The organism is Stenotrophomonas sp. STEN083 (assembly GCF_056759195.1).
The window spans coordinates 1-55395 of record NZ_JBRRCU010000021.1; the positions used below are offsets into that span (position 1 = coordinate 1).

General features: G+C 61.6%; 57 protein-coding genes and 5 tRNA genes (1 of these 62 only partly in view). 5 read left to right on the forward strand and 57 right to left on the reverse strand.

Annotated elements, in window-relative coordinates:
• Window positions 1–166 precede the first annotated feature (166 nt).
• The 48 genes from ACVOK8_RS08475 to ACVOK8_RS08710 form a co-directional block, all read right to left on the reverse strand.
• The gene (locus ACVOK8_RS08475; RefSeq protein WP_481566447.1) at window positions 167–1534 is read right to left on the reverse strand and encodes a class II 3-deoxy-7-phosphoheptulonate synthase; all 1368 of its coding nucleotides are present in this window, start codon (window positions 1532–1534) and stop codon (window positions 167–169) included.
• Window positions 1535–1562: 28 nt separating this feature from the next.
• The gene (locus tag ACVOK8_RS08480) at window positions 1563–2078 is read right to left on the reverse strand and encodes a disulfide bond formation protein B (RefSeq protein ID WP_481509904.1); all 516 of its coding nucleotides are present in this window, start codon (window positions 2076–2078) and stop codon (window positions 1563–1565) included.
• A gap of 145 nt (window positions 2079–2223) precedes the next feature.
• Window positions 2224–2610 (reverse strand): 50S ribosomal protein L17, encoded by a 387-nt coding sequence (rplQ, locus tag ACVOK8_RS08485; protein ID WP_303749039.1) that lies wholly within the window; start codon window positions 2608–2610, stop codon window positions 2224–2226.
• Between the two features lie 194 nt (window positions 2611–2804).
• The gene (locus tag ACVOK8_RS08490; protein WP_062169013.1) at window positions 2805–3803 is read right to left on the reverse strand and encodes a DNA-directed RNA polymerase subunit alpha; all 999 of its coding nucleotides are present in this window, start codon (window positions 3801–3803) and stop codon (window positions 2805–2807) included.
• A 54-nt stretch (window positions 3804–3857) separates the two neighbouring features.
• Window positions 3858–4487: a 30S ribosomal protein S4 gene (gene rpsD, locus ACVOK8_RS08495; RefSeq protein WP_057629607.1), complete on the reverse strand. Its 630-nt coding sequence runs from the start codon at window positions 4485–4487 to the stop codon at window positions 3858–3860.
• A 14-nt stretch (window positions 4488–4501) separates the two neighbouring features.
• The gene (gene rpsK, locus ACVOK8_RS08500) at window positions 4502–4894 is read right to left on the reverse strand and encodes a 30S ribosomal protein S11 (RefSeq protein ID WP_057629606.1); all 393 of its coding nucleotides are present in this window, start codon (window positions 4892–4894) and stop codon (window positions 4502–4504) included.
• 12 nt (window positions 4895–4906) lie between these two features.
• Entirely contained in the window at window positions 4907–5263 is a 357-nt protein-coding gene (gene rpsM / locus ACVOK8_RS08505; protein ID WP_057633111.1) for a 30S ribosomal protein S13, read from the reverse strand.
• Window positions 5264–5610: 347 nt separating this feature from the next.
• Entirely contained in the window at window positions 5611–6966 is a 1356-nt protein-coding gene (gene secY / locus ACVOK8_RS08510; protein ID WP_481566448.1) for a preprotein translocase subunit SecY, read from the reverse strand.
• 7 nt (window positions 6967–6973) lie between these two features.
• Complete coding sequence (gene rplO, locus ACVOK8_RS08515; RefSeq protein ID WP_481516750.1) at window positions 6974–7417, reverse strand: 50S ribosomal protein L15; 444 nt, start codon at window positions 7415–7417, stop codon at window positions 6974–6976.
• Between the two features lie 6 nt (window positions 7418–7423).
• Window positions 7424–7615, reverse strand: coding sequence for a 50S ribosomal protein L30 (rpmD, locus tag ACVOK8_RS08520; RefSeq protein ID WP_481513035.1), 192 nt, complete (start codon window positions 7613–7615; stop codon window positions 7424–7426).
• Entirely contained in the window at window positions 7608–8150 is a 543-nt protein-coding gene (gene rpsE, locus ACVOK8_RS08525; RefSeq protein ID WP_057629601.1) for a 30S ribosomal protein S5, read from the reverse strand. Before rpsE ends, rpmD begins: the two co-directional genes overlap by 8 nt.
• A gap of 162 nt (window positions 8151–8312) precedes the next feature.
• A complete protein-coding gene (rplR, locus tag ACVOK8_RS08530) occupies window positions 8313–8666 on the reverse strand; it encodes a 50S ribosomal protein L18 (protein WP_303749035.1) in 354 nt (117 codons plus the stop codon).
• Window positions 8667–8699: 33 nt separating this feature from the next.
• Window positions 8700–9227, reverse strand: coding sequence for a 50S ribosomal protein L6 (gene rplF / locus ACVOK8_RS08535; RefSeq protein ID WP_481566449.1), 528 nt, complete (start codon window positions 9225–9227; stop codon window positions 8700–8702).
• Window positions 9228–9242: 15 nt separating this feature from the next.
• Complete coding sequence (gene rpsH / locus ACVOK8_RS08540) at window positions 9243–9641, reverse strand: 30S ribosomal protein S8 (RefSeq protein WP_481513036.1); 399 nt, start codon at window positions 9639–9641, stop codon at window positions 9243–9245.
• 219 nt (window positions 9642–9860) lie between these two features.
• Entirely contained in the window at window positions 9861–10166 is a 306-nt protein-coding gene (rpsN, locus tag ACVOK8_RS08545) for a 30S ribosomal protein S14 (RefSeq protein ID WP_062169030.1), read from the reverse strand.
• Between the two features lie 18 nt (window positions 10167–10184).
• Window positions 10185–10727 carry a 50S ribosomal protein L5 gene (gene rplE, locus ACVOK8_RS08550; protein WP_057629596.1) on the reverse strand — a complete coding sequence of 181 codons (543 nt, stop codon included), beginning with the start codon at window positions 10725–10727 and terminating at the stop codon, window positions 10185–10187.
• Between the two features lie 10 nt (window positions 10728–10737).
• Window positions 10738–11055: a 50S ribosomal protein L24 gene (gene rplX, locus ACVOK8_RS08555; RefSeq protein WP_017355416.1), complete on the reverse strand. Its 318-nt coding sequence runs from the start codon at window positions 11053–11055 to the stop codon at window positions 10738–10740.
• A gap of 16 nt (window positions 11056–11071) precedes the next feature.
• Entirely contained in the window at window positions 11072–11440 is a 369-nt protein-coding gene (gene rplN, locus ACVOK8_RS08560) for a 50S ribosomal protein L14 (RefSeq protein WP_019186153.1), read from the reverse strand.
• A gap of 13 nt (window positions 11441–11453) precedes the next feature.
• The gene (gene rpsQ, locus ACVOK8_RS08565) at window positions 11454–11723 is read right to left on the reverse strand and encodes a 30S ribosomal protein S17 (RefSeq protein ID WP_481516752.1); all 270 of its coding nucleotides are present in this window, start codon (window positions 11721–11723) and stop codon (window positions 11454–11456) included.
• Window positions 11724–11734: 11 nt separating this feature from the next.
• Window positions 11735–11920, reverse strand: coding sequence for a 50S ribosomal protein L29 (gene rpmC / locus ACVOK8_RS08570; RefSeq protein WP_054657204.1), 186 nt, complete (start codon window positions 11918–11920; stop codon window positions 11735–11737).
• Window positions 11920–12333 carry a 50S ribosomal protein L16 gene (gene rplP / locus ACVOK8_RS08575; RefSeq protein WP_057629593.1) on the reverse strand — a complete coding sequence of 138 codons (414 nt, stop codon included), beginning with the start codon at window positions 12331–12333 and terminating at the stop codon, window positions 11920–11922. Before rplP ends, rpmC begins: the two co-directional genes overlap by 1 nt.
• A 5-nt stretch (window positions 12334–12338) precedes the next feature.
• Window positions 12339–13073 carry a 30S ribosomal protein S3 gene (gene rpsC / locus ACVOK8_RS08580; RefSeq protein ID WP_057629592.1) on the reverse strand — a complete coding sequence of 245 codons (735 nt, stop codon included), beginning with the start codon at window positions 13071–13073 and terminating at the stop codon, window positions 12339–12341.
• 18 nt (window positions 13074–13091) lie between these two features.
• Window positions 13092–13427 (reverse strand): 50S ribosomal protein L22, encoded by a 336-nt coding sequence (gene rplV, locus ACVOK8_RS08585; RefSeq protein ID WP_054657198.1) that lies wholly within the window; start codon window positions 13425–13427, stop codon window positions 13092–13094.
• A 12-nt stretch (window positions 13428–13439) separates the two neighbouring features.
• On the reverse strand, window positions 13440–13709 hold the full coding sequence (gene rpsS, locus ACVOK8_RS08590; protein ID WP_057629591.1) for a 30S ribosomal protein S19: 270 nt from the start codon (window positions 13707–13709) through the stop codon (window positions 13440–13442).
• A 6-nt stretch (window positions 13710–13715) separates the two neighbouring features.
• Window positions 13716–14543, reverse strand: a complete 828-nt coding sequence (gene rplB / locus ACVOK8_RS08595; protein WP_057629590.1) for a 50S ribosomal protein L2 — start codon at window positions 14541–14543, stop codon at window positions 13716–13718.
• A 10-nt stretch (window positions 14544–14553) separates the two neighbouring features.
• The gene (gene rplW / locus ACVOK8_RS08600; protein ID WP_057629589.1) at window positions 14554–14853 is read right to left on the reverse strand and encodes a 50S ribosomal protein L23; all 300 of its coding nucleotides are present in this window, start codon (window positions 14851–14853) and stop codon (window positions 14554–14556) included.
• Window positions 14850–15455: a 50S ribosomal protein L4 gene (rplD, locus tag ACVOK8_RS08605; RefSeq protein WP_481566450.1), complete on the reverse strand. Its 606-nt coding sequence runs from the start codon at window positions 15453–15455 to the stop codon at window positions 14850–14852. The genes rplW and rplD overlap by 4 nt, the downstream gene beginning before the upstream one ends.
• A 12-nt stretch (window positions 15456–15467) precedes the next feature.
• Complete coding sequence (rplC, locus tag ACVOK8_RS08610; protein WP_057629588.1) at window positions 15468–16118, reverse strand: 50S ribosomal protein L3; 651 nt, start codon at window positions 16116–16118, stop codon at window positions 15468–15470.
• A gap of 11 nt (window positions 16119–16129) precedes the next feature.
• On the reverse strand, window positions 16130–16441 hold the full coding sequence (rpsJ, locus tag ACVOK8_RS08615) for a 30S ribosomal protein S10 (protein WP_010341589.1): 312 nt from the start codon (window positions 16439–16441) through the stop codon (window positions 16130–16132).
• A gap of 1097 nt (window positions 16442–17538) precedes the next feature.
• Window positions 17539–18729, reverse strand: a complete 1191-nt coding sequence (gene tuf, locus ACVOK8_RS08620; protein WP_481566451.1) for an elongation factor Tu — start codon at window positions 18727–18729, stop codon at window positions 17539–17541.
• Window positions 18730–18779: 50 nt separating this feature from the next.
• Window positions 18780–20921 (reverse strand): elongation factor G, encoded by a 2142-nt coding sequence (fusA, locus tag ACVOK8_RS08625; protein WP_481566452.1) that lies wholly within the window; start codon window positions 20919–20921, stop codon window positions 18780–18782.
• A 136-nt stretch (window positions 20922–21057) separates the two neighbouring features.
• On the reverse strand, window positions 21058–21525 hold the full coding sequence (gene rpsG, locus ACVOK8_RS08630) for a 30S ribosomal protein S7 (protein ID WP_057630019.1): 468 nt from the start codon (window positions 21523–21525) through the stop codon (window positions 21058–21060).
• A 10-nt stretch (window positions 21526–21535) separates the two neighbouring features.
• Complete coding sequence (rpsL, locus tag ACVOK8_RS08635; RefSeq protein WP_004145320.1) at window positions 21536–21910, reverse strand: 30S ribosomal protein S12; 375 nt, start codon at window positions 21908–21910, stop codon at window positions 21536–21538.
• 228 nt (window positions 21911–22138) lie between these two features.
• Window positions 22139–26362 carry a DNA-directed RNA polymerase subunit beta' gene (gene rpoC, locus ACVOK8_RS08640; RefSeq protein ID WP_481566453.1) on the reverse strand — a complete coding sequence of 1408 codons (4224 nt, stop codon included), beginning with the start codon at window positions 26360–26362 and terminating at the stop codon, window positions 22139–22141.
• Between the two features lie 89 nt (window positions 26363–26451).
• Window positions 26452–30642: a DNA-directed RNA polymerase subunit beta gene (gene rpoB / locus ACVOK8_RS08645; RefSeq protein WP_481566454.1), complete on the reverse strand. Its 4191-nt coding sequence runs from the start codon at window positions 30640–30642 to the stop codon at window positions 26452–26454.
• A gap of 313 nt (window positions 30643–30955) precedes the next feature.
• Window positions 30956–31321, reverse strand: coding sequence for a 50S ribosomal protein L7/L12 (rplL, locus tag ACVOK8_RS08650; RefSeq protein WP_303749025.1), 366 nt, complete (start codon window positions 31319–31321; stop codon window positions 30956–30958).
• Between the two features lie 63 nt (window positions 31322–31384).
• Complete coding sequence (gene rplJ, locus ACVOK8_RS08655) at window positions 31385–31921, reverse strand: 50S ribosomal protein L10 (protein WP_481516756.1); 537 nt, start codon at window positions 31919–31921, stop codon at window positions 31385–31387.
• A 465-nt stretch (window positions 31922–32386) separates the two neighbouring features.
• A complete protein-coding gene (gene rplA / locus ACVOK8_RS08660; RefSeq protein WP_481516757.1) occupies window positions 32387–33085 on the reverse strand; it encodes a 50S ribosomal protein L1 in 699 nt (232 codons plus the stop codon).
• Between the two features lie 4 nt (window positions 33086–33089).
• Window positions 33090–33518 carry a 50S ribosomal protein L11 gene (gene rplK, locus ACVOK8_RS08665; protein ID WP_057630030.1) on the reverse strand — a complete coding sequence of 143 codons (429 nt, stop codon included), beginning with the start codon at window positions 33516–33518 and terminating at the stop codon, window positions 33090–33092.
• Between the two features lie 194 nt (window positions 33519–33712).
• Window positions 33713–34273: a transcription termination/antitermination protein NusG gene (nusG, locus tag ACVOK8_RS08670; RefSeq protein ID WP_481566455.1), complete on the reverse strand. Its 561-nt coding sequence runs from the start codon at window positions 34271–34273 to the stop codon at window positions 33713–33715.
• A gap of 10 nt (window positions 34274–34283) precedes the next feature.
• Window positions 34284–34694: a preprotein translocase subunit SecE gene (secE, locus tag ACVOK8_RS08675; RefSeq protein WP_481530571.1), complete on the reverse strand. Its 411-nt coding sequence runs from the start codon at window positions 34692–34694 to the stop codon at window positions 34284–34286.
• A gap of 50 nt (window positions 34695–34744) precedes the next feature.
• Window positions 34745–34820 (reverse strand) — tRNA-Trp (locus ACVOK8_RS08680).
• A 104-nt stretch (window positions 34821–34924) separates the two neighbouring features.
• Window positions 34925–36115 carry an elongation factor Tu gene (gene tuf, locus ACVOK8_RS08685; RefSeq protein WP_481566451.1) on the reverse strand — a complete coding sequence of 397 codons (1191 nt, stop codon included), beginning with the start codon at window positions 36113–36115 and terminating at the stop codon, window positions 34925–34927.
• A gap of 49 nt (window positions 36116–36164) precedes the next feature.
• Window positions 36165–36240: transfer RNA gene (locus ACVOK8_RS08690), tRNA-Thr, on the reverse strand.
• A 38-nt stretch (window positions 36241–36278) separates the two neighbouring features.
• Window positions 36279–36352: transfer RNA gene (locus ACVOK8_RS08695), tRNA-Gly, on the reverse strand.
• A gap of 28 nt (window positions 36353–36380) precedes the next feature.
• Window positions 36381–36466 (reverse strand) — tRNA-Tyr (locus ACVOK8_RS08700).
• Window positions 36467–36603: 137 nt separating this feature from the next.
• On the reverse strand, window positions 36604–37623 hold the full coding sequence (locus tag ACVOK8_RS08705; RefSeq protein ID WP_481566456.1) for an isoaspartyl peptidase/L-asparaginase family protein: 1020 nt from the start codon (window positions 37621–37623) through the stop codon (window positions 36604–36606).
• Window positions 37624–37801: 178 nt separating this feature from the next.
• Entirely contained in the window at window positions 37802–38845 is a 1044-nt protein-coding gene (locus ACVOK8_RS08710) for a cyanophycinase (protein ID WP_481566457.1), read from the reverse strand.
• A 162-nt stretch (window positions 38846–39007) separates the two neighbouring features.
• Between ACVOK8_RS08710 and ACVOK8_RS08715 the strand changes: the two genes are divergently transcribed.
• Window positions 39008–41797 (forward strand): TonB-dependent receptor plug domain-containing protein, encoded by a 2790-nt coding sequence (locus ACVOK8_RS08715; RefSeq protein ID WP_481566458.1) that lies wholly within the window; start codon window positions 39008–39010, stop codon window positions 41795–41797.
• Between the two features lie 651 nt (window positions 41798–42448).
• Here the strand turns inward: ACVOK8_RS08715 and ychF are convergent.
• The 8 genes from ychF to ACVOK8_RS08755 form a co-directional block, all read right to left on the reverse strand.
• Window positions 42449–43540 carry a redox-regulated ATPase YchF gene (gene ychF / locus ACVOK8_RS08720; protein WP_481513051.1) on the reverse strand — a complete coding sequence of 364 codons (1092 nt, stop codon included), beginning with the start codon at window positions 43538–43540 and terminating at the stop codon, window positions 42449–42451.
• An 84-nt stretch (window positions 43541–43624) separates the two neighbouring features.
• Window positions 43625–44203, reverse strand: coding sequence for an aminoacyl-tRNA hydrolase (gene pth, locus ACVOK8_RS08725; RefSeq protein ID WP_481566459.1), 579 nt, complete (start codon window positions 44201–44203; stop codon window positions 43625–43627).
• A 53-nt stretch (window positions 44204–44256) separates the two neighbouring features.
• A complete protein-coding gene (locus ACVOK8_RS08730; protein ID WP_481566460.1) occupies window positions 44257–44859 on the reverse strand; it encodes a 50S ribosomal protein L25/general stress protein Ctc in 603 nt (200 codons plus the stop codon).
• A gap of 105 nt (window positions 44860–44964) precedes the next feature.
• On the reverse strand, window positions 44965–45924 hold the full coding sequence (locus tag ACVOK8_RS08735) for a ribose-phosphate diphosphokinase (RefSeq protein ID WP_346498821.1): 960 nt from the start codon (window positions 45922–45924) through the stop codon (window positions 44965–44967).
• A gap of 108 nt (window positions 45925–46032) precedes the next feature.
• A tRNA-Gln gene (locus tag ACVOK8_RS08740) sits at window positions 46033–46109 on the reverse strand.
• A gap of 3 nt (window positions 46110–46112) precedes the next feature.
• Window positions 46113–46991: a 4-(cytidine 5'-diphospho)-2-C-methyl-D-erythritol kinase gene (ispE, locus tag ACVOK8_RS08745; protein WP_481566461.1), complete on the reverse strand. Its 879-nt coding sequence runs from the start codon at window positions 46989–46991 to the stop codon at window positions 46113–46115.
• Window positions 46988–47647 carry a lipoprotein insertase outer membrane protein LolB gene (lolB, locus tag ACVOK8_RS08750; protein ID WP_481566462.1) on the reverse strand — a complete coding sequence of 220 codons (660 nt, stop codon included), beginning with the start codon at window positions 47645–47647 and terminating at the stop codon, window positions 46988–46990. Before lolB ends, ispE begins: the two co-directional genes overlap by 4 nt.
• Window positions 47644–49326 (reverse strand): tetratricopeptide repeat protein, encoded by a 1683-nt coding sequence (locus ACVOK8_RS08755; RefSeq protein WP_481566463.1) that lies wholly within the window; start codon window positions 49324–49326, stop codon window positions 47644–47646. The genes lolB and ACVOK8_RS08755 overlap by 4 nt, the downstream gene beginning before the upstream one ends.
• A gap of 67 nt (window positions 49327–49393) precedes the next feature.
• Here ACVOK8_RS08755 and hemA point away from each other — a divergent pair, with 67 nt between their 5' ends.
• From hemA to ppk2, 4 genes are all read left to right on the forward strand, one after another.
• Window positions 49394–50677: a glutamyl-tRNA reductase gene (gene hemA, locus ACVOK8_RS08760; RefSeq protein WP_481566464.1), complete on the forward strand. Its 1284-nt coding sequence runs from the start codon at window positions 49394–49396 to the stop codon at window positions 50675–50677.
• Window positions 50655–51740 carry a peptide chain release factor 1 gene (prfA, locus tag ACVOK8_RS08765; RefSeq protein WP_481566471.1) on the forward strand — a complete coding sequence of 362 codons (1086 nt, stop codon included), beginning with the start codon at window positions 50655–50657 and terminating at the stop codon, window positions 51738–51740. Before hemA ends, prfA begins: the two co-directional genes overlap by 23 nt.
• Before the next feature lie 212 nt (window positions 51741–51952).
• A complete protein-coding gene (locus tag ACVOK8_RS08770; RefSeq protein WP_481566465.1) occupies window positions 51953–53656 on the forward strand; it encodes an O-linked N-acetylglucosamine transferase, SPINDLY family protein in 1704 nt (567 codons plus the stop codon).
• A 41-nt stretch (window positions 53657–53697) separates the two neighbouring features.
• Window positions 53698–54495, forward strand: a complete 798-nt coding sequence (gene ppk2 / locus ACVOK8_RS08775) for a polyphosphate kinase 2 (RefSeq protein ID WP_481566466.1) — start codon at window positions 53698–53700, stop codon at window positions 54493–54495.
• A gap of 419 nt (window positions 54496–54914) precedes the next feature.
• Here the strand turns inward: ppk2 and ACVOK8_RS08780 are convergent, their stop codons facing one another.
• Window positions 54915–55395, reverse strand: partial view of a TlpA family protein disulfide reductase gene (locus ACVOK8_RS08780; protein WP_481566467.1) — the 3' portion only. Its footprint extends 83 nt past the window's final position; only the last 481 of its 564 coding nucleotides appear in the window; its start codon lies off the right edge, out of view; it ends in the stop codon at window positions 54915–54917.

Sequence of the window (55395 nt, forward strand, 5' to 3'; positions counted from 1 at the left end):
TCCTTGCTACCAAGCGATCGAAAAGACCTAGTGCCGAACGGTCGCCCGCGCCGGGCTCTCGGCACCTAAGGTGACAGACTGCTAAGAGATAAGTGCCGAGCCATGCTCGGCATGTGGCACTACCGGTAACGCCTCTGCCGAGCATGGCTCGGCACTACAGGTGCCTTCAGCCTTGCTTGCGGACGATGGCCATCGCGATCTCCAGCGATTGCTCGTAGTTCAGGCGCGGGTCTACGCTGGAACGGTAGGCACGCTCCAGATCGCGCTCGGTGAGCTCACGGGCGCCGCCCGTGCATTCGGTGACATCTTCGCCGGTCAGCTCCAGGTGCACGCCACCCAGACGCGTACCGGCCGCTGCATGCAGGTCGAAGGACATCTCAACTTCGCTGCGAATATTGTCAAACCGGCGGGTCTTGTAGCCGTTGCTGGTGCTCTCGGTATTGCCGTGCATGGCGTCGCAGACCCACAGCACACGGCGGCCATCACGCTTGATCGCATCCAGCAGCGGCGGCAGCTTATCGGCGATCTGCGCCGCACCCATACGGTGAATGAAGCTCAGCCGGCCCGGCTCGTCTTCAGGATTCAATACATCGATCAAACGCAGCAGCTGATCCGGCTGCACCGACGGACCTACCTTGATCGCAATCGGGTTACGTACGCCGCGCAGATACTCCACGTGCGCGCCATCCAGCGCCGCAGTGCGCATGCCGATCCACGGGTAATGCGTGCTCAGGTTGAACCAGCCGTTCTGGCGCGGTACCTGCCGGGTCAGCGCCTGCTCGTACGGCAGCAACAGGGCTTCATGCGAGGTGTAGAAGTCGACGCGGTTGAGGTTGTGCACCTGCGAGCCCGACAAGGTCTCCATGAAGCGCACGGCATCACCGATCGAGGCCACCATCTCCTGGTATTCCTCGGCCAGTGGCGAGCAGCGCATCCATGCCAGGTTCCAGTACTCGGGGTGGTGCAGGTCGGCGAAGCCGCCATCGATCAGCGCACGTACGAAATTCATCGTCAGCGCCGAGCGCGAGTGCGCGGTGATCATCCGCTGCGGGTCTGGCACGCGAGCAGCTTCAGTGAACGCCGGCGCATTGATCACGTCGCCGCGATAGCTGGGCAAGGTCACCCCATCGCGGGTTTCGGTATCGGCCGAACGCGGTTTGGCGTACTGGCCGGCAAAGCGGCCAACGCGGATCACCGGCATGCGCAGGCCGTGCACCATCACCAGGCTCATCTGCAGCAGCACTTTGAGCCGGTTGGAAATGGTGCCCGATTCGCAGTCGACGAAGTTCTCCGCGCAGTCGCCGCCCTGCAGCAGGAAGCGCTTGCCTTCCTGCGCCTCCGCCAGCTGCTGCTTGAGCGCGAAGATCTCCCATGAGGTCACCAGCGGCGGCAGCTGCCGCAACTCGCCCAGCGCCGCCTCCAGCGCCTGCGGATCGGGATAGGTTGGCATCTGCAGCGCGGGCTTGCCACGCCAGCTATCCGGCGCCCAGCTGCTGGCGGTGGCGGCGGATGACGGGGAGGAGGAAGCGTTCATGCAGATACCAATTGAATAAGTGAAAGAGTCAGATCAAACGTTTTTTACGTGTGCGCAGGCCGGCATACAGCGCCCACCCCGCAAGCAACACAAACCACACCAGGCTCCACATCGGCATGCTCAGGCCGAGGAAGGTCCAATCGATGTTGCCGCAGTCACCGGTGCCGGTCAGCACGGTACGGAACACCTCAAACGGGCCCATGGTTTCGGCGAGGAAGCTCAGCGGCGGACCACAGCTGCTGCCCAGGTCCTTCGGCAACAACTGTACGTAGACGTGACGGCCGGCGATGCCAATCCCCACCACAGCGGCCAGGAAGGTCAGGACGCCATAACCAGCACGCCCGCCGCGACTGGACGGCCCGTGCAGAGCACCGAGCAGGAACAGCACGCCGACGGCGGCAAATGCGATGCGCTGGTAGATGCACAGCGGGCACGGTTCCAGTCCCATCTGGATCTGCATGTAGATCGCAAATGCGAGCAGGCCAGCGCAGGTCAAAAAGCCCAGCAGGCACTGCGCGCGAAAACTCCAACGCAAAGGGTTCATCGCAACTTTCCGGAGTGAACAATGCAACAAGAGTAACAGGCCATCCGCACACGATCAGCAGTGATGGCAGCTGTAACCACATCAACAAAAAAGCCCGGCGTAGGCCGGGCTTCTTCTGCATCCGTCGATGGACGGAAGCGTGCGATTACTCGCCGACTTCTTCCGCAACGGCGACCGGACGGTCAACCAGTTCAACGTAGGCCATCGGAGCGTTATCGCCAGCGCGGAAGCCACACTTCAGCAGGCGCAGGTAACCGCCCGGACGGTTGGCGTAGCGCGGGCCCAGGATGGTGAACAGGACGCCGACGGCTTCCTTGTCACGCAGGCGGGCGAATGCCAGACGACGGTTGGCAACCGAATCAACCTTGGCCAGGGTGATCAGCGGCTCAGCAACGCGGCGCAGTTCCTTGGCCTTCGGCAGGGTGGTCTTGATCAGCTGGTGCTTGAACAGCGACGCAGCCATGTTCTTGAACATTGCTTCGCGGTGGGCGCTGGTACGGTTGAACTTGCGGCCCGACTTCATATGACGCATGAGTGTATTCCTTGGTTAATGGTGAGACGTTGGACATCGTTGTCGCCATCCTGGCGTTGAAAGTGGACTGCGGATGGTCCTGGTCGCCCGTCCTGGACGACCGGCATTGCGGCGTTGTTTAACCGTCAATGCGGGTACTGCTGAAACAATATTCCCCCGCATGGTCGCCCATGCGGGGGAACAGGTAGTACTTATCAGCCGAGCATGCCGTGAGCGGCGACACCGGCCGGCGGCCAGTTCTCCAGCTTCATGCCAAGCGACAGACCGCGCTGGGCCAGCACTTCCTTGATCTCGGTCAGCGACTTCTTGCCGAGGTTCGGGGTCTTGAGCAGTTCAACTTCGGTCTTCTGGATCAGATCGCCGATGTAGTAAATGCTCTCAGCCTTGAGGCAGTTGGCCGAACGCACGGTCAGCTCCAGGTCGTCGATCGGGCGCAGCAGCACCGGATCCACGCCGTTGTTGGCCGGCTTGGCTGCACCGCGGTCGCGGTGGGTGAAATCACCGAACACCGACAGCTGATCGCTGAGGATGTCGGCCGCAGTGCGGACAGCTTCCTCGGCATCGATCGTGCCGTTGGTTTCGATATCAATGACCAGCTTGTCCAGGTCGGTACGCTGTTCGACGCGAGCGGCTTCCACCGCATAAGCGACGCGGCGGACCGGCGAGAACGAAGCGTCCAGCACCAGACGACCAATCGCACGCGATTCTTCGTCCGGACGACGACGTGCGGCAGCCGGCTGGTAGCCGAAGCCACGCTCGACCTTCAGACGCATGTTGATCGCAGTGTCCTTGGTCAGGTTGCAGATCACATGGTCGCCGTTGATCACTTCGACGTTGTGGTCAACCTTGATGTCGGCAGCGGTGACAACACCCGGACCCTGCTTGGACAGGGAAACAGTGGCGCTGTCGCCGGTGTGCATACGGATCGCCACGTCTTTCAGGTTCAGCAGGACGTCAAGCACGTCTTCCTGCAGGCCTTCCAGAGTGGTGTACTCGTGCAACACGCCGTCGATCTCGACTTCGGTAATGGCGAAGCCCGGGATGGACGACAGCAGCACGCGACGCAGGGCGTTGCCCAGCGTATGCCCGTAACCACGCTCCAAAGGCTCGATCACGACCTTGGCGCGGGTCTCGGTAAGGCGTTCGATCTGCGGACCGCGAGGACGCAGAACCTGGTTTGCGGTAACCGTCATGTTGCGGGTTCTCCTGCGAACCTCCGGTGCAACCCGGAGGTTCTCCATTGTGAATTACTTCGAATACAACTCGACGATCAGCGCTTCGTTGATATCCGCAGGCAGGTCCGCACGATCCGGCACAGCCTTGAAGACGCCACTGAACTTCTTCGAATCGACTTCGACCCACGACGGGCTGAGGTCATGCTGTTCGGCAACGACCAGGGCTTCCTGGACGCGCAGCTGCTTGGCAGCCTTTTCAGACAGCGCAATCGCGTCGCCGGCCTTGATCTGGTACGAAGCCAGGTTGACCGACTTGCCATTGACCGTGACACCGCGGTGCGAGACCAGCTGACGAGCAGCCGGACGGGTCACTGCGAAGCCCATGCGGTAGACGACGTTGTCCAGACGGGTTTCCAACAACTGCAGCAGGTTCTCGCCGGTGTTGCCCTTCTTGGTCGAGGCCTTCTTGTAGTAGTTGCGGAACTGACGCTCCAGCAGACCGTAGATACGCTTGACCTTCTGCTTTTCACGCAGCTGGGTAGCGTAGTCGGACAGCTTGCCCTTACGGGCAGTGGCGCCGTGCTGGCCGGGCTTCTGCTCCAGCTTGCACTTGGAATCCAACGCGCGGGCCGGGCTCTTCAGAGAGAGGTCGGCGCCTTCGCGGCGGGCGAGCTTACAGGTAGGACCGATATAACGAGCCATTTCTTATCGCTCCTTTAGACGCGACGCTTCTTCGGCGGACGGCACCCGTTGTGCGGGATTGGCGTCACGTCGATGATGTTGGTGATCTTATAGCCGACGTTGTTCAACGAACGTACGGCCGACTCACGGCCCGGACCCGGACCCTTGATGCGGACTTCCAGCGACTTCAAGCCGTAATCCAGCGCAGCCTTGCCAGCCTTTTCGGCGGCAACCTGAGCAGCAAACGGAGTCGACTTACGCGAACCACGGAAGCCAGCGCCACCGGAGGTCGCCCAGGACAGTGCATTGCCCTGACGGTCGGTGATGGTCACGATGGTGTTGTTGAACGAAGCGTGGACGTGGGCAACGCCATCAGTGATGACGCGCTTGATCTTCTTCTTGGTTTTTGCAGCAGCGGGCTTAGCCATTTCTTAGGTCCCTTACTTCCTGATCGCCTTGCGCGGACCCTTACGGGTGCGGGCGTTGGTACGGGTACGCTGGCCACGCAGCGGCAGACCGCGACGATGACGCAGGCCGCGGTAGCAACCCAGGTCCATCAGACGCTTGATTGCGATACCGATTTCGCGGCGCAGATCGCCTTCGACAATGTACTTGCCGACTTCGAGACGCAGACGCTCGATTTCCGGCTCCGACAAATCGCGGATCTTGGTGGTCGAAGCAACGCCTGCGACTTCGCAGACCTTCTTCGAACGGGTACGGCCGATGCCGTAAATGCTTTGCAACCCGACCCAGACATGCTTCTGGGCTGGCAGGTTGACGCCTGCAATACGCGCCATGACGCGGTTCTCCAGCTGAGTGATGGCCGAATACGCACCATGAGGCGCGCCAATCCGGCAGGATGGATCAAAAATGTGAACTAGCGATACTAACAAGGCTTCGGTTTGCTTGGAAGCCCGTGGAACATACAGTTCCACAAGCCCGGCGTGGGGAGTGTGCCCATGCTCCGGCGCCGGATGTGCCTGGCAAGGAGAGAGATCTCCAAGCCGCCCGCGCTACTCCCGCGCGGAACAACCACATCACACCCCCACCCGAAACCGCTGCAGGGGCCGCCCTTCTGTTTGGAAAGCCGCCCCGGGAACCGGAGCGGGTTTCTCGCTATGAAGCGGAAAGTATAACCGGTGAATCAGCCGCGTGCAAAACCGCCGCGGTTGCCGCCCTTCAGGTTGGCCTTCTTCAACAGGCTCTCGTACTGGTGCGACATCAGATGTGCCTGAACCTGCGCGATGAAATCCATCACCACCACCACCACGATCAGCAGCGAGGTGCCGCCGAAGTAGAAGGAGGCATTGAGCTGGGTGCGCATGACTTCCGGCAGCAAGCAGACGATCACCAGGTACAGCGAACCAGCAGCCGTCAGACGGGTCAGCACGGCATCGATGTAGTCAGCGGTAGCCTTGCCCGGACGGATGCCCGGAATCAGCGCGCCCGACTTCTTCAGGTTGTCAGCGGTTTCCTGCGAGTTGAACACCAGCGCGGTGTAGAAAAACGCAAAACCACTGATCAGCGCAGCAAACACGATCATATGCAGCGGCTCGCCCGGACCCAGCGCGTTTGCCACCTTCTGCAGCCACGTGGCGGAGCTGGCCTGGCCGGACCACATCGCCAGCGTTGCAGGGAAGGCAAGGATGCTGGATGCGAAGATCGCCGGGATCACGCCCGCCATGTTGAGCTTCAACGGCAGGAACGAGGTCTGGTTCATATAGGCATTACGGCCACCCTGACGGCGGGCGTAATTGACCGTGATACGACGCTGACCGCGCTCCACGAACACCACGAAGTAGGTGAAAGCCAGCACCACCAGCACGATGATCAGCAACGAGATGAAGCTCATGTTGCCGTCACGGTAGGCTTCAACGGTGTGGATCACAGCAGCCGGCAAGCCAGCCACGATGCCTGCGAAGATGATCAGCGACACACCGTTGCCGATGCCACGCTCAGTCACCTGCTCACCCACCCACATCAGGAAGATGGTGCCCGCGGTGAGCGCGATGATCGCGGTCAACACGAAGCCCATACCCGGGGCATACACCACCGGTGCGCCGCCCGGCGACACCTGGTTCTGCAGTGCCAGCGCGATACTGCCGCCCTGCACTACCGCCAGGAGCACCGCGCCAATGCGCGAATACTGGGTGATCTTGCGACGACCCGACTCACCTTCCTTCTGCATGGCCTTCAAGGCCGGGAAGATGTGGACCGCCAGCTGCATCACGATGGATGCCGAGATATACGGCATCACATTCAACGCGAAGATACTGAAACGGTGCAGGGCGCCGCCCGAGAACATGTTGAACATGTCCACGATGCCGCCGCCCTGCGCCTGCATCAGCGCAAGCATGGCCTCGGGATTGACGCCCGGCACCGGCACATAACAGCCGATGCGATAGACGAGCAATGCCCCAAGTACGAACAGGAGGCGCTGGCGAAGTTCAGTGAACTTGCCTGCCCCCGCCGCGAGGTTACCGATGCCAGCTTGCGCCATGTTCCAGTTACTCCTGTACGCTGCCGCCGGCAGCTTCGATCGCGGCCTTGGCGCCGGCAGTAGCAGCAATACCCTTCAGGGTGAATGCCTTGCTCAGCTCGCCCTTGAAGACGACCTTGGCCTTCTTCGCGGTCGACGGGATCAGCTTGGCTGCACGCAGTGCGGCCAGGTCGATCTCACCAGCTTCCAGGCGATCAAGGTGGTAGGACAGCACTTCTGCAGTGTCCTTGGCCTTGTGCGAGAAGAAGCCGATCTTCGGCAGACGACGCTGCATCGGGGTCTGGCCGCCTTCGAAGCCAGCCTTGATCTTGCCGCCGCCCTTACGAGCGAACGAACCCTTGTGGCCGCGGCCGCAGGTCTTGCCCAAGCCGGAGCCGATGCCGCGACCGACGCGGGTGCGCACGGTACGAGCGCCCGGTGCCGGGCTCAGTTCATTGAGACGCATAGTCATGGTCGATTACTCCTCAACCTGGACGAGGTACTGAACCTTGTTGATCAGACCGCGAACCTGCGGGCTGTCTTTCAGTTCACGCACATCATTGAGCTTGTTCAGGCCCAGGGCACGCACCGACAGGCGGTGACGCGACTGGGTGCCACGCAGGCCGCGCACGAGGCGCACCTTGACGGTCTTGGCGACTTCATTAGCCATGGTTCAGATCCTCCACCTTCTTGCCGCGCTTGGCAGCAATACGGGCCGGGGACTGTGCACCTGCCAGACCCTTCAGGGTGGCACGGACCAGGTTGATCGGGTTACGCGAACCCACAGCCTTGGCCAGCACGTTCTTCACGCCAACGGCTTCCAGCACGGCGCGCATGGCACCGCCGGCGATGACGCCAGTACCTTCCGAAGCCGGCTGCATGAACACGCGAGCTGCGCCGTGACCATCCTTGATGGTGTGCCACAACGTACCGTTGTTCAGATCAACGCTGACCTGGTTCTTGCGAGCCTGCTCCATCGACTTCTGGATGGCGACCGGCACTTCGCGCGCCTTGCCGTAACCGAAGCCAACCTTGCCTTCGCCATCACCGACCACGGTCAGTGCGGTGAAGGTGAACTGGCGACCGCCCTTGACGGTCTTGCTGACGCGGTTGACCGCGACCAGCTTTTCGATCATGCCGTCGTCGACTTTCTCTTCGCGGTTACGGTCGCGATCGCGACCCCGCTGCTGACGTTCTTCTGCCATTTCGATTCCTTGATTGATTGGGTTATGTACGGCTCGAAGCCGCTTATGGTTGTGTAGTGACGCAATGAATCGCCAGACGCTGCAGAAGAACGAAGGGCGCCCGGTACAAACCCGTACCGGCAGGCAGGCGGAAAGGGGCCAGAGGCCCCTTTCCTGTATTGCTTAGAACTGCAGGCCGCCTTCGCGGGCAGCATCAGCAAGAGCCTTGATGCGACCGTGGTAGCGGTAGCCCGAGCGGTCGAAAGCGACCTTCTCGATACCAGCAGCCTTGGCGCGCTCTGCAATCAGCTTGCCAACCTTGGTGGCGGCTTCCATGTTCTTGCCGCTCTTCAGGCCTTCCTTGACGTCGGCCTGTGCGGTGTTGGCAGCAGCCAGCACCAGCGAACCGTCGGCAGTGAAGATCTGTGCGTACAGGTGCTGACCGGTGCGCAGGACCGACAAGCGCGCAACACCCAGGGTGCGGATGTGCGAACGGGTCGACTTGGCGCGACGCAGACGTGCGATGTTCTTGTTCATGTTCTTTATCCTCGAAAGCTGAAAACCTAAGAATTAGGCCTTCTTGGCTTCCTTGCGAATGATGACTTCACCGGCGTACTTCACACCCTTGCCCTTATAGGGCTCCGGCGGACGGAAGCCACGGATCTTGGCGGCAACTTCACCAACAACCTGCTTGTCCACGCCCTGCACGACGATTTCAGTCTGCGTCGGGGTCGAGATGGTGATGCCCTCCGGCGCCACGAACAGGACAGGGTGGGAGAAGCCCAGCGACAGGTTCAGGTCCTTGCCCTGCATGGCAGCGCGGTAACCCACGCCGACCAGCTCAAGCTTGCGCTCGAAGCCTTCGGACACGCCCTGCACCATGTTGGCCAGGATCGCACGCACGGTGCCGGCCAGCGCGTCGAAGGAGATGTCCTTCGGGCTAAGCGTGGCAACGCCGTTGTCGAGAGTGATTTCAACGCCAGCGGTCTTGTTCAGCGACAGGGCGCCCTTCGGGCCCTTCACGCTCACAACTTCCGGCTGGATGGTCAGTTCAACGCCCTTGGGCAGGTTGATCGGCTTCTTGGCTACACGGGACATAGTGGACTCCTTCCCTTAGGCCACGAAGCACAGGACTTCGCCGCCGACGCCCAACTGGCGCGCCTGCGCATCAGTCATGATGCCCTTGGAGGTGGAAATGATCGAAATACCCAGGCCATTCATGACCTTCGGCAGCTCGGACTTGCCGCGGTACTGGCGCAGACCCGAACGCGAGAAGCGCTTCAGGGTCGCGATGACCGGCTTGCCTTCGAAATACTTCAGGACGATTTCGAGCTCGGCCTTGTTGTTTTCGATGTTATTGACGCGCAGGTCAGTGATGTAACCCTCGTCCTTCAGGACCTGGGCAATAGCCACCTTGACCTTGGACGACGGGGCTTTCACCGTCTGCTTGCCAACCGCGGCCGCATTTCGAATGCGTACCAGCAGGTCGGCGATGGGATCAGTCATGCTCATGTAAATACCTTTGAGTGCACCGATATCCGCTTTCGCGAAAATCTTGTGTTTTCCTGGGATGGGCCAGGGCCCTTGACGCACCTGCCACCTGTTTCGGGCAGGCAAGGAGCGGGATTATACGACAAAAAGCCCGACTTGCGTCGGACTTTTTGCTTTGCCTTCAGATTGACCCGAAAGCCCTGCTGGGCGGGCCTTTCGGCCCGCTCAGCGGGTTGTTGCTTACCAGCTTGCCTTGCGCAGGCCCGGCACGTCACCGCGCATGGTGGCTTCGCGCAGCTTGTTGCGGCCGAGGCCGAACTTGCTGTACACGCCACGCGGACGACCCGACAGCTCGCAACGGTTGCGATGGCGGCTCGGCGACGAATCGCGCGGCAGCTTCGACAACTTGATTACGGCTTCAGCCTTCTCTTCGTAGCTCGCATCCACCGAGGACACGATCTTCTTCAGAGCTGCACGCTTGTCGGCGTACTTCAGAGCCAGCTTCTTCCGCTTGATGTCGCGGTTGACCATTGAGGTCTTTGCCATTTCTGTATCCTCGACGAATCAGTTACGGAACGGGAACTTGAACGCTGCGAGCAGCGCCTTCGCTTCCGCGTCGGTCTTGGCGGTGGTGGTGATGGCGATATCCATACCGCGGATCGCGTCGACGGCGTCGAAGTCGATTTCCGGGAAGATGATCTGTTCCTTCACACCCATGTTGAAGTTGCCACGACCGTCGAACGAACGACCCGACACGCCGCGGAAGTCACGCACGCGCGGCAGCGAGATGTTGATCAGGCGATCCAGGAACTCAAACATGGTGTCACGACGCAGCGTGACCTTGCAGCCGATCGGCCAACCATCACGGATCTTGAACGATGCCACCGAGACGCGCGACTTGGTGATGACCGGCTTCTGGCCGGTGATCTTGGTCATGTCGCCAACGGCGTTCTCAAGAACCTTCTTGTTGGTCGCAGCTTCACCAACGCCCATGTTCAAGGTGACCTTGACCAGACGCGGGACCTGCATCGGATTGGTGTAACCGAACTGCTTGGTCAGCGCCGGTACCACTTCTTCCTTGTAAAACTTTTCGAGACGTGAATTCATCGGTCAGTCCTTAGGCGTCGAGCGCCTCACCGCTGGAGCGGAACACACGCAGTTTGCGTCCATCCTCCAGCACCTTGAAGCCAACGCGCTCGCCCTTGCCCGAAGCCGGGTTCAGCACATTCACGTTGGAGATATGGATCGACGCTTCACGCTCGACCACGCCGCCGGCAACGCCTGCCTGCGGGTTCGGCTTGGTGTGGCGCTTGACGATGTTCACGTTGGCGACGATCACACGATCGCCGTCGACGCGGACGACTTCGCCCTGCTTGCCCTTGTCCTTGCCGGTGTTGACGACGACCTGGTCGCCCTTCTTGATACGGTTAGCCATGATTATCTCCTGGCGCTCACAGAACTTCGGGAGCGAGCGAGACGATCTTCATGAACTTCTCGGAACGAAGTTCACGGGTCACCGGTCCGAAGATGCGGGTGCCGATCGGCTCTTGCTTGTTGTTGAGCAGGACCGCAGCGTTGCCGTCGAAACGGATCAGCGAGCCATCGGCGCGACGCACACCCTTACGGGTACGCACCACGACGGCGTCATACACTTCACCCTTCTTGACTTTGCCGCGCGGGATTGCGTCCTTCACGGTGACCTTGATGATGTCGCCGATGTGGGCATAACGGCGCTTGGAACCACCAAGCACCTTGATGCACATCAGTTCCTTGGCACCGGAATTGTCCGCAGCATCAAGGTAGCTCTGCATCTGGATCATGAGTCAGATCTCCTTATTCAGCCGCACGCGTGATGACTTCCACCACGCGCCAGTTCTTGGTCTTGGACATCGGAGCAATCTCGGTCACACGAACGACATCACCTTCTTTACAGGTGTTGTCGGCGTCGTGTGCGTGCAGCTTGGACGAGCGCTTGATGTACTTGCCGTACAACGGGTGCTTGACCTGGCGCTCCACCAACACGGTGACCGTCTTGTCCATCTTGTTGCTGACGACACGGCCTTCGACCGTGCGCAGCGTCTTCTTTTCAGTATTTTCGCTCATAGCAGCCATCCTTACTTCGTGCTGCCGATCAGGTGCTTGACGCGAGCAATCTCGCGACGCACCCGGCGGGTTTCGTGGGTCTTCGGCAGCTGGCCGGTGACCTGCTGCATACGGAGCGAGAACTGCTCCTTACGCAGGTCGGTCAGGTGGGCCTTGAGTTCGTCAGCCGACTTCTCGCGGAGTTGTTTGATGTCCATCAGCGCACCGTCCGGGTTACGAAAGTGGTGGTCACCGAGAGCTTGGCAGCGGCCAGGCGGAACGCCTCGCGTGCCACTTCCTCGGTCACACCCTCGACTTCATAAATCATGCGGCCCGGCTGGATCTGGGCGACCCAGTATTCCACGCCACCCTTACCAGCACCCATTCGGACTTCGATGGGCTTCTTGGTGATCGGCTTGTCGGGGAACACACGGATCCACATCTTGCCACCGCGCTTGACGTAGCGGCTGATCGAGCGGCGAGCCGCTTCGATCTGACGCGCAGTCAGCTGACCGTGGGCAGTAGCCTTCAGACCGTACTCGCCGAAGCTGACGGCATTCGCGCTCCAGCTCAGACCGTCATTGCGGCCTTTGAACATCTTGCGGTATTTGGTTCGCTTGGGTTGCAACATTGCCGTTACCTCGCTTCACGAGCCGGGCGCGACGGACGGTCACCGCGGTCGCCGCGATCGTTACGATCGTTGCGCGGGCTGTCGTCCTGCTTTTCCTGGCCAACCTGGGAGAAATCAAAGACTTCACCCTTGTAGATCCAAACCTTGATGCCGATGATGCCGTAGGTGGTGCTGGCCTCAGCGAAACCGTAGTCGATATCCGCACGCAGGGTGTGCAACGGCACGCGGCCTTCGCGGTACCACTCCGAACGGGCGATTTCAGCGCCGTTCAAGCGGCCGCCGACGTTGACCTTGATGCCCAGGGCACCCAGGCGCATCGCGTTGCCGACCGAGCGCTTCATTGCACGACGGAACATGATGCGGCGCTCCAGCTGCTGCGCGATCGACTCGGCAACCAGCTGTGCGTCCAACTCCGGCTTGCGCACTTCGGTGACGTTGATGTGCGCCGGGACGCCCATCATTTCGCTCACTTCCTTACGCAGCTTTTCGATGTCCTCACCACGCTTGCCGATCACCACGCCCGGTCGGGCGGTGTGGATCGTCACGCGAGCCGTCTTTGCCGGACGCTCGATGAGGATCTTGGAGATACCGGCCTGAGCAAGCTTCTTGCGCAGCATCTCGCGAACTTTCAGGTCGGCTGCCAGGTAACCAGCAAACTCGGCCTTGTTGGCGTACCACTTGGAGTTCCAGTCCTTGGAAATACCGAGGCGGATACCAACCGGATGAACTTTATGACCCATGGTCTTTATCCTTTCCGCTTACTTGCCGGCGCCCACAACCACAGTGATGTGGCTGGTGCGCTTGAGGATGCGGGTACCGCGGCCTTTCGCCCGCGCCATGAAACGCTTCAGGGTCGGACCTTCATCAACCATGATGGTCTTGACCTTCAGCTCGTCGACGTCAGCGCCCTGGTTGTTTTCGGCATTTGCGATAGCCGACTCCACCACCTTCTTGATCAGGTGAGCAGCCTTCTTATCCGAAAACTTCAGCAGGTTGACCGCACGCTCGGCCGGCAGACCGCGCACCTGGTCAGCGACCAGACGGGCTTTCTGCGCAGAGATGCGCGCGGAGCGCAGGATTGCTTTCGCTTCCATTGTCATCTCTCCTTACTTGCCCGACTTCTTGTCGCCACCGTGACCCTTGAAGGTCCGGGTGACGGCAAATTCGCCGAGCTTGTGGCCGACCATGTTCTCGTTGACGAGCACTGGAACGTGGTTCTTACCGTTATGAACGGCGATGGTGACGCCTACCATTTCCGGCAGGATCATCGAACGGCGCGACCAGGTCTTGATCGGCTTCTTGCTACCCGCAGCGGCCTCCACCTTCTTGACGAGGTGGTGATCGACGAACGGGCCCTTCTTAAGTGAACGTGCCATGGTCGATTAGCCCCTACGATCGCGGACGATGAACTGCTGAGTGCGCTTGTTATGGCGCGTCTTGTAACCCTTGGTCGGAACACCCCACGGGGTGACCGGATGCGGATTACCCTGGCCGGCCTTGGCTTCACCACCACCGTGCGGGTGATCCACCGGGTTCATGGCCGCACCGCGGACGGTCGGCTTGACGCCGCGCCAGCGCTTGGCACCAGCTTTGCCCAGCTTTTCCAGGTTGTGCTCATCGTTACCGACTTCACCAATGGTGGCGCGGCATTCGACCGGCACCTTACGCATTTCACCCGAGCGCAGACGCAGGGTGGCGTAGATACCTTCACGAGCGACCAGCTGCACGCCTGCACCAGCAGCACGAGCGATCTGAGCGCCCTTGCCCGGCTTCAGCTCGATCCCGTGGACGGTGGTACCGACCGGGATGTTGCGCAGCGGCAAGGTGTTACCGGTCTTGATCGGGGCGTGAGCGCCCGAGATGACCTGGTCACCAGCCTTCAGGCCCTTCGGGGCGATGATGTAGCGACGCTCGCCGTCGACGTAGCACAGCAGGGCGATATGGGCAGTGCGGTTCGGATCGTATTCGATACGTTCCACGCGTGCCGGAATGCCTTCCTTGTTGCGCTTGAAGTCGATCAGACGGTAGTGCTGCTTGTGACCACCACCAACGTGACGGGTGGTGATGCGGCCGTGGTGGTTACGACCGCCGGACTTGCTCTGCGGCTCCAGCAACGCAGCATGCGGCGCGCCTTTGTGCAGATCAGGAGTGACCACGCGCACGGCCGAACGACGGCCGGGAGAAGTGGGTTTGAATTTCATCAATGGCATGGGATGTACCTCAGGCCTTGGCCGTTACATCGATGGACTGGCCATCGGCGAGACGCACATACGCCTTGCGCCAATCGCCGCGGCGGCCTGCACGGTTACGGAAGGACTTGTTCTTGCCCTTCACGTTCAGCACATTGACCGACTCGACCTTGACGTCGAACAACTGCTCAACCGCGGCCTTTACATCGGCCTTGGTGGCTTCGTTCGAAACTTCGAAGACGTATTGGTTGGAGATTTCCTGCAGGCGCGCGGTCTTTTCAGAGACTCGCGGTGCACGCAGCACGCTGAAGATTTTTTCGTTGGCGCTCATGCCAGCCACTCCTCGACCTTCTTGACCGCGTCAGCGGTGATGACGACCGTGTCGGCACCGACCAGCGAAACCGGGTCCAGACCCTGCACGTCACGCACTTCCACGTAGGGAATGTTGCGAGCCGACAGGTACAGGTGCTCGGAAGCTTCTTCGGTGACGATCAGCGGGCGCTTGCCCACTTCCAGGCCAGCCAGCTTGGTGATCAGAGCCTTGGTGCTGGTCGCGTCGACATCGAACGACTCAACGATGGTCAGGCGGCCCTGGCGGTTCAGCTCGGACAGGATGGCGCACATGGCGGCGCGATACTGCTTACGATTGACCTTCTGTTCGAAGCTACGCGGCTTGGCCGCGAAGGTGACACCACCGCCGACGAAGATCGGAGCGGTCAGGGCACCGTGACGAGCGCCACCACCCTTCTGCTTCTTCGACTTCTTGGTGGTACCAGCCACTTCAGAACGCGTCTTCTGTGCCTTGGTGCCCGAACGTGCGGCGTTGCGGTAGGCAACGACGACCTGGTGAACCAGATCTTCGCTGAAATCGCGACCGAACACGGCGTCGGAGACCGAGACCTTGTTGTTGCTACCCGTGATAACGAGTTCCATCGTCATCTCTCCTTATGCCTTGCTAGCCGGACGCACGATCACGTCACCACCGGCTGCGCCAGGCACGGCGCCGCGGATGGCAATCAGACCACGCTCGACATCGACCTTGACCACTTCCAGATTCTGCGTGCTCTGCTGCACCGAACCCATGTGGCCGGACATCTTCTTGCCCGGGAAAACGCGACCCGGGGTCTGGCGCTGGCCCAAGGAACCCGGCGCGCGATGCGACAGCGAGTTACCGTGGGTTGCATCGCCCATACGGAAGTTGTAGCGCTTGATGGTGCCCTGGAAGCCCTTACCCTTGGTGACGCCCTGGACGTCAACCGTCTGGCCGACTTCAAAGATGTCTGCCTTGATTTCGCCACCGACGGCGAAATCGCCGATCTGTGCGTCTTCAACGCGGAATTCCCACAGGCCGCGACCGGCTTCAACCTTCGCCTTGGCGAGGTGACCAGCTTCCGGCTTGTTGACCAGTGCAGCGCGACGAGCGCCGACAGTCACCTGCACGGCGCTGTAGCCGTCGGTTTCGACGGTCTTGATCTGCGCGATGCGGTTCGGGGTGGCTTCAATCAGGGTCACTGGGATGGACTGGCCATCTTCAGTGAAAACGCGGCTCATGCCAGCCTTGCGGCCCACGAAGCCCAACGAATATTTCTTCGTCATGGTCGTAGTCCTTAGGTCAGCTTGATCTGAACGTCGACGCCGGCAGCCAGTTCGAGCTTCATCAGCGCGTCCACGGTCTTGTCGTTGGGGTCGACGATATCGAGCACGCGCTTGTGCGTGCGGGTCTCGTACTGGTCACGCGCGTCTTTGTCGACGTGCGGGGAGACGAGGATGGTGTAACGCTCGATCTTGGTGGGCAGAGGGATCGGGCCACGCACTTGCGCGCCGGTCCGCTTTGCCGTTTCAACGATCTCGCTGGCCGAACGGTCGATCAAACGATGATCAAACGCCTTCAACCGAATTCGGATCTTTTGGTCCGCCATGACGGTATTCCTATGGGTCTAAAGAGCGACAGGTTCGGCCCCTGAGTGTGCCGAACCCCATGAAAACGACGTTTAGCGCCGAAGCACTGCCCGTCGCGCGAATCCTTTCATAACAGCAGGGCGGCCCGGTTTCCCGGCCCGCCCCAGACTTGTTCAAACGCACAAAAAACACCCCGTTGAACGGAGTGCCTCCCATGCGACCTGTCCTTGTCTGGCGAATACGAGGCGCGTCCTGCTCCTCTTTTCGCTGGTTGCGGAATTCTCGTAAACGAGCCCTTCCGCGAGTGGTCGTGCATTCTGTCAGTATTCTTTTCCTATTGCAACTCACCCCTCTACCGAGGTATGGGGTACTTCAGCTGGCAGCAGGATTTACGGGGTTTTCCGCGTATAAGCGGGTTTTGGCCCTGGCAACTGCGCAACTGATCTGCGCGAACGCGGATATCCCGTCTAACTGCGGGATGAATGGCCGGATCGCAGGCGCGACAGCGGGAAGGCCGGGAAACTCGCGTAACGCTACTGCGCCGGAACCCTACCCCGCCTCAGGCCCAGCACCTGTGCTGGCCGAAGCCAGCCAGGCCCTGGACAGACCCGAATGTGAATGCGCCGCCTCCGCCACTTCCACTGGAGAACACCATTATCCATGCGGGCTGAGCCGAAGTAAAAATCCACCGCGACTGCGGTCTCGCCTATTCAGATTTTCCGAACTTTCCGCGAAAAGCCGCCCTCACCCCAACCCCTCTCCCGTAAACGGGAGAGGGGCCAGGATTGCGTGCGCTCGCAGTGCACCAGCAGTCGACGCACTGCGAGCCCCTCTCCCGTTTACGGGAAAGGGGTTGGGGTGAGGGGAAGCTTTTGACTTTCTGCTTTTGACCCCCGACTCCTAGCATCTGGCGTTTAGCCGATTGAAGCCTCGATCCGTCAAAGCTCATGACCCTTGAAGCTTTTGCCGGCGAAACCTCCCAGCCTCTGAAGCGTCAAGCAGAACCACCGCACGAAGCCCCAACTACGCCCCACCCCGCCCACAAGACAAACAAAAAAAGGGCGACCCGGAGGCCGCCCTTCTTCAACACCTTGCTTCGCGAGGAAGCGCAGCGTTATCAGGCAACGATCTTTGCAACCACGCCGGCGCCGACGGTACGGCCACCTTCACGGATTGCGAAGCGCAGGCCTTCGTCCATTGCCACCGGGTTGATCAGGGTGACGGTCATCTTGACGTTGTCGCCCGGCATCACCATCTCGACGCCTTCCGGCAGCTCGCAAGCGCCGGTGATGTCGGTGGTACGGAAGTAGAACTGCGGACGGTAGCCCTTGAAGAACGGGGTGTGACGGCCGCCTTCGTCCTTCGACAGAACGTAGACTTCGGCTTCGAACTGGGTGTGCGGCTTGATCGAACCCGGCTTGGCCAGAACCTGGCCACGCTCGACGTCGTCACGCTTGGTGCCGCGCAGCAGCAGACCGGCGTTGTCGCCTGCCTGACCCTGGTCGAGCAGCTTGCGGAACATTTCCACGCCGGTGACGGTGGTCTTCTGGACCGGACGGATACCGACGATTTCGATTTCTTCGCCGACCTTGATCACACCGCGCTCGATACGACCGGTCACCACGGTGCCGCGGCCCGAGATCGAGAACACGTCTTCCACCGGCATCAGGAACGGCTTGTCGACGTCACGCTCCGGGGTCGGGATCCAGCTGTCCAGTGCATCGACCAGCTTCAGGATGGCCGGCACGCCGATGTCGCTCTGGTCGCCTTCCAGCGCCATACGAGCCGAACCGTGCACGATCGGGGTGTCGTCGCCCGGGAAGTCATACTTGCTCAGCAGCTCGCGGACTTCCATTTCGACCAGTTCCAGCAGCTCGGCATCGTCAACCATGTCGGCCTTGTTCAGGAACACGACGATGTACGGCACGCCGACCTGACGCGACAGCAGGATGTGCTCGCGGGTCTGCGGCATCGGGCCGTCAGCAGCCGAACAGACCAGGATCGCGCCGTCCATCTGGGCAGCACCGGTGATCATGTTCTTGACGTAGTCAGCATGGCCCGGGCAATCCACGTGCGCGTAATGGCGCGAAGCGGATTCGTACTCGACGTGTGCGGTCGAGATCGTGATACCACGTGCCTTTTCTTCCGGCGCGGCATCGATCGAGGAGTAATCCTTGAACTCGCCGCCGAAGCGCTCTGCACCGATCTTGGTCAGTGCTGCGGTCAGGGTGGTCTTGCCATGATCGACGTGGCCGATGGTGCCGACGTTGACGTGCGGCTTGGTGCGCTCGAACTTACTCTTGGACATTGTTGTTCCTTAATTAGCTAAGACTTGGAAGGAGAGGCTGAGTCTGAGACTCAGCCCTTCTTGATGACGGTTTCGGCGATGTTGTTCGGCGCCGGCTCGTAATGGTCGAATTCCATCGTGAAGGTTGCGCGACCCTGGGTCTGCGAACGCAGCGCGGTGGCGTAACCGAACATTTCGCCCAGCGGGATCATCGCATTGATGATGCTGGCCGAGCCGTCACCGGTGGTGCCCGAACCCTGCAGAACGCCACGACGACGGCTTACGTCGCCCATCACGTCACCCTGGTATTCCTCCGGGGTCACGATCTCGACCTTCATGATCGGCTCCAGCAGAACCGGCTTGGCCTTGGCGAAGCCCTGCTTGAAGGCCATCGACGAAGCAAGCTTGAACGCCATTTCCGAGGAGTCAACGTCATGGTACGAGCCGAACACCAGCTTGACCTTGACATCCACCACCGGGAAGCCAGCCAGCGGACCGCTGGTGATGGTTTCGCGCAGGCCCTTTTCCACGGAAGGAATGAATTCCTTCGGGATCACGCCGCCGGTGATGTCGTTGATGAACAGGAAGTCATCCTTGATCGCCGCAGACAGCTTCGGATCGGCACGGTCTTCAGCGGTGATCGGCGACAGCTCGATCACGACGTGACCGTACTGACCCTTACCACCGGACTGCTTGGCGTGCTTGTAATCCGACTTGACGTCGGCCATCTGGATGGTTTCGCGGTAGGCCACCTGCGGCTTGCCGACGTTGGCTTCAACGTTGAACTCGCGCTTCATGCGGTCAACGATGATGTCCAGGTGCAGCTCGCCCATGCCGGAGATGATGGTCTGGCCGGATTCTTCGTCGGTCTTGACGCGGAACGACGGATCTTCCTGTGCCAGACGGCCCAGTGCCAGACCCATCTTTTCCTGGTCCGACTTGGTCTTCGGCTCGACAGCCATCGAGATCACCGGCTCCGGGAACACCATGCGCTCGAGCACGATCGGTGCTTCAAGCGAGCACAGCGTGTCACCGGTGGTGGTGTCCTTCAGGCCAACGGCAGCCGCGATGTCACCAGCCAACACTTCCTTGATTTCTTCGCGGTTGTTGGAGTGCATCTGCAGGATGCGGCCGATGCGCTCCTTCTTGTTCTTCACCGAGTTCAGCACGGTGTCGCCACCGTTCAGGGTGCCCGAGTAGACACGGAAGAAGGTCAGCGCGCCAACGAACGGATCGGTGATGATCTTGAACGCCAGCGACGAGAACGGAGCCTTGTCATCCGACTTGCGGGTCATCTCGATGGAGTCATCGTCAACGTCGGTGCCCTTCACGTCCGGCACGTCGATCGGCGACGGCAGCAGCTGGATCACGCCGTCAAGCATGGCCTGCACGCCCTTGTTCTTGAACGCCGAGCCACAGAACATCGGCACGATTTCCACGGCCAGCGTACGGGTACGCAGGGCCTGGATGATCTCGCCTTCGTTCAGCTCTTCGCCGCCCAGGTACTTTTCCATCAGCTCTTCGCTGGCTTCAGCCGCGGTTTCGATCATGAAGGTGCGGGCTTCTTCAGCCGCAGCCAGCATGTCGGCCGGAACGTCGTCGTACTCGAACTTCATGCCCTGCGAAGCCTCATCCCAATGGATGGCCTTCATCTTGAGCAGGTCGACCACGCCCTTGAAGCCTTCTTCAGCGCCGATCGGCAGCTGCATCGGCACGGCGACAGCGCCGAGCTTTGCCTTCAGCTGATCACGGACCTTCAGGAAGTTGGCACCGGTACGGTCCATCTTGTTGACGAACGCGATGCGCGGCACCTGGTAACGGTTGGCCTGGCGCCACACGGTCTCGGACTGCGGCTGCACGCCACCAACGGCGCACAGCACGAAGACCGCACCGTCGAGCACGCGCAGCGAGCGTTCGACTTCGATGGTGAAGTCAACGTGCCCGGGGGTGTCGATGATGTTGAAACGGTGCTCCGGCAGGGACTTGTCCATGCCCTTCCAGAACGCGGTGGTAGCAGCGGACTGGATCGTGATGCCACGTTCCTGCTCCTGCTCCATCCAGTCCATGGTGGCGGCGCCGTCATGCACTTCACCGAGCTTGTGGCTCTTGCCGGTGTAGAACAGGATGCGCTCGGACGTGGTGGTCTTGCCGGCATCGATGTGGGCCATGATGCCGAAGTTACGGTAACGCTCGATAGGAGTGGTGCGGGCCACGGGAGCCTCTCAATTTCTTGGAATTCGGATGGCCGAACGCCGCCTTGCGGCGGCCTTCGGATTTAAGCAGCGCTCAAAGCGCTACAAGCAGCACCAACATGGGTGCCAGGGGCCCTGTTTCCAAGGCCCCCACAACTCACCAGCGGTAGTGAGCGAAGGCCTTGTTCGCTTCCGCCATACGGTGGGTTTCTTCGCGCTTCTTGATGGCGCCGCCGCGGTTTTCCGAAGCGTCCAGCAGTTCAGCAGCCAGCTTGCGCGGCATGGTGTTCTCGCCGCGCTTACGCGCCGAGTCGATCAGCCAACGCATGGCCAGAGCCATCTTGCGCGAAGCGCGCACTTCGACCGGCACCTGATAGGTGGCACCACCGACGCGACGCGACTTCACTTCCACGCCCGGAGCAACGTTGTCCAGTGCCTTCTGCACCAGCTCGATTGCGTTCGGGTTCTTTTCGCTGATCACGTCCATGGCGCCATAGACGATCTTTTCAGCAACGGACTTCTTGCCGCTCAACATGACCATGTTGATGAAGCGGGCAATGGTTTCGCTCTTGTGCTTCGGATCCGGCAGGACCGAACGCTGGGGAGTATTACCTTTACGTGACATGTCTTATTCCTCAGGCCTTCGGACGCTTTGCGCCGTACTTGGAACGCGCCTGACGACGCTTGGCAACGCCGGCGGCATCGAGCGAGCCACGGACGGTGTGGTAACGCACACCCGGCAGATCCTTGACGCGACCGCCGCGGATCAGGACCACGGAGTGCTCCTGCAGGTTATGGCCTTCACCACCGATGTAGGAAATGACTTCTTCCTGGTTGGTCAGGCGAACCTTTGCAACCTTGCGCAGAGCCGAGTTCGGCTTCTTCGGGGTGGTGGTGTACACGCGCGTGCAGACGCCACGGCGCTGCGGGCACTTGTCGAGTGCCGGCGAGGCACTCTTGTAGGTGGTGGCTTGGCGCGGCTTGCGCACCAGCTGGTTGATCGTCGCCATCAGTAGGTTCTTCTGATTGGGGCCGTAAAAAACGGCCAGGATGCGGAAATTGTAAAGCAGGCCAAAATTTTGGCCTGCTGAGACAGACGATTGTAGCAACTTGTCAAGAGCCCAGTCAAACAAGCCCATGCCAAGCCAGCCCTGATCCAGAGCTGTTACAGGGGTATCTCCATATGCCCCGTTCAGGTCGAACTGCCGGTCCGCGAACGGACCGGCCGATCAAACTACTTACTCTTCACCAGTTGCCGGTTCAGCTTCCGGTGCCACGACCGCCGGTTCAGCGACCACGGCCGGACCGGCCAGGGTTGCGATTTCCGAATCGGTCAGACCCGACGCGTTACGGCGGCGCTGGGCGTGGTACGCAAGGCCGGTACCCGCCGGAATCAGGCGGCCGACGATCACGTTTTCCTTCAGACCACGCAGGCCGTCGGAGGTGCCGCGCACGGCAGCCTCGGTCAGCACGCGGGTGGTTTCCTGGAACGAAGCCGCCGAGATGAACGACTCGGTGGCCAGCGATGCCTTGGTGATACCCAGCAGCACCGGCTCGAAACGTGCCGGCAGCTCGTTACGGGCGATCAGCTTGGCGTTCTCCTCGATCACGCGCTGGCGCTCGGCCTGCTCGCCATTGAGGAACTTGCTGCTGCCCTGGTCAACGATTTCCACCTTGCGCAGCATCTGACGCGAGATCACTTCAATGTGCTTGTCGTTGATCTTCACGCCCTGCAGGCGGTAAACGTCCTGGATTTCCTTGACCAAGTAACGGGCCAGTTCTTCCACGCCCTTCAAGCGCAGGATGTCCTGCGGGCTCGGCTCGCCGTCCACCACGGTTTCACCGCGGGTCACGTGCTCACCTTCGAACACGATGATCTGACGGTACTTCGGAATCAGCTCTTCGTGCTCCGAACCATCGGTGTCCTTGATGATCAGGCGCTGCTTGCCCTTGGTGTCCTTGCCGAAGCTGATGATACCCGAACGCTCGGCCAGGATCGCCGGGTCCTTCGGCTTGCGGGCTTCGAACAAGTCGGCAACGCGCGGCAGACCACCGGTGATATCGCGGGTCTTCGAGGCTTCCTGCGGGATCTTGGCAACCACGTCGCCCACGCCTACCGGCGCGCCATCCTGCAGATTGACGATCGAGCGCGGCGGCAGCAGGTACTGTGCCGGCAGGTCGGTGCCCGGGATGGTCAGGTCATTGCCCTTGCCATCGACGATGCGGACCAGCGGACGCAGATCCTTGGCCTGCGAGCCACGACGCTTCGGATCGGTGATTTCGCGCGAGGCCAGACCGGTCAGTTCGTCGGTCTTCTCGATCACGGTCACGCCATCGATGAAGTCGATGAAGCGCACGAAACCAGCCACTTCCGACACGATCGGGTGGTTATGCGGATCCCAGTTGGCCACGGTCTGGCCAGCCTTGATTTCCGCACCGTCCTTGACGCCAATGCTGGCACCGTAGGGCAGCTTGTAACGCTCACGCTCACGACCATGCGGGTCGAGCACGGAGATTTCACCCGAACGCGAGACCGCAACCAGCGAACCGCTGGCCTGCTCGACGTGCTTCAGGTTGGAGAACTTCACCGAACCGGTGGTCTTGACGGTGATGTTGTCGACCGCAGCCGCACGCGATGCCGCACCACCGATGTGGAACGTACGCATGGTCAGCTGGGTACCCGGCTCACCGATTGACTGAGCGGCGATGACGCCGACCGCTTCACCGATGTTGACGATGTGGCCACGGGCCAGATCGCGGCCGTAGCACAGGCCACAGACACCAAACGAGGAGGCGCAGGTGATGGTCGAGCGGACCTTGATGGTCTGCACGCCAGCTTCTTCCAGCTTGTTCACCCACTGCTCGTCGAGCACGGTGTTGCGGGTCACGATCGGATCTTCGTCGTTGCCCGGCAGGAACACGTCCTCGGCCACAACGCGACCCAGCACGCGGTCCTTCAACGGCTCAACCACGTCGCCGCCTTCCACGATCGGAATCATGGTCAGGCCTTCGGAGGTGCCGCAATCGACTTCGGTGATCACCACGTCCTGTGCCACGTCGACCAGACGACGGGTCAGGTAACCCGAGTTCGCCGTCTTCAACGCGGTATCGGCCAGACCCTTACGGGCACCGTGGGTGGAGTTGAAGTACTCCTGCACGTTCAGGCCTTCACGGAAGTTCGCCTTGATGGGCGTCTCGATGATCGAGCCGTCCGGACGCGCCATCAGGCCACGCATACCGGCCAGCTGACGGATCTGCGCCTGGCTACCACGGGCACCGGAGTCGGCCATGATGTACAGCGAGTTCATCGACTTCTGGTCGACCAGCTCACCGTCGCTGCCGACGACCTTCTCGGTACCAATGGTTTCCATCATCGCCTTGGCGATGCGCTCATTGGTGCGCGACCAGATGTCGACCACCTTGTTGTAGCGCTCGCCAGCGGTGACCAGACCGGACTGGTACTGCTCCTGGATTTCCAGCACTTCGGCTTCGGCTTCGCCGAGGATGCCCTTCTTCTCGTCCGGGATCAGCATGTCGTCGATGCCGATCGACACGCCAGCGCGGGTTGCGTAAGCGTAGCCGGTGTACATCAGTTTGTCGGCGAACACCACGGTGTCCTTCAGACCCAGCAGACGGTAGCTCTGGTTGATCAGGCGCGAGATGTTCTTTTTGGTCATCTCGGTGTTGCACAGCTCGAACGGCAGGCCTTCCGGCATGATCTCGCTCAGCAGTGCGCGGCCGACGGTGGTGTCGACGATCGAGGTCTTCTTGACCTTGTTGCCGTCTTCGTCACGCTCGACCTGCACGATACGCACCTTGACGCGGGCGTGCAGCTCAACCAGACGGTTGTCGTAGGCACGCTTCACTTCGTCGGTGTTCGCGAACACCATGCCCTCGCCCTGCTTGTTCACCAGCGAGCGCGCCATGTAGTACAGGCCCAACACGACGTCCTGCGACGGCACGATGATCGGCTCGCCGTTGGCCGGCGACAGGATGTTGTTGGTGGACATCATCAGCGCACGCGCTTCCAGCTGGGCTTCCAGCGAGAGCGGCACGTGGACGGCCATCTGGTCACCGTCGAAGTCGGCGTTGAATGCGGTACAGACCAGAGGATGCAGCTGGATGGCCTTGCCTTCGATCAACAGCGGTTCGAACGCCTGGATGCCCAGACGGTGCAGGGTCGGCGCACGGTTCAGCAGCACCGGATGTTCGCGGATGACTTCTTCCAGGACGTCCCAGACTTCGCCTTCTTCGCGCTCGACCAGCTTCTTGGCAGCCTTGATGGTGGTAGCCAGGCCACGACGCTGCAGCTTGGCGAACACGAAGGGCTTGAACAGCTCAAGCGCCATCTTCTTCGGCAGGCCGCACTGGTGCAGCTTCAGGTACGGACCCACGGTGATCACCGAACGGCCCGAGTAATCGACGCGCTTGCCCAGCAGGTTCTGACGGAAGCGACCCTGCTTACCCTTGATCATGTCGGCCAGCGACTTGAGCGGGCGCTTGTTGGTGCCGGTGATGGCACGGCCGCGACGGCCGTTGTCCAACAGGGCGTCGACCGACTCCTGCAGCATGCGCTTTTCGTTGCGCACGATGATGTCCGGAGCGTTGAGCTCCAGCAGGCGGCGCAGACGGTTGTTACGGTTGATGACGCGGCGGTAAAGATCGTTCAGATCCGAGGTCGCGAAGCGGCCACCGTCCAGCGGTACCAGCGGGCGCAGATCCGGCGGCAGCACCGGCAGCACGGTCATCACCATCCACTCCGGGCGGTTGCCCGACTCGAGGAAGGCTTCGACCAGCTTGATGCGCTTGGTCAGACGCTTGAGCTTGGTTTCCGAACCGGTCGAGGCAATTTCCTCGCGCAGGCGGACCATTTCGGCCTGCAGGTCGATGGTGCGCAGCAATTCGTACACGGCCTCGGCGCCCATGGCGGCGTCGAAGTCATCGCCGTGTTCCTGGCGTGCCTGCAGGTACTGTTCTTCGGTCAGCAGCTGACGGCGCTCCAGGGCGGTCAGGCCCGGCTCGGTCACCACGTAGGCTTCGAAGTACAGCACGCGCTCGATGTCACGCAGGGTCATGTCCAGCATCAGGCCGATGCGCGACGGCAGCGACTTGAGGAACCAGATGTGCGCGACCGGCGATGCCAGGTCGATGTGGGCCATGCGCTCGCGACGCACCTTGGCCAGGGTGACTTCGGTGCCGCACTTTTCGCAGACGACGCCGCGGTGCTTCATGCGCTTGTACTTGCCGCACAGGCACTCGTAGTCCTTGACCGGTCCGAAGATGGCGGCGCAGAACAGGCCGTCACGTTCCGGCTTGAAGGTACGGTAGTTGATCGTTTCCGGCTTCTTCACTTCGCCGAAGGACCACGAACGGATCAGGTCCGGCGAGGCCAGCGCGATCTTGATCGCGTCGAAGTCCAGCGTCTGGCGCTGCTGGTTGAAGAGGTTGAGCAGGTCTTTCATGGTGTTCTCCGAAAGGAGGAAATCTGTGTCGATGGGCTGTCAGTCAGTGCTGGCGGGGCTTATGCATCACTGCAGCAGCGCCTGCGCAATCAACCGCCTTCCAGTTCCATGTTGATGGCCAGCGAGCGGATTTCCTTCACCAAAACGTTGAAGGATTCCGGCATGCCCGCGACCATCTCGTGCTCACCGTCGACGATGTTCTTGTACATCTGGTTACGGCCCTGTACGTCATCGGACTTCACCGTCAGCATTTCCTGCAGGGTGTAGGCCGCGCCGTAGGCTTCCAGTGCCCAGACTTCCATTTCACCGAAGCGCTGACCACCGAACTGCGCCTTACCACCCAGCGGCTGCTGGGTAACAAGCGAGTACGGACCGGTCGAACGGGCATGCATCTTGTCGTCGACCAAGTGGTTCAACTTCAGGTAATGCATGTAGCCGACCGTGGTCTTGCGATCGAAGGCTTCGCCGGTGCGGCCGTCATACAGCTGCATCTGCGTCTTGCTGGCGTTGAAGCCCAGACGAGCGGTTTCCGGTGCTTCATCCGGGTAAGCCAGATTCAGCATCTCGCGGATTTCTTCTTCCGCTGCACCGTCGAACACCGGGGTTGCCATCGGCACGCCGTCGGTCAGGTTCTTGGCCAGGTTCAGCAGTTCTTCGTCGCTGAACTGGGACAGGTCCACGCGCTGCTCGGAAATGGCCGAGTCATGGTTGTAGATCTTGCCCAGGAACTCACGCAGCTCGCTGACCGCACGCTGCTGTTCCAGCATGCCCTGGATGCGCTTGCCCAGGCCCTTTGCGGCCCAGCCCAAGTGCACTTCCAGAATCTGGCCGATGTTCATACGCGACGGCACGCCCAGCGGGTTCAAGCAGATGTCCACGGTGTTGCCGTCAGCCATGTACGGCATGTCTTCGACCGGCACCACGTTGGAGACCACACCCTTGTTACCGTGGCGGCCTGCCATCTTGTCACCCGGCTGGATGCGACGCTTCACGGCCAGGAACACCTTGACCATCTTCAGCACGCCCGGTGCCAGATCGTCGCCCTGGGTGATCTTGCCGCGCTTGTCGGCGAAGCGACGCTCGAATTCCTTCTCGTGAGCCTGGATCTGCATCTGGGCACGTTCGATGGCATCGGATGCGTCGTCGTCCTTCATGCGCAGGGTGAACCAGTCGGACTTCTTCAGACCGTCCAAGAACGCATCGGTGATCACGTCACCCTTCTTCAGGCTGGCGCCGCCGTTGGCAACCTTGCCCACGAGCTGCGAACGCAGACGTGCGTAGATGGCGCCTTCCAGGATGCGGAACTGGTCGTCGAAGTCCTTCTTGACGCGCTTGATCTCGTTTTCCTCGATCTGGCGGGCGCGCTTGTCCTTCTCGATGCCGTCGCGGGTAAAGACCTGCACGTCGATGACGGTGCCGTCCATGCCCGGCGGAACGCGCAGCGAGCTGTCCTTAACGTCGGAAGCCTTCTCGCCGAAGATCGCGCGCAGCAGCTTCTCTTCCGGGGTCAGCTGGCTCTCGCCCTTCGGCGTGACCTTGCCAACCATGATGTCGCCGGAGCGAACTTCCGCACCGATGTACACCACGCCGGATTCGTCCAGACGATTCAGGGCCTGCTCGGACACGTTCGGGATATCGGCGGAAATTTCCTCCGGCCCCAACTTGGTGTCACGCGCAACGCAGGTCAGTTCTTCGATGTGGATCGTGGTGTAACGATCCTCTTCCACCACACGCTCGGACAGCAGGATGGAGTCTTCGAAGTTGTAACCGTTCCACGGCATGAAGGCGATCAGCATGTTCTGACCCAGCGCCAGTTCACCGATATCGGTGGACGGGCCATCGGCCAGCACGTCGCCGCGCGCGATCACGTCACCCACGTTCACCAGCGGACGCTGGTTGATACAGGTGTTCTGGTTCGAACGGGTGTACTTGATCAGGTTGTAGATATCCACGCCGGCATCTGCCGGATCGGTGATCTCGTTCTCGTTGGCCTTGACCACGATGCGGCCGGCGTCGATCTGCACGATCTCGCCACCACGCAGTGCGTTCACGGTCACACCGGAGTCACGTGCCACGGCACGTTCGATACCGGTACCCACCAGCGGCTTCTGCGCACGCAGGGTCGGCACGGCCTGACGCTGCATGTTGGCGCCCATCAGTGCGCGGTTTGCGTCATCGTGCTCCAGGAACGGAACCAGTGCCGCAGCGACCGACACGGTCTGCATCGGCGAGACGTCCATGAAGTGGACTTCTGCCGGCGGCTTGAGCAGCGACTCACCCTGGAAGCGGCACGGTACGAACTGCTCGGTGAGCATGTTCTTGGCATCGGTCAGGGCGTTGGCCTGGGCGATGACGTACTCGTTTTCTTCGATGGCCGACAGGAACTCGATCTCGTCGGAGACCTTGCCGTCATGCACCTTGCGGTACGGGGTTTCCAGGAAGCCGTACTTGTTGGTACGTGCGAACACGGCCAGCGAGTTGATCAGGCCGATGTTCGGGCCTTCCGGCGTTTCAATGGTGCAGACGCGGCCGTAATGGGTCGGGTGCACGTCGCGCACTTCGAAGCCAGCGCGTTCGCGGGTCAGACCGCCCGGGCCAAGTGCCGAGACGCGACGCTTGTGCGTCACTTCGGACAGCGGGTTGTTCTGATCCATGAACTGCGACAGCTGTGAGGAGCCGAAGAATTCCTTGATCGCGGCAGCAACCGGCTTGGCGTTGATCAGTTCCTGCGGGGTCAAGCCTTCCGACTCGGCCATCGACAGGCGCTCCTTGACCGCGCGCTCGACGCGGACCAGGCCCACGCGGAACACGTTCTCGGCCATTTCACCGACCGAACGCACGCGACGGTTGCCCAGGTGATCGATGTCATCGACCACGCCACGACCGTTGCGGATCTCGGTCAGCACCTTGATCACGTCAAGGATGTCCGAACCTTCGCCGTGTGCGGCGACCAGGCGCTTGGATTCCTCGTCGTTGCGCTCGCCGAAGTACTTGCGGTCGTACAACACCGACTCACCGGTGACTTCCTTGCGGCCGACACGACGGTTGAACTTCATGCGGCCAACCGTGGACAGGTCGTAGCGCTCGAAGGTGAAGAACAGGTTGTGGAACAGGTTCTGCGCGGCGTCCTTGGTCGGCGGCTCGCCCGGACGCATCATGCGATAGATTTCGACCAGCGCTTCGAGCTGGGTCTTGGTGCCATCGATGCGCAGGGTGTTGGACAGGTACGGGCCACGATCCAGGTCGTTCACCCACAGCGTGCCCACTGCATCAACGCCCGCCTTGCGGAAGTTCTGCAGCTGCTCATCGCTGATTTCGTCATTGGCCTGGGCCAGCAACTCACCGGTATTGGCATCAACCACGTCATGCGACAGGATGCGGCCGACGATGTAATCGTCCGGCACGGCCAGGGCAGCAATGCCCGACGCCTGCAGCTGCTTGATGTGGCGCGCGGTGATGCGCTTGCCTGCTTCCACGATGACCTTGTCGCCGTCAGCCAGGTCGAAGTTCAGCGTTTCGCCGCGCAGACGCTCCGGCACCAGCTCCAGCTGCACGCCTTCGTCCGGGTTGATGTGGAAGGTGTTGACCTCGAAGAACTCGGCCAGCATCTCTTCGTTGTTGTAGCCCAGCGCACGCAGCAGCACCGACACCGGCAACTTGCGGCGGCGATCGATACGGGTGAACAGTGCGTCCTTCGGGTCGAACTCGAAGTCCAACCAGGAACCGCGGTACGGAATGATGCGGGCGCTGTACAGCAGCTTGCCCGAGCTGTGGGTCTTGCCACGATCGTGGTCGAAGAAAACGCCCGGCGAACGGTGCAACTGCGACACGATGACGCGCTCGGTACCGTTGACGATGAAGGTGCCGTTGCCAGTCATCAATGGGATTTCGCCCAGATAGACTTCCTGCTCCTTCACATACTTGATCGCCTTGGTGGACGACTCGCGGTCGTAGATGACCAGGCGCACGGTGACGCGCAGCGGCGCGCCGTAGCTCATGCCACGCTGACGGCACTCGCGCTCGTCAAACACCGGGTCGCCCAGCTTGTAGCCGACGTATTCCAGGGCAGCATTGCCGCTGTAGCTGGAAATCGGGAACACCGATTTCAGCGCAGCATGCAGGCCGTGGTCGGAGCGCTTGGCCGGGTCGATGTTTTCCTGCAGGAATTCGCGGTACGAATCAACCTGGATCGCGAGCAGGAACGGCACCTCGAGGATCGAGCGCTGCTTGCCGAAATCTTTGCGGATGCGCTTTTTTTCGGTGTACGAATAGGACGTCATGAGGTCTTCCACCTTGTTGTGCGAGCCGTGCGTCCACGACCCGTAAGGAAATCTTGAAATTGTCAGTTGGAAGTCGCTGGTATTGCCGGCACCAGCACGCCTTCTATTGCTACTTCCAACTGCCAACTCGCTTGTATCGGCTGCGGGTCACCCCATCGTCTGGAGCGCAGCGCCTGACACTTGCCACGTTGGTCTTTCTATTGCCTGCCAGGCACGCCCGGCATTACAACGGTTTGAAACGACCAAAGGCCGGGGGCTTTACGCCCCCAGCCTTGGCTGCATCGCCGTGAATCGATGACGATGCAAGAACTGATTACTTCAGCTCGACGGTCGCGCCGGCGGCTTCCAGTTCCTTCTTGAACTTGTCAGCGTCTTCCTTCGAAGCGCCTTCCTTCACGACGCCGCCGGCTTCAGCCAGGTCCTTCGCTTCCTTCAGGCCCAGGCCGGTGATGGCGCGGACAGCCTTAATCACTTCGACCTTCTTGGCGCCGGCATCCTTCAGGATGACGTTGAATTCGGTCTGCTCTTCAACAACAGCAGCCGGGCCAGCAGCAGCAACTGCAACCGGGGCAGCAGCCGAGACGCCGAACTTCTCTTCGATGGCCTTGACCAGCTCCATCACTTCCATCAGGGACTTTTCGGCGATCGCGTCGACGATCTGATCGTTGGTAAGGGACATTTTGATTACCTTTTAAAAATATTCTGGATTGAGGTTCCGTGCGGAACCACGTGGACGTCGAGCTTAGACGGCTTCAGCTTCAGCGGCCGGCTCGGCAGCTTCCGCTGCACCGCCTTCCTGCTTTTCACCGATAGCCTTGATGGCGCGGGCGAACATGGTGACCGGCTCGGTCAGGACGCGGGCCAACATGGCCAGTGCCTGATCACGGGTCGGCAACGATGCCAGCACGTCGACGTGGCTGGCCGGGAAAACTTCCCCGCCGATTGCCACGACTTTCGCCTTCAGCTTGTCGTTACCCTTGGCTGCATCCTTGATCAGGCGACCGGCTGCGCCGGGCTCCTCAAGCGAAAACGCATACAGCAGCGGACCAACCATCTGGTCTTTTGCAACTGCGAAATCGGTGCCTTCAACGGCGCGCGAGGCCAGCGTGTTCTTGACAACTTTCAAGAAAACACCGGTTTCGCGGGCCTGCTTACGCATCGCGGTCATTTGAGCGACCGTGGTGCCAGCGTATTCGGCTGCGATCAAGGAGTGAGCCTTGGCGGCGATGTCTGCCAGCTCGGCGACTACTTCTTGCTTCTGGGACAGATTGAGAGCCATTGCACTCCTCCGTTTAAGCGGGAATCGGTGATCCGGGATCAACGCAAGCGGGTTTCCACGCTGGTAAATCTCGAACTTCCAATCTCCACTTCAAACATATTCCGCTTACGGCTCCTAGCCGTGTGCGGTCCTGGGCGGCATCCGTCCTGGACGCCGGGAGCATCGGGTGATGCTCCGGTGGTGGCCGTTCTAGAGCTGGAGTGTGCAGACCTGGGTAAACCCAGACGTACGTGAACCAGAAAAATCCAGAAGGGCGGCACCATCTACGCAGGGTGATTCGAGAACGAATCGATTAAGCGACCTCGCTGTATCGGCGGCGACTCCCTGCCAAATCGAGCTTCCGTGCCCGTCGCCGATATGCGCTGACCGCGCCTGCGGTCTTTGACGGCTCCACGCAGGTCACCCTGCGCGACGCCTTCAAAATGACGGCCTCGGCACCAAAGGTACCGAGGCCGCTTTAAACAATTACTTCAGGGTCAGCGAGGACTGGTCAACAGTCACGCCCGGGCCCATCGTCGAGCTGACCGAAACCTTCTGCAGGTACAGGCCCTTCGAGGTAGCCGGCTTGGCCTTGATCAGATCCACCAGCAGTGCCTGCAGGTTCGACTGCAGCGCGCCGTTTTCGAAGCTGGCCTTGCCGATGGTGCAGTGGATGATGCCGGCCTTGTCAGTGCGGTAACGCACCTGACCCGACTTGGCATTCTTGACGGCTTCGCCCGGGTTGGCCGAAACAGTGCCGACCTTCGGGTTCGGCATCAAGCCACGCGGACCCAGCAGGGTGCCCAGCTTACCGACAACGCGCATCGCGTCCGGGGTAGCAATGACGACGTCATAGTTCAGATCGCCGGCCTGCATCTTCTCAGCCAGGTCGTCCATGCCGACGGCTTCGGCGCCAGCGGCCAGGGCTTCGTCAGCCTTGGCACCGGCCGGAGCGAACACGGCAACGCGGACCGACTTGCCGGTACCGGCCGGCAGCACGGTGGAACCGCGCACCTGCTGGTCGGACTTCTTGGCGTCCACGCCAAGACGCACAGCAACGTCGATCGACTCGACGAACTTGGCCTTGGTGGCGGTCTTCAGGATGTTGATTGCGTCCTCGAAGGCATACGCCTTGCCCGGGACAACGGCGGCCTTGATGGCCTTCTCACGCTTATTCAGTGCCATCAGATTAACCCTCTACCACCAAGCCCATGGAACGGGCAGAGCCCGCAATCGTACGCACGGCGGCGTCAAGGCTGGCAGCCGTCAGATCGGGCTCCTTCGCCTTACAGATTTCTTCCAGCTGCGCACGCGTCACCTTGCCCACCTTGTCGGTGTTCGGCTTCTTCGAGCCCGAAGAAATGCCAGCGGCCTTCTTCAGCAGCGTGGTCGCCGGGGTGCTCTTGGTGATGAAGGTGAACGTACGGTCCGAATAGGCCGTGATGATCACCGGCACCGGCAGACCCGGCTCGAGCTTCTGCGTTGCGGCGTTGAACGCCTTGCAGAATTCCATGATGTTCAGGCCGCGCTGACCCAGCGCAGGACCGACCGGCGGCGAGGGATTGGCCTGGCCGGCCTTTACCTGCAGCTTGATATAACCAACTACTTTCTTTGCCATTGAAGTGCTCTCCGGGTGCTAGCGCCTTGCGACAACAGGCTCCCCATCGGACCGGGAATCACGCGTCCCGGCATCGCGTTATGAAATCGCACCAAAGGCCACCTCGCGGCAGCCCTTGATTTGCTCCCGCATTGGGGAGCCGAAAATTGTAGCAGCTTTTTGCGACGCCACCTGAACAGGCGGCGAGCAGTGCCTCAGATCGCTTTCTCGACCTGGCCGAACTCGAGTTCGACCGGGGTGGCGCGACCGAAAATCAGCACCGAGACGCGCACGCGGCTCTTTTCGTAGTTGACTTCTTCGACGACGCCGTTGAAATCGTTGAACGGGCCTTCGGTGACACGGACCATCTGACCCGGCTCGAACAGCACCTTCGGACGCGGCTTCTCGACACCTTCCTGAACACGATTCAGGATTGCAGCGGCTTCGCTGTCCTGGATCGGCAGAGGACGGTCAGCGGTGCCACCGATGAAACCCATGACCTTCGGGGTTTCTTTCACCAAGTGCCAGCTTTCATTGTCGATGCGCGGTATACCGGCTTCTTCGTGAGTCTCGATCTGTACCAGCACGTAACCCGGGAAGAACTTACGCTCGGAGCGGCGCTTCTGGCCTGCGCGCATTTCCACCACTTCTTCAGTGGGGACCAGCACATCACCAAAAAGATCCTGCATCTCGTCACGCGCGATGCGATCACGCAGCGCCTGCGCAACCGATTTCTCAAAACCTGAATAGGCGTGAACGACGTACCAACGCTTCACAGATATCTCCTTAACGACCCAAGAACCACTGGGTCAGCTTCTGGATCACGAAATCAAAGCCACCCAATAGCAGGCTCAGCACGATCACCACCACAACCACCACCCACGTCATGCGGATAGCTTCCTGGCGGGTCGGCCACACAACCTTGCGCAGCTCGAAACGGGATTCAGAAAGGAACTCAATTGTCTGACGACCCTTCGTGGTCAGCATGAACACTGCACCACCAGCCACCAGACCCAAAACCACTGCCAGCGCACGCCACTGACCGGCCCACGCGCCCAGCTGGGCAGCACGCGGCTGATCGGCAAACCAGAACCAGACAAACAAACCCGCCAGCACCAACAGCGCAGCGCCGACGTACTTGACGATATCACCACCCGATGAAGCGGCGGACTTGGAATGTTCGATCTTGCTGTTCATCCGACTCTTGTAGCTGGTGCGACCAAGGTCACTGGATAGAGAGTTGCAAGTGGCACGCCAGGAGGGACTCGAACCCCCAACCTGCGGTTTTGGAGACCGCTGCTCTGCCAATTGAGCTACTGGCGTATGACTTGACTATTGCACATCACCTTAGACGGCGAAGGCGGACCGAGTTACCCGGCCCGCCTTTCGCGCAACCAACAGCGTTTACTGCTGGCGCTACAGGCTTATTAAGCGACGATCTTAGCAACCACGCCGGCGCCGACGGTACGGCCACCTTCACGGATTGCGAAGCGCAGGCCTTCGTCCATTGCCACCGGGTTGATCAGGGTGACGGTCATCTTGACGTTGTCGCCCGGCATCACCATCTCGACGCCTTCCGGCAGCTCGCAAGCGCCGGTGATGTCGGTGGTACGGAAGTAGAACTGCGGACGGTAGCCCTTGAAGAACGGGGTGTGACGGCCGCCTTCGTCCTTCGACAGAACGTAGACTTCGGCTTCGAACTGGGTGTGCGGCTTGATCGAACCCGGCTTGGCCAGAACCTGGCCACGCTCGACGTCGTCACGCTTGGTGCCGCGCAGCAGCAGACCGGCGTTGTCGCCTGCCTGACCCTGGTCGAGCAGCTTGCGGAACATTTCCACGCCGGTGACGGTGGTCTTCTGGACCGGACGGATACCGACGATTTCGATTTCTTCGCCGACCTTGATCACACCGCGCTCGATACGACCGGTCACCACGGTGCCGCGGCCCGAGATCGAGAACACGTCTTCCACCGGCATCAGGAACGGCTTGTCGACGTCACGCTCCGGGGTCGGGATCCAGCTGTCCAGTGCATCGACCAGCTTCAGGATGGCCGGCACGCCGATGTCGCTCTGGTCGCCTTCCAGCGCCATACGAGCCGAACCGTGCACGATCGGGGTGTCGTCGCCCGGGAAGTCATACTTGCTCAGCAGCTCGCGGACTTCCATTTCGACCAGTTCCAGCAGCTCGGCATCGTCAACCATGTCGGCCTTGTTCAGGAACACGACGATGTACGGCACGCCGACCTGACGCGACAGCAGGATGTGCTCGCGGGTCTGCGGCATCGGGCCGTCAGCAGCCGAACAGACCAGGATCGCGCCGTCCATCTGGGCAGCACCGGTGATCATGTTCTTGACGTAGTCAGCATGGCCCGGGCAATCCACGTGGGCGTAGTGACGCGAAGCAGATTCGTACTCAACGTGCGCGGTCGAGATCGTGATACCACGAGCCTTTTCTTCCGGCGCGGCATCGATCGAGGAGTAATCCTTGAACTCGCCACCGAAGCGCTCTGCACCGATCTTGGTCAGCGCGGCAGTCAGCGTGGTCTTGCCATGATCGACGTGGCCGATGGTGCCGACGTTGACGTGCGGCTTGGTACGCTCGAACTTGCTCTTGGACATGGCTGCTTCTTCTCGGTAACAGGGTTAGTTGTGCACTATCTGCGAAAGATGGTGCTCACGAAAGGAATCGAACCTTCGACCTCCTCCTTACCAAGGAGGTGCTCTACCGACTGAGCTACGTGAGCGAGTTGTCTATTATGCCGTGTTTTTTCGTTTCGTTCAATGGAGCGGGAGACGGGAATCGAACCCGCACCATTAGCTTGGAAGGCTAAGGTTCTACCGTTGAACTACTCCCGCACCGGGAAAACACGTCACAACATAAAACTGGTGGAGGGAGGTGGATTCGAACCACCGAAGGCGTAAGCCAGCAGATTTACAGTCTGCCCCCGTTGGCCGCTTGGGTATCCCTCCATTCCACTCCCTTGTCGAGGACCGCGGCCTTGCCGGTCAGGGGTGGGTGAGCTCGCTATTTTGGTGATCAGCGCCGATGCTGTCAACAGAAATCTTCACATTCGGTGAAATTTCTTTTTCTGCACCGGCGGTGCCGATCACTCGCCGGGCATCTTAATCTTTTCGTCGGCAAAAATCGCCACGTGCGGCACACCATCTGCACCAATCCAACCGCGATACATGCCTTCGGTGTTGAACGGAAATGCAGCCTTGCCATCCGCAGACAGAACGATACCGCCACCATCACCGCCGAGCTCAGGGATGCGCTTGACGATCACTTCATCGCCCGCCTGTGCGGGCGTTTCCTTCAAGTACTTCATACGCGCACAGATCTCATGCGCGACGGACAGGCGAATGTAGTACTCACCCCAGCCGGTACCTGATACCGCGCACTGGTCGCTGGCATACGTACCCGCACCGATGATCGGCGAATCGCCAACACGTCCATAGCGCTTGTTGGTCATGCCGCCCGTGGAAGTACCCGCGGCGAGCTTGCCCTGGCTGTCCAGCGCAACCGCACCGACGGTGCCGAAATGCTTGGCGGTTTCCAGATCGACATGCGCCTGCCCCGCCGCCTCTTCCTTCAATGCACGCTGCAGCTGTTCCCAGCGCTTCTCGGTGCGGAAGTAAGACGGATCCACCAGTTCGACCTTCTGCTCTGCGGCAAACATCTCCGCACCCTGCCCCACCATCATCACGTGCGGGGAATGCTCCATCACCGCGCGCGACAGCAGGATCGGGTTCTTGACGGTGTGTACACCGGCGACAGCACCGGCGCGCAGCGTGGCGCCATCCATCAACGAGGCATCCAACTCATTCTTGCCGTCATGGGTGAACACCGCGCCCCGCCCTGCATTGAAGGTCGGATCGTTCTCCAGCACGGTGATCGCGGCAGTCACTGCATCCAGCGCAGACTTGCCAGCAGCCAAGGCCTGATGGCCTTGGCGCAACGCCTCGGTCAACGCCGCGCGTGCTGCACGCTCCTCTGCAGCGCTGAAATCCTTGCGCTCCACGCCTGCCCCGCCATGGATGACCAACAAGGGAGAGACCTCGGCTGCCGCGACGCCCCCCGAGGACAGCGACGCCAGGCCCAGCAATACTGCAGAAGTCAGCTTCATGTTTCTTCACTCCCGAATTGAACCCCGATTCTAGGCAGGTGCCAGCCACTCTGAACAGTTACCAAAGTCGCCTGCGCTTCTTCCTGGCACCAGCCGAGCCCACCCCTCGCCTGTAGCAGCCACTCCCAAGGGCAACAAAAAAGGGGCCGAAGCCCCTTTGTCTGTTGACCGCGAGCACTCAGTTGGGATGCAGCTCCAGCTCGCCGTCGACGACACTGGCCATCGCAGTGAAGGCAGCGTTGTCGACCTTGAACCCATCCAGCTGCAGACGACTGCCCGCCCCCACGCCAGTCACGGGAATGGAACTGAACTCCAAGGGCTCACCATTGCTCAGGCGATCTGCCGTGTGCCGCGGCATCACCAGCCACGCATAGCCATCAACCAGCGAGTACACCCGGCCACGGCCATCCGCCTCCACGCACAAGGCGGTGTCCTCATCGACGCCGATGCCGACGATATCGTCCTGGCCTTTTTCCTGCGCGGCGCGCGCGACAAACACAATCAACCGCCCCAGACGATCGCGCTTGGCGAAGTGGGTATCGGTCACTACGTTGGACAGGTAGGGCATGGTCAGGAAATCCCGGTCCATGGTCACCTTGCTCCCCATCGGGTCGCTCAATGCGGCCGGTGAATTGACACTACCCCCATCCAGCGCGCCATAGGCGTAGCCGCCGAGGATGGCCAGGCCAGCACTGGTACCGCCGATCGGCTTACCGGCACGGACATGCTCATTGAGCAGATTATTGAGCTCGGTGCCCTTCCAGAAGCGGATGTAGCGCGACTGGTCACCGCCGGCGATGAAGATCGCGTCCGCGCCACGCACCACCCGCAGCACGGCCGGATCATCGGCCGCCTTGCGGCTGTCGAACACCAGCGTCTGCACTGCAGTGACGCCACCGATGTCGTAGTACAGCTCTTTCTGCATGTTGTCGTCACCAGAGGCGCGCAGGATCACCACGCGGCCGTGCCCGGCACGCTCAACCCACCAGTGGAATGCCTCTGGCACCCAGTCGCCGCCGCCCATCAACATCATGGCCGCTTCGGTCTTGCCCGGGCGCGGCGCATCGAGATCACCTACTTCGTAATAGTGGTAACCAGCAGCGCTTATGCCACGCGAATCCTCGGCGTGAAGCACGCCTGCCGTGGCGAAAGCAGCCACGACCAAAGCCAGCCGCCCCAACCAGGAACTCTTACGTTTCATAACAACCTCAATCTGATGCATGTAACCGCTTACAGCTGTAATGCCAGACTTTTCGGCAGTGGTCAAGCGTGTAAAAAAGGTGTTAGATGATGTGGACCCATTCACATTACAGACAGGGTTGGCCGGCATTCCCCTACATGCCGACAGGATAAATCCGGACACTTTTCATCAGAGAGCTGATTCATGCGTAAGCACGCAATGGTGTGTTCAATCCAACTGGCCCTGCTGTCGATGGCCGCCCCCGCCCTGGCGCAGACCGCCGCCCAAGGCCAACCGCAACAGCTCGACACGGTGCAGGTCACCGGCTCGCGCATCCCGCGCGCCCAGGTCGAAGGCCCGGCGCCGGTCACCGTAGTGACCGCAGAACAGATCAAGTCCGCTGGCTTCACCTCGGTTCCGGACGTATTGCGCTCCTTGAGCCAGAACAGCGGCAGCACGCAGGGACAGCAGAACACCACTGGCGCTCAGTCCACCCCTGGCGCGCAGGCAGTTGATCTGCGCGGCCTGGGCCCGAACCACACCCTGGTACTGGTAAACGGTCGGCGCATCGCCGACTTCCCGCTGCCGCTCAATGGCCGCAGCAACTTCACCGATGTCGGCAACATCCCGCTAGGCATGATCGACCGGATTGAAGTGCTGACCGGTAGCGCCTCGGCGGTGTACGGCTCGGACGCGATGGCCGGCGTCATCAACTTCATCCTCAAGAAGTCCACCGATGGCACCACCTTCGACTACCGCTTTGGCGACACCAGCCGCGGCGGTGGCTCATCGCAGAATTTGACGATCACCACCGGCTTTGAGCAGGACAAGTTCAGCGGCATCGTCGGCGTTGAGCTCATCAACAAGCGCCCGCTGTGGGGCACCGACCGTAGCGTGCAGGATTCAACCTTGGATTCACCTGCTGCGGAACGCCAACTGCCGCGCCTGATCGCGCAGCTGCAGAACTGGGACGACGATGAAAACATCGCCCCGGCCGACAATTGCGCGGCGATGGCCGGCCTCAACGGCGGCACCACCGTGCTCGCCGAGAACGATTACGGCCCGTATTGCGGCAGCGAACGCGCCATTGCCTATCGCACCATCCAGAACGAGCGCAAAGGCTTCAATGCCTATGGCTCGTTCGAGTATCGGTTCAACGATGCGCTGTCGTGGTTTGCCGATGTCCAGCTTGGCCAGCAGAAGGTCAAGCTGCTTACCGGCACCAATGGCAATGATGTCGCCAGCGACCACATGGGCTGGGAGTTCCATGACCCGAACTCGGAAGGCAACTACCGCAACAAGATCTTCTACAACGCCACTACCGAGCGTTATGAGAACTGGGCACGCCAGTTCACCCCGGAGGAAATGGGCGGCCTGCGCAACCGCATGAACACCACCACCCAGAAGACGTTTGCGGTAACTACCGGCCTGAAGGGCATGTTCGCCGAGGAATGGAACTGGGAAGCCGCCTACAACCACTCCCAGTACAAGGCGGATGTAAAGATGCCGCGTATCAAGGCAGCCGCAGCCAATCGCCTGTTCCTGGGCGAACTGCAGGGCTATGACGATGACGGCATCGCGATCTACACCCCGGATCCGGCACGCCTGTTCACGCCACTGACCCAGGCCGAGTTTGCCTCGATCGCGGCAATGTCCACGTTCCGCCCGGAAGCCAAGAACGACAACCTCAGCTTCACCGTCGATACCGCCTCGCTGTTCTCGCTGCCTGCAGGTGACGTCGGCTTCGCTGGCGCTGTGGAGTACGGCGAGCAGTCCTACAAGATCAACCCCGATCCGCTTGCCCTCACCGAAGACGCCTATTACGGCCCGCGCTATGGCGATGGCAGCGGTGACCGTGATCATTGGAGCGCTGCCGGCGAACTGCGCCTGCCAATCGCCTCCAGCCTGCAGGCAAGCGTTGCCGGCCGCTATGACCGCTATAGCTACGGCAACAAGAGCCCGGGCAAGTTCACCTACAGTGCCGGCCTGGAATGGCGTCCGCTGGATACCTTGCTGCTGCGCAGTTCCTACGGAACCGGCTTCCGCGCACCTGACATGCACTACCTGTTTGCGGGGAACGACTACTACCGCACCCGCCTCGCCACCGACTACTTCCAGTGCCGCACTGCCGAGCCCGGTGTCACCGATGGCTACTGTTATGACGACGGCGGCTATGACGGCAGCACGTTCGACGTCTACAGCGGCAACATGAACCTGGATGAGGAAACCAGCAAGTCGTTCTCCGCTGGCTTTGTCTGGTCGCCGGTGGCCAACTTCGACCTGGCGGTGGATTACTACAAGATCCAGATCGAGAACCAGGTGCAGACGCAGGACCGCGAGCTTCTGCGCATCACCGAAGCCAACTGCCGCCTGGGCAGCACTGACAGTGGCGCAGCCGTCGACATCAACTCGCCTACCTGCGTGGACGCGTTGGCACGCGTGATCCGTGACGGTGACGGCAACATCACCAGCGTGCATTTCGGCCCGATCAACATCGCCAACGAGGAAACCTCGGGCATCGACGTGGCTGCCAACTACCGTCTGCAGACTGCGAACGCAGGCAATTTCAGCTTCACCGGCCAGTACAACTGGACCCATCGCCACACCCGCCAGCAGTTCCCTGGCGACCCCAAGGAAGACATGCTCGATGTCAGCTTCAGCGCCACCACGCTGCCGCGGGTGAAGTCGAACCTGGGCGTGAGCTGGGACAAGGGTGCCTGGGGCGCCAGCCTGTTCGGCAGCTATCTGGGCCGGGTTGCCAACTACGACAACGATGCATGGACCGAGGCCACCTGGCGCTTCAACGCCGGCGCCCGCTACGACATCACCGATCACCTGCGGGTGTCGCTGTCGGTCAACAACCTGTTCGACAAGATGCCGCCGAAGGACCCGACCTGGTCGAACTACCCGTACTACGACACCTCGTGGTTCGACAGCATGGGCCGCAGCTACTACTTGCAGCTCACCTGGAAGCTGGGCGGCAAGGCGCTGTAAGGCCTGGTTCCATGCATTGCCAACAAGGCCCGCCATTGGCGGGCCTTGTTGTTTGTGCGGCCCTCGGTGCTACCGCTGACCGACATTCCGGAGGCTACACAATGGGCTCTTCTCCACAGCTACTGTGTGCAATGGATGGAGAAGACTGTGGACAACTGCGTGCAGGCCTTGCGCTGCAATGCTTTCAGAATGATGGTCAAATTTTAGCCAATGCACTACAACGAAAGCATGCGGCTTTTTTGTAGGAGCGGCGAAAGCCGCGAAGCTCATGCACCATCAGGTTGCGTAGATGCCCTGAGCTTCACCATGCAAGCTTCGCGGCTTACGCCGCTCCTACAAAAGCAGCTGCCACACCCGTCTTGTGGGAGCGGCGTGAGCCGCGAAACACGTACATCATCAGGTTGCGTAGATGCTCGGAGCTTCAGCTGTGCCAGCCTCGCGGCTGACGTCGCTCCTACAAGCAAGCGTCTTGCACTGGAATTTCTCCACAACCGCTGTGTGCAATGAATGGAGAAGGCTGTGGACAACTGCGCGCAGGCCTTGCACTGCAATGCTTTCAAAATAGTGATCAAATTTTGACCACACAACAAACCCCGGATACAACAAGGCCCCGCAATGCGGGGCCTTGTTGGTACTGCAACATCCAAAGGATCAGACGTTGAAGCGGAAATGCAGCACGTCGCCTTCCTTGACGATGTAGTCCTTGCCTTCCAGACGCAGGCGGCCGGCTTCCTTGGCGCCCTGCTCACCCTTGAGGTTGATGAAATCCTCGTAGCTGATGGTTTCCGCACGGATGAAGCCACGCTCGAAGTCGGTGTGGATCACGCCAGCGGCCTGCGGCGCGGTCGAACCAGCACGCAGCTGCCATGCGCGGACTTCCTTCACACCTGCGGTGAAATAGGTCTGCAGGCCCAGCAGCTTGTAGCCGGCACGGATCACGCGGTTCAAGCCCGGCTCTTCCAGACCCAGGTCCTTGAGGAACTCGTCGCGGTCGGCGTCGTCCAGCTGCGCCATTTCTTCTTCGATGGCAGCACACACCGGCACCACTTCGGCACCTTCGGCTTCGGCGCGGGCACGCACCACGTCCAGCAGCGGATTGTTCTCGAAACCGTCTTCAGCGACGTTGGCGATATACATCAGCGGCTTCAGCGTGATCAGGAACATGTCACGGATCAGCGCCTTCTCATCGGCATCAAGGCCGGCGGCACGCGCCGACTTGCCCTGATCCAGTGCCGAAGCCAGCTTTTCCAGCACCGGCTTGCGGGCCAGTGCTTCCTTGTCGTTGGCCTTGGCCGCACGCGTAGCGCGATCCAGTGCCTTCAACACCGATTCCAGATCGGCCAGCGCCAGCTCGGTATCGATGGTTTCGATATCGGCGATCGGGTCGACCTTGTTGGCCACGTGGATGACGTTGCCGTCTTCGAAGCAGCGCACGACGTGGGCGATGGCATCGGTCTCGCGGATATGAGCCAGGAACTTGTTGCCCAGGCCTTCACCCTTGGACGCACCAGCGACCAGACCGGCGATGTCGACGAACTCCATCGTGGTCGGGATCACCCGCTCCGGCTTGACGATGGCAGCCAGCGCATCAAGGCGCGGATCCGGCACCGGCACCACGCCGGTGTTCGGCTCGATCGTGCAGAACGGGAAGTTGGCCGCAGCGATACCCGCCTTGGTCAGCGCATTGAACAGGGTCGACTTGCCGACATTGGGCAGACCGACGATGCCGCATTTGATACCCATGCTTGAACTCCCGTGAATGGAAAATCGGGAATGGAGAAGCGGAAGGGCCTGTTGCCGTTCCATTCCCCATTCCCCATTTTTCGCTCACTTGGTGGTGTGCAACCGCTTCATTGCTTCGCTGAAATCGCCGGCTACCGCCAACGGCATCACGTCGATGGCCGCATCGATGGCCTGTGCCATCAGTATGGCGTCGTCTGGCGACGGACGGCCCAGCACCCAACCCACCACGCGGTCCTTGTGACCGGGATGGCCGATGCCAAGACGCAGACGGTGGAACTTGCCATGACCGAGCAGACGGATGGTGTCACGCAGGCCATTCTGGCCACCATGACCGCCGTCGAACTTGAGCCGGGCCAGGCCGGGCGGCATGTCCAGTTCGTCGTGGGCAAGCAGGGTTTCTTCCGGCTCGATCTTCCAGAACCGCTGCGCGGCGGTGACCGATTTGCCAGACAGGTTCATGTAGGTCGCCGGCTTCAACAGCCATACCGGCTGTCCGGCAATCTCGACCTTGGCGACTTCGCCGAACAATTTGCTTTCCAACGCCCAGCGCGCGCCCTGCCGCTCTGCCAGGGCCTCAACGAAATGAAACCCAGCGTTATGCCGGGTTCGGGCGTGTTCGGGTCCGGGGTTGCCGAGACCAACGATCAATCGCAAGCCAGTCATCTGTCAGATACACCTGCTGCGCCCGCTCCGGAGAGCGGGCGCAACATAGCCGATTACTCGGCTGCTGCTTCTTCTGCAGCGGCGGTCTTGGCGATGACAACTGCGTCGTCATGGCCCTTGCCCAGCTTCAGTGCCGGGATTTCAACGCCAGCCGGCAGCTTCAGACCCGACAGGTAGATGATGTCGCCAGCCTTCAGCTCGCCCAGGTCGACTTCGATCGACTCCGGCAGATCCTTCGGCAAGCAGGCAATCGCCACTTCCTTCAGTTCGTGGGTGACCAGCACGTCGGCAGCCTTGCCAGCCGGCGAGGTGTCTTCGTTGATGAAGGTCAGCGGCACCGAAGCGTGCAGCACTTCATTTTCGTTCACGCGCTGGAAATCCAGGTGCATGACCAGCTGCTTGTACGGGTGACGCTGCATGTCACGCAGCAGCACCTTGTGGATGGTGCCGTCGAGGTTCAGGTCGATGATCGACGAGTAGAACCAATCGTTGAACTGGGCCAGCCAGATTTCGTTGTGGTTGAACTGGACCTTCACCGGCTCCTTGTCACCACCGTAAACGATACCCGGGACCACGCCTTCGTGACGCAGGCGGCGGCTCGCACCCTGACCTTGCACGTCACGACGGGCGACTTTGATTTCGTGGGAATTTGCCATTGTTGACTACTCTAGGTTGTTGCATCGCCTCGCGGCGTTGCGTAAAGACTCTTCCGCGACCAGAAGAGCCCGTGATGATCCCCGGCAAGCCGGGGACCGGATGCATCAATCCACGTACATCGAGCTGACCGACTCACCGAAGGCGATGCGGCGCATCGTCTCGGCCAGCATTTCGGCCACGCTGATCTGGCGGATCTTGGGACAGACGCGGGCCACTTCGGAAAGCGGAATCGTGTCGGTCACCACCAGCTCGTCGAGCTGGGAGTTGTTCAAATTGTCCACCGCCGGGCCCGAGAGCACGGCATGGGTGCAGTAGGCGGCGACCTTGAGTGCACCGCGCGCCTTGAGGGCAGCAGCGGCAGCACACAGGGTGCCGGCGGTGTCGACGATGTCGTCGACCATCACGCAGGTCTTGCCTTCAACGTCACCGATGATGTTCATCACGGTGGCAACGTTGGCACGCGGGCGGCGCTTGTCGATGATGGCCAGGTCGGCATCATCCAGGCGCTTTGCCACGGCGCGGGCGCGTACCACGCCACCTACGTCCGGGCTGACCACGATCAGGTTGTCGGTGCCGTAGACGCGCCAGATGTCGGCCAGCAATAGCGGCGACGCATAGACGTTATCGACCGGCATGTCGAAGAAACCCTGAATCTGATCGGCGTGCAGGTCGACCGTGAGGATCTGGTCGGTGTGCACGGCCGAGAACATCTTTGCAGCAACCTTTGCGGTGATCGGCACGCGCGAGGAACGCATGCGGCGATCCTGGCGGGCGTAACCGAAGTACGGCACCACCGCGGTGACGGAAGCGGCGCTCGCGCGCTTGAGCGCGTCGATGATCACCAGCAGTTCCATCAGGTTTTCGGCACTTGGAGCGCCGGTGGACTGAACCACGAAAACGTCCTGCTTACGCACGTTCTCCTGGATCTCGACCTGCACCTCACCATCGGAAAACTTGGAAACCAGTGCCTTGCCCGGTCTTACCCCGAGTTCCTTGCAGATGCTCTGCGCAAGGTGTTTATTGGCATTGCCGGAAAAGACCAGCAGGTTCGGGGAATCTTGCATGACAGCTCTCTCGGGCGGGGGCGAGTAGCAAATGGAAACGTGTTTACTGCAGTGATGGCGCGGGTGTGGCAGGCGCACATCCATTGCGCTTACAGCGTTGGGAGTGTGTGGCAGGGGCGGTAGGATTCGAACCTACGAATGCCAGGATCAAAACCTGGTGCCTTGGGCCTCTTGGCGACGCCCCTGCATCAAACAATTCCCGTCGTTTCCAGCGCATCAAGCAGTGGCGAGCGATCAACACCCGCAGCTACCCAAGCTCGCAGTTGCGACGGCAACTCCGCCAAGGCCTGCTCTGCAGCAGCGCGCGTAGCGAACTCGACGAAACAACCGCTTCCCGACCCCGTGAGTCGTGCCCGACCAATACCTGACAAGACCTGGAACGTCGCCTCGATGGCAGGTTCCCGGCGCCGTAGTACCGGCTCGAACGCATTTCCGAGGACGGTCCCGGAAGCGAAGTCCGCTATTTTCACGGGCTTGGCATCCCGCGTCAAATGCTGTGAACGAAAAAGTTCAGCCGTGGGCACATGAACACCCGGATCCACCAGCAAATACCACGCTTCCGGCAATTCTATCGGAGTCAGCAATTCGCCCACACCTTCGGCCCAGGCGCTGCGCCCGCGCACGAATACCGGTACGTCAGCACCTAGACCAACACCAAGCGCGGCCAGCGCGTCCTCGTTCAGCCCGGTGCCCCACAGTGCGTTCAGCGCCACCAGCACGGTTGCCGCATCGGAAGAGCCACCACCAAAGCCGCCACCGGCCGGAATCCGCTTTTCGACCCGGATATCGACACCTTTGCCGCAATTGGACACATTTTTCAGCGCAATAGCCGCACGAACCACCAGGTCATCGGCCTCGGCAACGCCTGCCACAGACGGGCCATCGCGGCGCACGTGACCGTCTTCACGCAGGCGCAAACCGATGCGGTCACCCCAATCCAGCAGCCGGAACACGGTCTGCAGCACGTGGTAGCCGTCAGCACGACGGCCGGTGATGTGTAGAAACAGGTTCAGCTTGGCTGGAGCCGGCCAGTACGACCAGCCCGCAGCGTCAACAACGGCAGTCATGGTGCGTCCGTACCCCATTCATCCACAATCAGACGAACCTTGGCATCGCCATTGACCGCCTCGATCCGCCGCGGCAGCGACGGACGCCCGGCGTCGGCCGGATACCAGTCCAGATAATCCACCTGCCAGCCCTGCTGGCGCAGCACCCGCGGCCGACCTTCGGCATCGAAACCGAGGTGCTCGGAGCTGGCACCGGCGCTAGGCAGGCCTCGCACCCACTGCGCCAGCTGGGCGACCGGAATTTCCCAGCCGGTGGCCTGCAACAGCAGCTGGCCGGCGTCATCAGCCGTGCGCGGGCCGCCTTCCAGCCCTTCCAGGCGCACCACCTGCCCCGGCTCGCCGCCACTGAGCTGCCAGCTCTGGCGGGTAACCGGCGCAGCCAGACTGACCTGATAGGCCTGCCCCTGCTGCAGCCAGTCGATCCGTCCGTTGCCGCCGTTGCGCCCCTTGCTGATCGCCACCCGGCCCTGGAATGACCAGTTCGGTTGCGCCTGCAAGGCAGCCTGCCGTTGCTGCTCCGCCGCCTGTGCCTGCGCGGACACCTGCGCCACTTCAGCCGCTACCGGCGCCGCCTGGCGCTTGGGCACCGAACCACAGGCCGCGAGCGTACCTACCACCAGCAGCGCCAACGGCGCCCGCCACATCATTACGTTCATACACCCAACTTTTCGATCGCACGCTGCAGCGCGCGGTTGTCCGGATCCAGCTTGCGGGCCTCGTCGAAGAAACGTTTGGCTTCGTCCTTCTGCCCCAGCACCCACAGCACTTCGCCTACGTGTGCAGCGATCTCCGGGTCCTTGTTCAAGGTCCAGGCACGGCGCAGATGCACCAGCGCCTCGTCGTTGCGACCCAGTCGATACAGCACCCAACCGTAGCTGTCGACGATGGCGGCATTGTCCGGCTCGGCCACGCGCGCACGGTCAATCAGCTCCAATGCCTCCTGGTAGCGCTGGGTGCGGTCGGCCAGGGTGTAGCCCAGCGCGTTCAGCGCCGCCACATTCTCGGGCTCGGCGACCAGCACCTTGCGCAGGTCAGCCTCGGCGCGCGGCACGTTGTCATTGCGCTCCCAGGCCAGCGCGCGGGCGTACAACAAGGCACTGTCATCAGGGAACGCAGCCAAGCCACGCGCCAACACATCGAACTCGGCCTTGGTCTGGCCATCACGCAGCTGCAGCTCGGATTCGAGCAGATAGGCGTCGCGGCGCACATCGTCGTCCAGTGAGGCATCGGCCTGCACCGCCTGCACCTCCTTGGCAGCGCGCGCCTTGTCCCCCATCAGGTGCAGCGCATTGACCGCACGCAGCTGCGCCTCACCGCGATGCTCGCCACCGGGCACGCCGTGATACCAATCCACGGCTTCCTGGTAGCGCTTCAGGTATTCGGCGATCTTGCCCAGCAGCAAGCGCTGGTCTGGATCGGGCTTGCTGGCCTTGGCCGCGATGTCCTGGTACAGCGCCAACAGCCCGGCATCGTCTTTCTGTTTGGCCAGCAGCGAGGCACGCATGCCCCAGCTCTGCAGGTTCTGCTCACCTACCGACAGCACATGCTCGGCGGCCGCGGTTTCACCCAGCGTGTCATAGGCGATGGCCAGCGCACCGCGCAGCTCGTCGTCCTTCTCCGCCTTGGACTCGATGCCCTTGAGCAGGGCCAGCGCCTCGTCCTTCTTGCCGGCCTGATTGAGCTGGGAAGCATGCAGCAGCGCCACCCGCGGCTCATCCGGGAAGCGCCGCACCACCTCGCCCACCATCCGCCGCGAAAGCTCCGGGCTCTCCATGCGCAGGGCCAGCCGGCCAAACTCCTGCCAGGCCTCCAGATCATTGGGGATCGCATTGGCATCCACCAGCATGCCCAGTACCTGTGCCGGCACCGCCGGGTCACGGCCACCGGTAGCCAGCGCCAGCAGCGCATAGCGCCAAGCGCGTGGCTCAGGTGAACGCAACACCGCCAACAATTCCTTGCGGGCCAGCTTGGCATCGCCATTACGCATGGCCAGCGCGCCGCGGGTGCCACGCACCGCTACCGAGCCGGGGTCGCGTTGCGCCCACAGCGTCAGCGCCTGTTCGGCGCGTTCAGCGTCATCGGCCAGCATGGCGATGCGGGTGGCGCGTTCAGCCAGGCCCACGTCGCCCTTGGCCTCCTGCGCTGCCTGCAGGTACCAGCGGGCGGCATCCGGCAGCTTGCCGGCCTGCAACGAAAATTCACCGGCCAGCACTGGGGTCAGCGGCAGGCCTTCAGCCGCCAACGGCGCCCGAATTGGCGCAGCTGGGGCCGCCAGCACCGGAAAAACCGGCAGGGAAAGCAACAGAACGGTGCATATGCGATTGAATACGGGCATCTGGCGCAACCGGGCCGTAAAATGGCGGCCTTCAACAGCCAGCAGCTTATCGCAAGCAACTGAACAGATGACCCTGTGGGTGCTCGGACTGAATCACCAGACTGCGCCGGTAGAACTGCGCGAACGCGCTGCCTTTGGCGGAGACGCCTTGCCGCGCGCGATGGATTCATTGCGGCAGACCCCGCAACTGGCCGAGGCGGTACTGCTGTCCACCTGCAACCGCACCGAGTTGTATGCCGTTGCCGAGGACAGCAAGGCCCTGAGCCATTGGCTGGAACACCACGCAGGCAGCCTGCAGGGCTATCTCTACCAGCACAGCGATGGTGAGGCCGTGCGCCACCTGTTCCGGGTCGCCACCGGCCTGGACTCGATGGTGCTGGGCGAGCCGCAGATCCTGGGCCAGGTAAAAGATGCCTGGGCACTGGCCCACGACAGCGGCGCAATCGGGCAACAATTGGACCGGTTGTTCCAGCAGACCTTCTCCGTGGCCAAGCGTGCCCGCACCGACACCCGCGTCGGCGCCAATCCAATCTCGGTGGCTTCCACCGCGGTACGGCTGGCGCAGGACTCGTTTGCGCGCATGGATGAATCCACCGTGCTGCTGGTCGGTGCCGGCGAAACCATGGAGCTGGTCGCCAAGCACCTCAGCGATGCCAAGGTGAAGCGGCTACTGATCGCCAACCGCACGCTGGCCAAAGCGCAGGACCTTGCCAGCCGCCACGGCGGCGTGGCACTGCCCTTGACCGAACTGGAGCGCCATCTGGGCGAAGCCGACGTGGTGTTCTCGGCCACCGCCGCGCGCGAGCCGGTGATCCTGCATCACCAGGTCGCCAATGCGCTGCGCCTGCGTCGACACAAGCCGATGTTGTTGTTCGACCTGGCCGTACCGCGCGATATCGAAGCCGAGGTTGGCACGCTGGCCGACGCCTACCTGTACACCGTGGATGACCTGGAACGGGCGGTGGAAGAAAACCGCCGCGGCCGCCGCGAAGCCGCCGCCGAGGCTGAATCCATCATCGACCTGCAGGTAACCCGCTACCTGGAAAACCTGCGCGCCGCTCGCCTGCAGGCCCCCATCCGGCAGCTACGCGCCTTCGGCGAAGCTACCCGCGCCGAATTGCTGGCCAAAGCCCGGCAACAGCTGGCCCATGGCAAACTGCCTGACGAAGTATTGGAGCAGCTGGCGCACGGCTTGACCAACCGCCTGCTGCATCCGCCCACCGCCGCCCTGCGCCAAGCCGCGCAGGATGGCGATACCGACCTTACCCGCGCCGCCGAGCGCCTGTTCCCGGCCACTCCCGGGTATCACCACCCCGCTGCGAGGAATGATGACGCCGACCCTGCGCCGTAAGCTGCTGGCACTGGCCGAGCGCCGAGAAGAACTGGAACGCCTGCTTTCCGACCCCGACGTGGTCGCCGACAACGAGCGCTTCCGCAATTTCTCCCGTGAGTTCTCGCAACTGGAACCCATCGCCACCGCGCTGGCCAACGAAGCCCGCGCGCTCGATGACCTGGCCTCGGCCGAAGCCATGCGCGCCGATCCGGAGCTGCGCGAGCTGGCCGAGGAAGAAATCAGCACCGCACAGGCACGCCTGCAGGCGCTGGACGAGGAACTGGCACTGCTGCTGGTGCCGCGTGATCCGCGCGACGAAGGCAATCTCTTCTTGGAAGTGCGCGCCGGCACCGGCGGCGACGAAGCAGCGATCTTCGCCGGCGACCTGTTCCGCATGTACGCCCGCTATGCCGAGCGCCAGGGCTGGAAGGTGGAAATCGAATCCGACAATCCCGGCGAGCACGGCGGCTACAAGGAAATCGTGGCGCGCGTGGTTGGCCGTGGCGCCTATTCCAAGCTGAAGTTCGAATCCGGCACCCACCGTGTGCAGCGCGTGCCAGCCACCGAATCGCAGGGCCGCATCCACACCTCGGCAGCGACGGTGGCGATCATCCCCGAAGCCGACGACGTCGAAGACGTGGTGATCAACCCGGCTGACCTGCGGGTGGACACCTACCGCTCCTCCGGCGCCGGTGGCCAGCACGTCAACAAGACCGAGTCGGCGATCCGCATCACCCACATTCCCAGTGGCGTGGTGGTGGAATGCCAGACCGAGCGCAGCCAGCACGCCAACCGCGACAAGGCGATGAAACGCCTGAAAGCGCAGCTGATGGATGCCGAGCGCAGCAAGCAGGCCGCAGCGCAGGCCGAGTCGCGCCGCCTGCAGGTAGGCAGCGGCGACCGCAGCCAGCGCATCCGCACCTACAGCTTCCCGCAGGGCCGCATCACCGACCACCGCGTCGAAGGCCTGACCCTGTACGACCTGCCCAACATCATCGAAGGCGGCCTGGATGACCTGATCGCACGCCTGCAGCACGAACACCAAGTGGATGAGCTGGCGCGCTTGGCTGAAGGGACGTAATACGCCCCCTCCCTTGCGCGCAGCACAGGCTTTGCTCCCTCCCTTATGCGCAGCATAGGGGAGGGCTGGGGAGGGGTAGCTTTGGCTTTGGCTTTGGCTTTGGCTGCGGCCTCTGGATTTGGCCTTAATCACCAGCCCAGAGCAAAATCAAAAACCACCCCTCCCCAACCCTCCCCTGCGCTCTGCGCAAGGGAGGGAGCAAAAGCCAGCCCATGACCAACGAACGCGACCAACTCCGCCATGCCGTCACCCGCCAGCCCGGTGACTTCATCGCTTGGGTGATGCTGGCCGACGCGGAGCTTGGCTCAGGCGATGTACGCGCAGGTGAGGCCGCTGCATCCAGAGCGTTGCAGCTGCGTCCACAACACCCTGAAGCCCTCGCACGACTCGGTCGCGCCCGCTGGATGCAGGGCAGGCATGACGAAGCGGCCGCACTGCTGCAGCGCGCCTGCCAACTTGCTCCGCAACATCCCGGCATGGCCTTGTGGCTGGGTCATGTGTTGGAAGATGCCAACCAACCCGAAGCCGCCGCCGATGCCTATCGACGCGCGCATGCCTTGGCGCCGGATGAGCCATACATGGCCGCACAGCGCCTGAACTGGCAGCGCCGGCTCTGCGATTGGCGTGATATCGATGCCCTCTCTCAACAGGTGCGCCGCGCAGTCGCGCACGGCAATCCCGCCGTTGAGCCCTTCGCCTTTCTCAGCGAAGAGGCCAGCGCCGCCGAACAGCTTGCCTGCGCGCGGCAACGCGCCAGCGTGCTGGCGCAAGCCATTCCGCGCCTGCCGGCAACGCAGGTCTGTGCCCAGGGCGTGCTACGCGTGGGTTTCCTTTCCAACGGCTTTGGCGCGCATCCGACCGGCCTACTGACGGTCGCCTTGTTCGAGCAGTTGCGCGCGCAGCCGCAGCTGCAGGTGCATCTGTTCGCACTGAATAGCGACGACGGCAGTGGTATCCGCCAACGCCTGCAGACCGCCGCCGCGCAACTGCACGACGTCAGTGGCCAAGCACATGTAGCGATTGCGCAGCGTATCCGCGCCGCTGGCATCGACCTGTTGTTCGATCTGCGCGGTTGGGGTGGTGGCGGCACGCCCGAAGTACTGGCCATGCGCCCGGCACCGCTGCAGTTGAACTGGTTGGCCTACCCCGGCACTTCCGGTGCGCCATGGATTGACTACATAGTCGCCGATGCCTTCGTACTGCCGCCCGCCTTGGAATCAGGCTTCAGCGAAAAGGTGCTGCGCCTGCCGCACGCCTTCCAGCCCTCGGACAACACGCGTCTTGTTCAGTCACCACCGTCACGCAGCGATTGCGGCCTGCCGGAAACCGGCGTGGTGTTCTGTTGCTTCAACAACAGCTACAAGCTCAACCCACGCAGCGTCGAGCGCCTGTTGCAGGTGCTGCTTGGCGTGCCCGGCAGCGTGCTGTGGTTGCTGTCCGGGCCGGGCAAGGCCGACCAGCGCCTGCAGCAAGTCGCCCGCCAACGCGGCTTGGATCCGGAGCGACTGGTGTTCATGCGCAAGGCGCCACATCCGCAGTACCTGGCCCGCTACCAGCATGCCGATCTGTTCCTGGATACACACCCCTACAACGCCCACACCACCGCCTCCGACGCGCTTTGGGCTGGCTGCCCGGTGTTGACTGCGCCCGGAAATACGTTTGCCGCCCGGGTAGCGGGCAGCCTCAACCATCACCTGGGCCTGGACGACATGAACGTCGCCGATGACCAGGCCTTCATCGCCAAGGCAATTGCGCTGGGCAACGATGCAGCCGCCCTGCTGACCATGCGCCAGCGGCTGGCCGAGGCCCGCGAGCGCAGCAGTCTGTTCGACATGGCTGGCTTCGCCAACGACCTGGCCCAGCTGCTGCAACAACTGGCCAGCGCCCACGGCTGGCGTGGCGCAGACATTGGCTGACATGCGATTGGGTTAGGCTCGGCACTCCACAAGGAGTGACCATGGGCAAGCTCAAGCGCAAACAGTACGAAGCGTTGCTGGAACCGATGCAGCTGGAACTGGCCAACATGGCGCGCTGGGCCCAGCACTGCGGGCAGCGCGTGCTGGTGCTGTTCGAAGGCCGCGACACCGCCGGCAAGGGCGGCGTCATCCAGGACATCGCCAAACACGTCAATCCGCGTCAGTGCCGGGTGGTTGCATTGCCCAAGCCCAACGAGCGCGAAGACAGCCAGTGGTACTTCCAGCGCCATATCGCGCACCTCCCAGCTGCTGGTGAGATCGTGCTGATGGACCGCAGCTGGTACAACCGCGCCGGCGTGGAGAAAGTGATGGGTTACTGCACCGATGCGCAGTACAAGGCCTTCCTCAAGCAGGCCCCGGCATTTGAAAAGCTGCTGGTGGACGATGGCATTCTGTTGTTCAAGTACTGGCTGTGCGTGGACCAGGAACAGCAGGAAAAGCGCTTTGCCGAGCGCCGCGATGATCCGCTCAAGGGCTGGAAGCTTTCACCGATCGATCTGAAATCGCGGCAGGAATACAACGCTTACACCCAGGCCCGCGAAGCCATGCTGGAAGCCACCCACACCGCACAGGCACCGTGGACGCTGGTGGATTTCAACGACCAGAAGCGTGGTCGTTTGACGGTGATACGCGACCTATTGGATCGCCTGCCGGATACCCACGTCGACGAACCGGTGGTCGAACTACCACCGCTGCCGGGCAAGCCGAAGAAAGAAAAGTTCGGCGTAGTGAAGCCGATTGCGCTGTTTGCGGTGGATGAAGAAGCAGTCAAGCCATAACGCGCCTCCGGCCCCTGTAGTGCCGAGCCATGCTCGGCAGAAGCTTTCCCGGCAATACCTCAAAAGGCTGCCCTCACCCCAACCCCTCTCCCGCAAACGGGAGAGGGGCTTGTAGTGCCGAGCCATGCTCGGCAGGGGCATTCCCAGCCATGCCGCAGGAGTTGTAAGTGCGGCGTAAGCCGCGAAGCTAACATTGCGCGGAGAGCTGAAAAGCTACCCCTCCCCAACCCTCCCCTTCGCTACGCGAAAGGGAGGGAGTAGCAGCGGCACCGCGGCCATCTGACAGATGCCGAGAACAGCCCCCTCCCTTTCGCGCAGCGAAGGGGAGGGTTGGGGAGGGGTGCTCTTGGCTCTAGAGCTTTTCGCTCCCGCCTCGAAGCTCCACCCCAAACAACCACCATCACCTCAACCGAGCATCCTCAAACCGCCTTACCACCAGCAGCCACAATCGCCTGCTCGATCTCCTGCGCATTCACCGGTCCCAGAAACTGCCTGGCAACCTTTCCATCGGGAGCAATCAAGTAAGTCATCGGCAAGCCACGTGGCGTGGCGAAATCCTTGGGCGGGCTGAAGGTGTCGATGATGGCGATCGGATACGCCACCGGATGCTCCTTCAAGAACGCCTGCATCTCGTCCAGCTCGATGTCCTCATACGCCAGGCCAACCACTTCCACATTGCTGCGCATGGCATGCAGTGCCGACAACTCCGGCATTTCCTGCAGACAGGGCGCACACCAGGTAGCCCAGAAATTCACCACCACCCACTGTCCACGGTGAGTGGCCAGATCATAGGCTTTGCCATCGACGGTCTGCACCTGCAACTGCGGTATTTCTACCGTCTGCTGCACCACGGCGGGCTGCGTCGCCTCCGGCGCGGACGATGCCTCCGGTGCAGGAGCC

What these genes read in the sequence shown, in the direction of transcription:
- rplP (WP_057629593.1), bottom strand. Translation starts at nt 12,333, where the DNA reads ATGTTGCAACCCAAGCGAACCAAATACCGCAAGATGTTCAAAGGCCGC.
- ispE (WP_481566461.1), bottom strand. Translation starts at nt 46,991, where the DNA reads ATGACTGCCGTTGTTGACGCTGCGGGCTGGTCGTACTGGCCGGCTCCA.
- rplB (WP_057629590.1), bottom strand. Translation starts at nt 14,543, where the DNA reads ATGCCATTGATGAAATTCAAACCCACTTCTCCCGGCCGTCGTTCGGCC.
- ACVOK8_RS08480 (WP_481509904.1), bottom strand. Translation starts at nt 2,078, where the DNA reads ATGAACCCTTTGCGTTGGAGTTTTCGCGCGCAGTGCCTGCTGGGCTTT.
- ppk2 (WP_481566466.1), top strand. Translation starts at nt 53,698, where the DNA reads ATGGGCAAGCTCAAGCGCAAACAGTACGAAGCGTTGCTGGAACCGATG.
- rpsN (WP_062169030.1), bottom strand. Translation starts at nt 10,166, where the DNA reads ATGGCAAAGACCTCAATGGTCAACCGCGACATCAAGCGGAAGAAGCTG.
- ACVOK8_RS08770 (WP_481566465.1), top strand. Translation starts at nt 51,953, where the DNA reads ATGACCAACGAACGCGACCAACTCCGCCATGCCGTCACCCGCCAGCCC.
- rplA (WP_481516757.1), bottom strand. Translation starts at nt 33,085, where the DNA reads ATGGCACTGAATAAGCGTGAGAAGGCCATCAAGGCCGCCGTTGTCCCG.
- rplC (WP_057629588.1), bottom strand. Translation starts at nt 16,118, where the DNA reads ATGACGAAGAAATATTCGTTGGGCTTCGTGGGCCGCAAGGCTGGCATG.
- rpsM (WP_057633111.1), bottom strand. Translation starts at nt 5,263, where the DNA reads ATGGCGCGTATTGCAGGCGTCAACCTGCCAGCCCAGAAGCATGTCTGG.
- rplW (WP_057629589.1), bottom strand. Translation starts at nt 14,853, where the DNA reads ATGAGCGCCAACGAAAAAATCTTCAGCGTGCTGCGTGCACCGCGAGTC.
- tuf (WP_481566451.1), bottom strand. Translation starts at nt 18,729, where the DNA reads ATGTCCAAGAGTAAGTTCGAGCGCACCAAGCCGCACGTCAACGTCGGC.
- rplD (WP_481566450.1), bottom strand. Translation starts at nt 15,455, where the DNA reads ATGGAACTCGTTATCACGGGTAGCAACAACAAGGTCTCGGTCTCCGAC.
- secY (WP_481566448.1), bottom strand. Translation starts at nt 6,966, where the DNA reads ATGGCGCAAGCTGGCATCGGTAACCTCGCGGCGGGGGCAGGCAAGTTC.
- rplQ (WP_303749039.1), bottom strand. Translation starts at nt 2,610, where the DNA reads ATGCGTCATATGAAGTCGGGCCGCAAGTTCAACCGTACCAGCGCCCAC.
- rpsH (WP_481513036.1), bottom strand. Translation starts at nt 9,641, where the DNA reads ATGAGCATGACTGATCCCATCGCCGACCTGCTGGTACGCATTCGAAAT.
- rplE (WP_057629596.1), bottom strand. Translation starts at nt 10,727, where the DNA reads ATGAATTCACGTCTCGAAAAGTTTTACAAGGAAGAAGTGGTACCGGCG.
- rplO (WP_481516750.1), bottom strand. Translation starts at nt 7,417, where the DNA reads ATGACTATGCGTCTCAATGAACTGAGCCCGGCACCGGGCGCTCGTACC.
- rpsD (WP_057629607.1), bottom strand. Translation starts at nt 4,487, where the DNA reads ATGGCTCGTTATATCGGTCCTACCTGTAAGCTCGCCCGCCGCGAAGGC.
- ychF (WP_481513051.1), bottom strand. Translation starts at nt 43,540, where the DNA reads ATGGGTATCAAATGCGGCATCGTCGGTCTGCCCAATGTCGGCAAGTCG.
- ACVOK8_RS08730 (WP_481566460.1), bottom strand. Translation starts at nt 44,859, where the DNA reads ATGGCAAATTCCCACGAAATCAAAGTCGCCCGTCGTGACGTGCAAGGT.
- rplF (WP_481566449.1), bottom strand. Translation starts at nt 9,227, where the DNA reads ATGTCCCGTGTAGCCAAGAAGCCGATCAACCTGCCCAAGGGCGTTGAA.
- pth (WP_481566459.1), bottom strand. Translation starts at nt 44,203, where the DNA reads ATGACTGGCTTGCGATTGATCGTTGGTCTCGGCAACCCCGGACCCGAA.
- rplN (WP_019186153.1), bottom strand. Translation starts at nt 11,440, where the DNA reads ATGATCCAGATGCAGAGCTACCTTGATGCTGCGGACAATTCCGGTGCC.
- ACVOK8_RS08475 (WP_481566447.1), bottom strand. Translation starts at nt 1,534, where the DNA reads ATGAACGCTTCCTCCTCCCCGTCATCCGCCGCCACCGCCAGCAGCTGG.
- rpoB (WP_481566454.1), bottom strand. Translation starts at nt 30,642, where the DNA reads ATGACGTCCTATTCGTACACCGAAAAAAAGCGCATCCGCAAAGATTTC.
- rpsS (WP_057629591.1), bottom strand. Translation starts at nt 13,709, where the DNA reads ATGGCACGTTCACTTAAGAAGGGCCCGTTCGTCGATCACCACCTCGTC.
- rplV (WP_054657198.1), bottom strand. Translation starts at nt 13,427, where the DNA reads ATGGAAGCGAAAGCAATCCTGCGCTCCGCGCGCATCTCTGCGCAGAAA.
- rpsG (WP_057630019.1), bottom strand. Translation starts at nt 21,525, where the DNA reads ATGTCACGTAAAGGTAATACTCCCCAGCGTTCGGTCCTGCCGGATCCG.
- ACVOK8_RS08710 (WP_481566457.1), bottom strand. Translation starts at nt 38,845, where the DNA reads ATGCATCAGATTGAGGTTGTTATGAAACGTAAGAGTTCCTGGTTGGGG.
- prfA (WP_481566471.1), top strand. Translation starts at nt 50,655, where the DNA reads ATGACGCCGACCCTGCGCCGTAAGCTGCTGGCACTGGCCGAGCGCCGA.
- rplR (WP_303749035.1), bottom strand. Translation starts at nt 8,666, where the DNA reads ATGAACAAGAACATCGCACGTCTGCGTCGCGCCAAGTCGACCCGTTCG.
- ACVOK8_RS08735 (WP_346498821.1), bottom strand. Translation starts at nt 45,924, where the DNA reads ATGCAAGATTCCCCGAACCTGCTGGTCTTTTCCGGCAATGCCAATAAA.
- rpsJ (WP_010341589.1), bottom strand. Translation starts at nt 16,441, where the DNA reads ATGGCGGACCAAAAGATCCGAATTCGGTTGAAGGCGTTTGATCATCGT.
- ACVOK8_RS08755 (WP_481566463.1), bottom strand. Translation starts at nt 49,326, where the DNA reads ATGCCCGTATTCAATCGCATATGCACCGTTCTGTTGCTTTCCCTGCCG.
- rpmD (WP_481513035.1), bottom strand. Translation starts at nt 7,615, where the DNA reads ATGGCTAATGAAGTCGCCAAGACCGTCAAGGTGCGCCTCGTGCGCGGC.
- ACVOK8_RS08705 (WP_481566456.1), bottom strand. Translation starts at nt 37,623, where the DNA reads ATGAAGCTGACTTCTGCAGTATTGCTGGGCCTGGCGTCGCTGTCCTCG.
- rplJ (WP_481516756.1), bottom strand. Translation starts at nt 31,921, where the DNA reads ATGGCTCTCAATCTGTCCCAGAAGCAAGAAGTAGTCGCCGAGCTGGCA.
- tuf (WP_481566451.1), bottom strand. Translation starts at nt 36,115, where the DNA reads ATGTCCAAGAGCAAGTTCGAGCGTACCAAGCCGCACGTCAACGTCGGC.
- ACVOK8_RS08490 (WP_062169013.1), bottom strand. Translation starts at nt 3,803, where the DNA reads ATGACGGTTACCGCAAACCAGGTTCTGCGTCCTCGCGGTCCGCAGATC.
- secE (WP_481530571.1), bottom strand. Translation starts at nt 34,694, where the DNA reads ATGAACAGCAAGATCGAACATTCCAAGTCCGCCGCTTCATCGGGTGGT.
- rpsK (WP_057629606.1), bottom strand. Translation starts at nt 4,894, where the DNA reads ATGGCTAAGCCCGCTGCTGCAAAAACCAAGAAGAAGATCAAGCGCGTC.
- rpsE (WP_057629601.1), bottom strand. Translation starts at nt 8,150, where the DNA reads ATGGCAGAAGAACGTCAGCAGCGGGGTCGCGATCGCGACCGTAACCGC.
- rpsQ (WP_481516752.1), bottom strand. Translation starts at nt 11,723, where the DNA reads ATGAGCGAAAATACTGAAAAGAAGACGCTGCGCACGGTCGAAGGCCGT.
- rpmC (WP_054657204.1), bottom strand. Translation starts at nt 11,920, where the DNA reads ATGGACATCAAACAACTCCGCGAGAAGTCGGCTGACGAACTCAAGGCC.
- rpsL (WP_004145320.1), bottom strand. Translation starts at nt 21,910, where the DNA reads ATGGCGACGATCAACCAGCTGGTGCGCAAGCCGCGCCAAGCCACCACC.
- rplX (WP_017355416.1), bottom strand. Translation starts at nt 11,055, where the DNA reads ATGGCTAACCGTATCAAGAAGGGCGACCAGGTCGTCGTCAACACCGGC.
- rplL (WP_303749025.1), bottom strand. Translation starts at nt 31,321, where the DNA reads ATGTCCCTTACCAACGATCAGATCGTCGACGCGATCGCCGAAAAGTCC.
- ACVOK8_RS08715 (WP_481566458.1), top strand. Translation starts at nt 39,008, where the DNA reads ATGCGTAAGCACGCAATGGTGTGTTCAATCCAACTGGCCCTGCTGTCG.
- lolB (WP_481566462.1), bottom strand. Translation starts at nt 47,647, where the DNA reads ATGAACGTAATGATGTGGCGGGCGCCGTTGGCGCTGCTGGTGGTAGGT.
- rpoC (WP_481566453.1), bottom strand. Translation starts at nt 26,362, where the DNA reads ATGAAAGACCTGCTCAACCTCTTCAACCAGCAGCGCCAGACGCTGGAC.
- rplK (WP_057630030.1), bottom strand. Translation starts at nt 33,518, where the DNA reads ATGGCAAAGAAAGTAGTTGGTTATATCAAGCTGCAGGTAAAGGCCGGC.
- rpsC (WP_057629592.1), bottom strand. Translation starts at nt 13,073, where the DNA reads ATGGGTCATAAAGTTCATCCGGTTGGTATCCGCCTCGGTATTTCCAAG.
- hemA (WP_481566464.1), top strand. Translation starts at nt 49,394, where the DNA reads ATGACCCTGTGGGTGCTCGGACTGAATCACCAGACTGCGCCGGTAGAA.